Annotated in this window: 35 protein-coding genes and 1 rRNA gene (1 of these 36 only partly in view); 22 read left to right on the top strand and 14 right to left on the bottom strand. The window is 36.5% G+C overall.

Going from position 1 to position 43138, the window contains the following annotated elements; all coding sequences use genetic code 11:
* Positions 1-6 precede the first annotated feature (6 nt).
* Positions 7-121, top strand: a 5S ribosomal RNA gene (rrf, locus tag ESZ36_RS19505).
* 1069 nt (positions 122-1190) lie between these two features.
* Here the strand turns inward: rrf and dusA are convergent.
* Entirely contained in the window at positions 1191-2192 is a 1002-nt protein-coding gene (gene dusA / locus ESZ36_RS19500) for a tRNA dihydrouridine(20/20a) synthase DusA (RefSeq protein WP_146790971.1), read from the bottom strand.
* Between the two features lie 136 nt (positions 2193-2328).
* Between dusA and ESZ36_RS19495 the strand changes: the two genes are divergently transcribed.
* The 6 genes from ESZ36_RS19495 to ESZ36_RS19470 all read left to right on the top strand — a co-directional run bounded on the left by ESZ36_RS19495 (position 2329) and on the right by ESZ36_RS19470 (position 7241).
* A complete protein-coding gene (locus ESZ36_RS19495) occupies positions 2329-3621 on the top strand; it encodes a tyrosine-type recombinase/integrase (protein WP_146790969.1) in 1293 nt (430 codons plus the stop codon).
* A 161-nt stretch (positions 3622-3782) separates the two neighbouring features.
* Positions 3783-4532, top strand: coding sequence for a DNA cytosine methyltransferase (locus ESZ36_RS19490; protein WP_146790967.1), 750 nt, complete (start codon positions 3783-3785; stop codon positions 4530-4532).
* Positions 4522-4917, top strand: coding sequence for a DNA cytosine methyltransferase (locus tag ESZ36_RS19485; protein WP_146790965.1), 396 nt, complete (start codon positions 4522-4524; stop codon positions 4915-4917). Before ESZ36_RS19490 ends, ESZ36_RS19485 begins: the two co-directional genes overlap by 11 nt.
* A 1-nt stretch (position 4918) precedes the next feature.
* Positions 4919-5875 (top strand): AvaI/BsoBI family type II restriction endonuclease, encoded by a 957-nt coding sequence (locus ESZ36_RS19480; protein ID WP_170235896.1) that lies wholly within the window; start codon positions 4919-4921, stop codon positions 5873-5875.
* Between the two features lie 599 nt (positions 5876-6474).
* Positions 6475-6993, top strand: a complete 519-nt coding sequence (locus ESZ36_RS19475) for a helix-turn-helix domain-containing protein (RefSeq protein WP_146790961.1) — start codon at positions 6475-6477, stop codon at positions 6991-6993.
* On the top strand, positions 6993-7241 hold the full coding sequence (locus tag ESZ36_RS19470; protein WP_146790959.1) for a hypothetical protein: 249 nt from the start codon (positions 6993-6995) through the stop codon (positions 7239-7241). The genes ESZ36_RS19475 and ESZ36_RS19470 overlap by 1 nt, the downstream gene beginning before the upstream one ends.
* 326 nt (positions 7242-7567) lie before the next feature.
* On the opposite strand, the gene ESZ36_RS19465 is transcribed toward ESZ36_RS19470, so the two are convergent.
* Complete coding sequence (locus ESZ36_RS19465; protein WP_146790957.1) at positions 7568-8038, bottom strand: hypothetical protein; 471 nt, start codon at positions 8036-8038, stop codon at positions 7568-7570.
* Between the two features lie 2 nt (positions 8039-8040).
* Entirely contained in the window at positions 8041-9159 is a 1119-nt protein-coding gene (locus tag ESZ36_RS19460; protein ID WP_146790955.1) for a plasmid recombination protein, read from the bottom strand.
* 457 nt (positions 9160-9616) lie between these two features.
* On the opposite strand from ESZ36_RS19460, the gene ESZ36_RS19455 reads away from it, so the two are divergent.
* The 8 genes from ESZ36_RS19455 to ESZ36_RS19415 all read left to right on the top strand — a co-directional run bounded on the left by ESZ36_RS19455 (position 9617) and on the right by ESZ36_RS19415 (position 20509).
* Positions 9617-9901: a pyocin activator PrtN family protein gene (locus ESZ36_RS19455; protein WP_170235895.1), complete on the top strand. Its 285-nt coding sequence runs from the start codon at positions 9617-9619 to the stop codon at positions 9899-9901.
* 833 nt (positions 9902-10734) lie between these two features.
* A complete protein-coding gene (gene speB / locus ESZ36_RS19445) occupies positions 10735-11691 on the top strand; it encodes an agmatinase (protein WP_146790951.1) in 957 nt (318 codons plus the stop codon).
* Positions 11692-12212: 521 nt separating this feature from the next.
* Positions 12213-13586: a DUF3422 family protein gene (locus ESZ36_RS19440; protein WP_146790949.1), complete on the top strand. Its 1374-nt coding sequence runs from the start codon at positions 12213-12215 to the stop codon at positions 13584-13586.
* Positions 13587-14011: 425 nt separating this feature from the next.
* Positions 14012-15433, top strand: a complete 1422-nt coding sequence (locus ESZ36_RS19435) for an aldehyde dehydrogenase family protein (protein WP_146790947.1) — start codon at positions 14012-14014, stop codon at positions 15431-15433.
* Positions 15434-15441: 8 nt separating this feature from the next.
* A complete protein-coding gene (locus ESZ36_RS19430; protein ID WP_146790945.1) occupies positions 15442-16845 on the top strand; it encodes an APC family permease in 1404 nt (467 codons plus the stop codon).
* Positions 16846-16964: 119 nt separating this feature from the next.
* Positions 16965-17789: a helix-turn-helix transcriptional regulator gene (locus tag ESZ36_RS19425; protein WP_146790943.1), complete on the top strand. Its 825-nt coding sequence runs from the start codon at positions 16965-16967 to the stop codon at positions 17787-17789.
* Between the two features lie 183 nt (positions 17790-17972).
* Positions 17973-19370 (top strand): NAD(P)/FAD-dependent oxidoreductase, encoded by a 1398-nt coding sequence (locus ESZ36_RS19420; protein ID WP_146790941.1) that lies wholly within the window; start codon positions 17973-17975, stop codon positions 19368-19370.
* 215 nt (positions 19371-19585) lie between these two features.
* Positions 19586-20509, top strand: coding sequence for a manganese-dependent inorganic pyrophosphatase (locus tag ESZ36_RS19415; protein ID WP_146790939.1), 924 nt, complete (start codon positions 19586-19588; stop codon positions 20507-20509).
* Between the two features lie 78 nt (positions 20510-20587).
* On the opposite strand, the gene fadA is transcribed toward ESZ36_RS19415, so the two are convergent.
* The 3 genes from fadA to ESZ36_RS19400 form a co-directional block, all read right to left on the bottom strand.
* The gene (gene fadA / locus ESZ36_RS19410) at positions 20588-21748 is read right to left on the bottom strand and encodes an acetyl-CoA C-acyltransferase FadA (RefSeq protein ID WP_146790937.1); all 1161 of its coding nucleotides are present in this window, start codon (positions 21746-21748) and stop codon (positions 20588-20590) included.
* Between the two features lie 15 nt (positions 21749-21763).
* A complete protein-coding gene (gene fadB / locus ESZ36_RS19405) occupies positions 21764-23932 on the bottom strand; it encodes a fatty acid oxidation complex subunit alpha FadB (protein WP_146790935.1) in 2169 nt (722 codons plus the stop codon).
* Positions 23933-24223: 291 nt separating this feature from the next.
* Positions 24224-26446 (bottom strand): bifunctional diguanylate cyclase/phosphodiesterase, encoded by a 2223-nt coding sequence (locus ESZ36_RS19400; RefSeq protein ID WP_146790933.1) that lies wholly within the window; start codon positions 26444-26446, stop codon positions 24224-24226.
* A gap of 439 nt (positions 26447-26885) precedes the next feature.
* On the opposite strand from ESZ36_RS19400, the gene ESZ36_RS19390 reads away from it, so the two are divergent.
* Positions 26886-27893: a TIGR03899 family protein gene (locus tag ESZ36_RS19390; protein ID WP_146790929.1), complete on the top strand. Its 1008-nt coding sequence runs from the start codon at positions 26886-26888 to the stop codon at positions 27891-27893.
* A gap of 167 nt (positions 27894-28060) precedes the next feature.
* A complete protein-coding gene (locus ESZ36_RS19385; RefSeq protein WP_146790927.1) occupies positions 28061-28441 on the top strand; it encodes a MerC domain-containing protein in 381 nt (126 codons plus the stop codon).
* Between the two features lie 54 nt (positions 28442-28495).
* On the opposite strand, the gene glnG is transcribed toward ESZ36_RS19385, so the two are convergent.
* From glnG to glnA, 4 genes are all read right to left on the bottom strand, one after another.
* On the bottom strand, positions 28496-29896 hold the full coding sequence (gene glnG / locus ESZ36_RS19380; protein ID WP_146790925.1) for a nitrogen regulation protein NR(I): 1401 nt from the start codon (positions 29894-29896) through the stop codon (positions 28496-28498).
* Positions 29893-31008, bottom strand: a complete 1116-nt coding sequence (gene glnL / locus ESZ36_RS19375; protein ID WP_146790923.1) for a nitrogen regulation protein NR(II) — start codon at positions 31006-31008, stop codon at positions 29893-29895. Before glnL ends, glnG begins: the two co-directional genes overlap by 4 nt.
* 160 nt (positions 31009-31168) lie before the next feature.
* A complete protein-coding gene (locus ESZ36_RS19370) occupies positions 31169-31687 on the bottom strand; it encodes a DUF4124 domain-containing protein (RefSeq protein ID WP_146790921.1) in 519 nt (172 codons plus the stop codon).
* Between the two features lie 246 nt (positions 31688-31933).
* Positions 31934-33340 carry a glutamate--ammonia ligase gene (gene glnA, locus ESZ36_RS19365; protein WP_146790919.1) on the bottom strand — a complete coding sequence of 469 codons (1407 nt, stop codon included), beginning with the start codon at positions 33338-33340 and terminating at the stop codon, positions 31934-31936.
* A gap of 419 nt (positions 33341-33759) precedes the next feature.
* Here glnA and ESZ36_RS19360 point away from each other — a divergent pair, with 419 nt between their 5' ends.
* Together ESZ36_RS19360 and ESZ36_RS19355 are read left to right on the top strand one after the other, a co-directional pair.
* On the top strand, positions 33760-34884 hold the full coding sequence (locus ESZ36_RS19360) for a DUF481 domain-containing protein (RefSeq protein WP_146790917.1): 1125 nt from the start codon (positions 33760-33762) through the stop codon (positions 34882-34884).
* Between the two features lie 93 nt (positions 34885-34977).
* The gene (locus ESZ36_RS19355; protein WP_246129178.1) at positions 34978-36072 is read left to right on the top strand and encodes a DUF5777 family beta-barrel protein; all 1095 of its coding nucleotides are present in this window, start codon (positions 34978-34980) and stop codon (positions 36070-36072) included.
* 28 nt (positions 36073-36100) lie between these two features.
* Here the strand turns inward: ESZ36_RS19355 and ESZ36_RS19350 are convergent, their stop codons facing one another.
* A complete protein-coding gene (locus tag ESZ36_RS19350) occupies positions 36101-37228 on the bottom strand; it encodes an FAD-binding oxidoreductase (protein ID WP_146790913.1) in 1128 nt (375 codons plus the stop codon).
* A 109-nt stretch (positions 37229-37337) separates the two neighbouring features.
* Between ESZ36_RS19350 and mpl the strand changes: the two genes are divergently transcribed.
* The 3 genes from mpl to ESZ36_RS19335 all read left to right on the top strand — a co-directional run bounded on the left by mpl (position 37338) and on the right by ESZ36_RS19335 (position 40028).
* The gene (mpl, locus tag ESZ36_RS19345; RefSeq protein ID WP_146790911.1) at positions 37338-38768 is read left to right on the top strand and encodes a UDP-N-acetylmuramate:L-alanyl-gamma-D-glutamyl-meso-diaminopimelate ligase; all 1431 of its coding nucleotides are present in this window, start codon (positions 37338-37340) and stop codon (positions 38766-38768) included.
* A 72-nt stretch (positions 38769-38840) separates the two neighbouring features.
* A complete protein-coding gene (gene def, locus ESZ36_RS19340) occupies positions 38841-39341 on the top strand; it encodes a peptide deformylase (RefSeq protein ID WP_146790909.1) in 501 nt (166 codons plus the stop codon).
* Positions 39342-39407: 66 nt separating this feature from the next.
* The gene (locus tag ESZ36_RS19335; protein ID WP_246129177.1) at positions 39408-40028 is read left to right on the top strand and encodes a flavin prenyltransferase UbiX; all 621 of its coding nucleotides are present in this window, start codon (positions 39408-39410) and stop codon (positions 40026-40028) included.
* A 100-nt stretch (positions 40029-40128) separates the two neighbouring features.
* Here the strand turns inward: ESZ36_RS19335 and ESZ36_RS19330 are convergent, their stop codons facing one another.
* From ESZ36_RS19330 to ESZ36_RS19320, 3 genes are all read right to left on the bottom strand, one after another.
* Positions 40129-40593 carry a chemotaxis protein CheX gene (locus ESZ36_RS19330; protein WP_011041270.1) on the bottom strand — a complete coding sequence of 155 codons (465 nt, stop codon included), beginning with the start codon at positions 40591-40593 and terminating at the stop codon, positions 40129-40131.
* Positions 40594-40713: 120 nt separating this feature from the next.
* On the bottom strand, positions 40714-41241 hold the full coding sequence (locus tag ESZ36_RS19325) for a DUF6702 family protein (RefSeq protein WP_146790905.1): 528 nt from the start codon (positions 41239-41241) through the stop codon (positions 40714-40716).
* Positions 41241-43138 carry the 3' portion of a M1 family metallopeptidase gene (locus ESZ36_RS19320; protein ID WP_146790904.1) on the bottom strand. It continues 481 nt past the right edge of the window, so the window shows 1898 of its 2379 coding nt (coding positions 482-2379); its start codon lies off the right edge, out of view — the gene reads right to left on this strand; the stop codon is at positions 41241-41243. Before ESZ36_RS19320 ends, ESZ36_RS19325 begins: the two co-directional genes overlap by 1 nt.

Genomic DNA, 43138 nt, shown 5'->3' with positions numbered 1-43138 from the left:
TTTTTGTTTAGCGACAATAGCGCTGTGGTCCCACCTGATCCCTTTCCGAACTCAGAAGTGAAACGCAGTTGCGCCGATGGTAGTGTGGGAGTTCCCATGTGAGAGTAGGACATTGCTAGACTTCTAATTAAAGAAACCCGTAGCTAACGCTATGGGTTTTTTGCTTTCTGGGATTTGAAACGTAACAGCACCGATGGTAGTGTGACTTATGTCGAAGTAAAGCCCATGTGATAGTAGGACATTCTCCACTTCTAATTTGTGCTGCGGCACATGAGAAGCCCGTTACGAAAGTAACGGGCTTTTTGCTGTCTGGGATTTGAAAAGATTCAGCTGATGGGGAATGTGACTCAAACTAGTTAAGCCCATGTGAGAGTAGGACATTGCTATACTTCTATTTAAAGAAGCCCGATTCGATAGAGTCGGGCTTTTTGCTGTCTGACATTTAAAAAACGTTGCCATTACATAAGTAAATTCAATGACGCCGATGAGTAGTGTGACTCATGTAAGTTAAGCTCATATGAGAGTAAAATATGAGCTACAAAAGAGCTTCGTAAAAGTATAAAGTCTTAATATGAAGAGTTGTACATTTCGCCATCATTTTAATTAAAACAGGCTATTGCTATGAATAAGAGCTTATGTGGAAGTAGATAAGCGAAGATAGTCGGCACTTTTTTGAATGAATTAATACCTGACTGTTAAATGAATTGATCACAATAGAGATTGTATAGATTGAAGTAAACAGACAGCCTTAATATTAATGAATCCTTAAAGCTTAAACTTTAGCTTTCAAAAACACCAACGACCATTGAGATAAGAAACAGGGCTGAAGCTGGAATCATTGTTAATATGAATAATGTGTTTAAATCTAACATGGTATTTCCTTGTATATTTCGCACATATGATGAATCTAAAAGTAATGCGAAATGTGTGTATTTATTACTAAGTTGCAATAAGTACTACAAAGGTTGTGCCAAAATTGATATTAATTGTTAATAGACTGATATATAAAGATATTTAATTATAATCGTTATTGTAATGGATGATAGTGAATTAATATATTTCGAGAAGTGGTTATAAGGACTATTTAGTGGTTAAAAATATCGATTAATAGTTGAAACATTAAGTTAGCACTATTTTGAGAATCTCACTATTGGGACAATCATTCCCAATAGTGAGATAAGAAAAAGCAACTAGGGTAAGGTAACCTTATTAAATGCATCAAGAAGAACTTGTCCACTGGCACCATCTTTACCTGCGCATTCACTAAGGTGTTGTCTGAATTTTCGTGCTCCTGATAAGCCATTACAAAGACCTAACATGTGACGTAATACATGCCACGCTCGACCTCCATCTTTAATCGTTTCATCGATGTAAGGGACCATTAAATCAATCACTTCCGATCTTGTTAATTTTGTACTATTGGAATGGTATATTTCATTATCGGCATCCGCTAGCATATACGGGCTGTTATATACTTCCCGTCCAATCATTACACCATCAACATGTTGTAGATGAACATTCGCTTCAGTAAAAGTTTTAATACCACCATTAATAGATATTTCTAAATTATCAAAATCATTTTTTATTTGATAGACCCGGCCATAGTCTAATGGGGGAACATCACGATTCTGTTTAGGACTTAATCCAGTTAACCAAGCTTTTCTTGCATGAATTATGAAATGGCGGCAATCAGCTTTCGATACTTCTCCAATAAAGTTATGTAAAAATTCGTAAGAGTCCAGGTCATCTATACCAATTCGTGATTTGACTGTAACAGGGATGTTGGTTGCTGCTTGCATCTGATTAACACATTCTGCAACAACGGAAGGTTCAGCCATCAAACAAGCACCGAAACGACCATTCTGCACCCTATCAGAAGGACAACCAACATTAATGTTTATTTCATCGTAACCATATTGTTCAGCAATTTTGGCACATTCAGTCATCGCTTTAACATCACTGCCGCCAAGTTGTAATACCAACGGGTGCTCGGCTTCGTTATATGATAAATAATCTCCTTTACCACGTAAAATAGCACCAGTAGTGACCATTTCAGTGTAAAGAACAGTGTGCTGAGACATGAGTCGATAGAAAAACCGAGAATGTTTGTCTGTCCAATCGAGCATCGGTGCGACAGATAGCTTGTGAGATATTGATTTACCATTTAAAGTGTTGTTTTTAATGTTATTAATGACTAACTACCTCTGGTTAAAAATGTACGTTTTTGCTTGTTTTTATATATTATGATACATTTTAATAGTGTTTTGACCCCGTAGGTGACCCCACGAAGTGTTGCTTATGACCTACTAAATTTTAAGGGTAATTATAATGGCATCCGTAAGCATAGAAAAGAGAAAATCAAAGGCAGGGAGAATTACCTACCGTGCAAAAGTTAGGTTAACGCTAAAAGGTGAAATTAAAGAGGATAAAAACGAAACATTTTCTGATAAAAACCTTGCAGTGCTTTGGTCTGAAAAAATGCGCTTATTTCTTGATGATAAATATTCAAAGATCAAAGCTGGTGTGTATCGTGAAGAAGATGAACTTAAAGAAGCTACGATCGGCGAACTTATTACCTTATATTTAGCTGACTACACTACACAAGCAGAAGTAAATAAGGAGATAAGAGCATTAAGGTTAGAACAAGAAAAAGAAATGAACGCCATAAGTAAATTAAAAATAATAGAAGAAGAAAAAATTAAAAGAATTAATTTATTAAAAATAAATCACGAAGAAGAATATACAACAATCACATCAGTTTCAATCATTGGAAGAACTAAAAAATATGTTTTAAAGGCTCTATTGAACTACAAAATAGCATCAATTTTAGCAAGTAACTTTAGGGCGAGTGATTTAGTAGAACACTGTAAATATCGTAAGAATGAACCCTCTAAACCAAAACCACAAACCGTTTATCACGATGTAACTTATTTAAGATCTGTAATGAAAGATGCAAAACCGTTGTTCAATATTAATGCTAATTTAACTTATCACGATGAAGCTATATCTCTTCTAAAAAAACATAATTTTATTGCTCGTTCAGGAAATAGAAATGATAAATCTCCAACAGAAGACCAATTATCATTAATGAGAGAGGGGTTAAGAAAAAGACAGTCTCATCCAAGTGCATCGACACCCTATTTAGATATATTAGATATATCACTTCTCACAGCAATGCGTATAAGTGAAATTACATCTATTCGATGGGAGGATTTCAATTATGACAAGAAAACATTGATAATCAGAAATAGAAAATCCCCCTCAAATAAAATGGGTAACGATTCAATTATTCCCTTAATCGGTGATGCCCCTGAAATATTAAAAAGACAACCAAGATCAACGGATGTAATAAAATCGGAGCTAATCTTTCCGCACGAATCAAAAACAGTAACCGCAGGTTGGCAGAAAGTTAGAAAGAGTTTAAATATCGTTGATGTACGTTATCACGACATTCGTAGGTATGCCGCTACGAATTTAATAAAAGCAGGGTTGCCTATAAATTTGGTCAGTTTAATCACGGGACATAGAAACATTAATATATTGCATAACATCTATCAAAAATTTGATATGGAGAATTTTGATATAAATGATTTCACTCCAATAATGACAAAAAATAAGTAGGTAAGCTTTATAATGCCATTGTTATTTTAATTGCAAAATATAATTTTTTTATAAGTTCCAAACAAGAATTTCAAACCATATTTAGTTCTGTTGTTCTATACGTAAAACTGACTAAGATGGTATGATTAACGAAATATCCAATAATAGTAATTCAATTAATAATGTCTAAAAATAGAAAGGTCATAAGCTTATTTTCTGGTGCTGGGGGTATGGACATTGGTTTTAAAGATGCAGGATTTGAAATATCTGTTGCTGTAGAACAAGATCCATCCTGTTGCAATACTTTACGGCTTAACAACCCTGATCTAGTAGTTATTGAGGGTGATGTAAATAATGTATCAACTGATCATATACTTGAATCAGCCAAGTTAAAGCCGCTTGAGGCCGCTTTAGTTATAGGTGGACCACCTTGCCAGTCGTTTAGCTTGGCAGGTAAGAGAATGGGTATGGATGACGATAGAGGTAAGTTATTATTAGAATTTTCTAGAGTTGTTCGTGAAGCTTTACCTGTTGCTTTTGTGATGGAAAATGTGAAAGGGATGCTTAATTGGGAAAAAGGTAAAGCTATCGAAGCCGTACTTAACGAATTTAAAGAACCTGTAATCTTTAGAGGTAAAGAATATCGCTATGATGTTACTTATAAAGTTTTAAATTCTGCGGCTTATGGTGTGCCTCAAAAGAGAGAAAGGCTATTTATTATTGGAAATAGGGTCGGTAAAGCATTTAACTTCCCTGAAGCGACACATACTTCATTAGCTGATACAGGTACAGACTTGTTTGCTTCCTCATTACAACCATTTGCAACTGCATGGGATGCTTTTGGGGATTTACCCCCCGCTGATGAACCATCAGAAACAGCAAAAAGAGTATCCCAATCAATTAAAGGAAGAATAGAAAAACATGGATATTAAAAATCACCAAATGACGGCTCACTCACCTAGCACTCTTGAAAAAATAATCTCGGTGCCTATTGGAGACAAGCTTTCTAATCATCGAAAAACTTTTGGTTCAACGTATCGGAGACTTAATCCTGATTTACCGTCACCAACTGTAACAAGAAGTGGATATCGTGACTTTATACATCCATATGAGCAAAGAATGTTAACAGTTAGAGAACTAGCTTGTTTACAAACATTCCCTGTGAGTTGGGAATTTACTGGTGTGAGGTTAGATTCATATAGTAGTAAAAGAAAAACAACTATGACTCAATTTGGTCAAGTTGGTAATGCTGTCCCTCCTAAATTAGCGAATGCAGTAGCTAGCGCTGTTTTAAAACAGTTTTTTAATGGGGCATAATTTGAATAAATATATAAATAAACCAGAAGATTTAGAAACGACCTACGAAGAAACAAAAATAGGCTTTTTAAGTATAGCGTTACGAAAAAGTAAGGAAGCTAATTACTATTTAGGTTTAGCATCTGCATTTAGAACAATTGTAGATGATTATGAAGCACCGTTAGATTTAATAAAGAATGATGATATAACTATTTCAATGTGTCAGGCTGCAGGAATATCAACAAAAGCTATAGGTTATCTAGAACCAAAAGATACAAAAGATCTTCTAACTGATTTTATTCAAGAGTATTTAATTACCGCAGGTGATAGCTACGTTGATCAATTAATCAATAGATTTTTACTCTCGCAAGGAGATGCTCTAGGTGGGAGAATGCGGAATATTGTTGGTGGGGTTGCAGGTGAAAAACTCACCCAAAATATTATATCAGCATTGAGGATACGAAACTTCGACTTTGAGTATTTTGATAAACATTCAAAAATATGGATCAAAGGTGAATATTTTCAAGAAGATAATAGCAATTTAGTTAAAGCCATTAAATGGAAAAATGGGGATAAATCACGTTTGCTATATTATGATTTAACTGTTCCTGTAGTTAAGAAAAATATTGATATCGTATTATTCAATAATTCTAATGTAAATAATAAAAAGACTAAGGAATTCAAAGAATTTATATCAGATCATCATAACTATTTAGCACTTGGCGAGCTTAAAGGTGGAATAGATCCTGCTGGAGCTGATGAGCATTGGAAAACGGCGAATACAGCATTAACACGGATTAGGGATGCCTTTGGTAAATTAAACTCGGAGGTATTCACTATTTTTATAGGAGCTGCAATTGAAGCTGCAATGGCTAAAGAAATTTATGCCCAATGTGAATCTCAAGAATTAACTAATTGTGCCAATCTTACAAAACAAAGACAACTATCGGAAATCTGTGATTGGTTTGTTACACTTTAATTTATACTTTTGAATTGAGTGATAAATAGACGCTTCAATGAGGAAAAATATAAGTAAAATGGTGTTTGATATTATAACAAAATTAAAGTTTTAAGCTTTGTTATGATACATTCCATTAGTTTACACCTCATTGAGCAAGCTCAAATCGAAAAACCAGAAAGCGAGCTTGTCTCGCAATGCTCTTGGCGAATAGCCGATAAAAATAAAAAATATTACTAATTTAAAGAACTCGCTATCGCTCAAACACTCGCATTAAAATACTCCTAATAACCTATATTAAAGATATAAGAGAACAGATCTTTTTTTATCCCTAGAAATAAATCTTTTTATTAGATCTATGTAAACCCCACCTTTAAATTAATGTAAAGCACTTTTCTTTTTTCGCTCTACTGCCCTTATATTTAACGACAAACCTATGTAATCCCACCCCAACAAAAACAACTTAACCCGTTGTATTTTAGTTGTTTTATTTTAATTGCATTAATGGTGTTTTTTTTAACGTGGTTGTTAATGTAGCTTCACAAGTTGACAAGTAAATTATTAATGATAAATAAATATTAATGAAAAAAACATTATCCACTACTTAAAAGGAACAAAGAATGGAAAATATAAACGTTATAAGTAATTACACAACAGAGCGCCCTGATGGTCAAATATGCCCTGTTGAAATTGATACGGACAAAGATACTAACGAACAACAAGCAAGGCAAAAAAGCGCCCCGTTTTTTGCTTTTAACAAGCAAAACTATAAGGCCAAGGTAATGCTTGCAAGAGAAGAGCCACTTGCTAATTCTCTTTTTGAGTTTTTTGTTTCAGAAATGGATAAAACAAACGCTATTTGTATATCTATGAGCACACTAGAAAAGCTATTTAAAAAATCAAGGCAATCAATTTCTAAACATATAAAAATTTTAGTAAAAAGAAACTTTGTTGAAATATTTAAAATTGGAAATATGAACGCCTATGCAATCAATGCTTTCATTGTGTTCACTCAAGGGGATTCGAACCTTTGGAAAGCAAAATTTACTGCAACGATATATGCCGATTTTGACGAGCAAAACGAAATGATAAAAAGAGAGTACACAAGACAAATAACAACTAAAAAAGGAAGAAAATAATGAACGCATATAGACATAACGCAATAATAAATACATTCAACAGCAACCCTACAGAAGAGCAAATAATTCAACTTACAAAAGAAAATAAAAGGTTGAAAGATTTTATAATTAAACTTTATGAGGGAACAGATTATACAGTTAATGATATGGTTTCAATGGATAATAATTGTTATGGAATGGCAATTTGGACTTTAACTAATATATATCCTAATGAGTCGTTTTATCAAAAAATAAAGAAGGAAGATTAATTATGTATGGATATGATGAAAGTGATTACAGATCTTGTGATATTTGCGGCAGTGAAGAAAGAGAATTAAACAGATATGAGGGAAATGATATTTGTAATAGCTGTCTTTATCAAGAAACTTACTCTGGTGAAGAATAACCAAATAGGTTAATAAAATGATTTATATAATCAAATTAAAAAACAATAAAAAGAGTCTAATAAACAGACTCTTTTTTATGTCTGTACATAAAAAACACTAACGCAAAAATTAAATATTTTCTTGTTTAATCATTTTTTTTTGTTCAGCAAAAAGACGCTAAACAAAAAAATCGAGCCGCTTCTGATTTATTAAATATTATTGTCATTCTTTGATTTTTTACTTTTTAAATTAATCGAATTTTCAAGCTCTGCCGCTTTTTTTGGATCTATTATTCTTAATGCAGCAATTGCATTTTTTACATCAGTATTTGAAATATCAATTTCAATAATTGATGAATTTATTTTATTATCTAAATCAATTAAAAATTCAGTATTGTTTTCAATTCTGTCTAATAATTTTGTAGATATTTCTCTATTATCTTTTTCTAAATCAGTTTTTCTATTTAAATCATTTTTTAGTTTTTTATTATGTTTTGAACTTAGATTTTTATTATTTTCATTGTTTAAAATAAGTTGTTCCGTCTTTTGTATTTCAGCTTTTGCCGTTGCTAAAAGTACGTTTTTGTCTTGTTCATCTTCGGGCTGGTTTACTTCTAAAATTAACTCTTCTAATAATTGTTTTTTTTCAACTTCCATTTCTTGTAGTGCTGTTTTTTTCATTTTCAAATATCCTTATTTGGTCTGGGTTTATTGCTGTATTTTCTACGATTGTTTATTTTTTTAATACGTTTCTTTTTTGCTTCAACATCGACTTCAATTTTTTGAATTTCATCATTTTTCAAAGGTTTTATTTCTTCAATTAAAATGGGAGCTATATCTGTTTTTTTAGTTAATGCGTCATAGATTGAGAGAGCCATATCTTTAAATTGTTCAGCCCTAGGCATAGCCAAAAGTTTTGAAATTAATTTCGGATTCTTTTCTTTAAAACTAAAAATAAATTTTTTTATTTTTTCAGCATACAAAGCTAAATCATCAAAACGGTTTAAATCATTTTGATGATCAATTATTTGATCTAGGAGATAGTTTTTTTCTTGTAAATTCTTGGAATGATTTTCAACCAGTTCATTATTTTTCAATGCTAATTCTCGAACAAATTCGGCCTTGTTTTTATGATCCTTTTTACTCGTTTTTTTCTTCTCTCCCCTGTCAAAACCAAACTTTTCAAAATACTTGTGCAATAAATCTTGCGAGTTCTCCCAATCCTTCTTTCTCATATTTCTTAAACAAGATTTATTTTTTTGAAAGTCATAATTTAAAAAAATAGCGTGGGCGTGTATGTTTCTTTTAATATATTCTGTTGTAAAAGCTTCATTATCATTTTCTACAGCAACATATTTTTTTTGCTCTTCAATATCTAATTTTTCATATGTATCAAAATCAATTTTTGTTCCTTCATCAAGATGAAACTCAAAGCCTATCGGCTCAAATCCATAAAGATTTTTATACTCTTGCATAAAGTCTTTGGTGGCTTGTTCTACCTCGTCTTTTTTACCGTCATTTAGACACTTTTCAAACTGCACAGAGTCAAATATTAAAACACTATCAATAAACGTATTACTGTTGCTTTGAAGAGCTAATTTATTAGCTTTTTTTGCTTGATCTAATTTATTTTTATAATGTGTTTTTAAATCAGAATCTCCAAAACAAAAACCAAAATTATTTTTAGTTAAAGATTCAATTGAATTAACGTTTATAGCCATATTTCGCAATACGTGATCAATCTCTCCGACATTACTATTTTTATAATATTTTGTATTCATTGCACAGTATTTTTTACCCATTTCTTAAACTCCTTTTATATACAATGAACCATATAAAAAATGTTAATCAAGGGCTGATAAAAGGGACTGTGGAATAATGGCTATAACTACATAAATAAAAAAGATAAGGCTGTGAAAAATAACTGTGCGTAGGACTGTTTTAGCACACTAAAACAGCCACTACGTGACTGTGTGCGCTCTTCGAGGACTGGGGAAACCCCAGACCCGTCAACCTACGTTTGACCCGTTTTACTCTCGCAAGCTCACTTGATAAAGCAATTTGCAGAGCTTGATATGTTTTTTAAATTAAGATGAATTAAGTGTTTTTTTTTAGTAATATATAGGTGTTGAGTAAAAGGAGTTATGTCAACAAAGCAAGTTAAAAGTAATAGTTTGCAATTTCAGCAAGTAAATAAAAATCATTTTAGCTTGTCGGTTAAGCAGCCGAATGGCCCAAATTCTCAACTGGGTCCAAACTATGAAAAAGCAAAAAAATGATAACTTTTCACTAACTCATACAATACTTTTAGAACAGTTCGGAAGCGTGATTATTCCCGTTGAAGAGCTTGCAGAATCGTATTTACATCTTGCACGAAGAACAGCTTTAAATATGGCGAAAAGGCATCAATTGCCTTTTCCTTGCTTTAAGCTGGGAAACTCTAATAAGTCTCCATTCGTTGTGCATTTGAATGATCTAGTAGAGTTTATTGACAGAAGAGTTGCAGAGGAAAGAAGGGTATGGAAAGCCTTCCAAATTGGTTGATTCTTTTGTATAAAATAAAGGTAGCTCTATTTTTTAGGGTTGCCTTTTTCTTTAATTCAAATCTGAAAGTCTCTTTTACAACATCTTTGACCCCTCATATGACCCCACGGAAACCAACAGCTAAAGTAAAAAATAAAACGCCTTTAATAACAATGATATAGGTGTTATATTTCTTGGTGATGTGTCCCATCGAGCATGGGCGCAACGGAGAGCTTGTGATTTATTGTAGCGATTGATTTATGTGGCTTTGGAGTCAATATTGTAGTCATTTGATTATACCTTTCATCGCCTGTCCTGTCATTGATTTTCGTTTAAGGTGTTCTAAATTCGCCCCATTCTGGGTAGGACGATTAAGGATAATACAATGACATCAGTAACAATTGATAAACGCCAAAAAGCTCACGGAGAGTTTAGCTACCGTTGCACAGTTCGCGTAAAAATAATGGTGCTATTACACATGGAGAATCGGAAACACTCAGTAAAAAGAATTATCAAAGGCATGGAGCAAAATACTCAAAGAAGCAGAAGAGCTATATAGTATTGTTACTCAGGCAATGTATCCTCAAAGCGACCTAGTTGAGTAAAGTAAAATACTAAAATATTGTAATTATTATTCTGTAGCTGAGTACTTATTATCGATAAACCTCCTGAACCCCCTTAAATAATGTAATAAAAACACGATTTCACCCTCTTTTGGGTATAACCAAATCACTCGTAACTTGTTACATTCAGAGTAGGCAATAGAGCATGCTCATGAATAAGCTATACAGAGCATAGTTAAATTTACATTATTAGGTGTATAGGGCAAAGATTACACTTATGAGGAGCAGGGTATGACAGATAATAATTTTAATCAGCCATTAGGTGGTAATCAAATGCCACGGTTTGGTGGTCCAGGTACCATGTTTCGGTTACCAAGCAGTGAAATAAGCAATGCATTAGATATAGGCATTGTTGGCGTGCCGTTGGATATTGGTGCGAGTAACCGAAGTGGAACACGCTTTGGCCCTCGTTCAATACGTAATGAATCTGTCTTAGTACGTCCTTATGGTATGTATACTAAAGCTGCTCCCTTTGACAGTTTCCAAATTGCAGACATTGGTGATGCGCCAATAAACACATTCAACCTTGCTGACTCTATTCGAATTATTGAAGCGCATTACGATACAATTATGGCGAGTAATATTAAGCCAGTAACTGTTGGTGGCGATCACACTATAAGTTTACCTATCTTGCGGGCATTACATAAAAAGCATGGCACCATGGCATTAGTCCATGTGGATGCTCATGCAGATATTAATGATTCAATGTTTGGTGAGAAAGAGTGTCACGGCACTATTTTCAGACGTGCCATTGAAGAAGGTTTAGTTGACCCGAAAAAAATGATTCAAATTGGCCAACGCGCAACGGGTTACAGCTCAGGTGATTTCCAATGGGCGGTAGACCGAGGAGTAAGAGTTGTTCAAGCAGAAGAGTGCTGGTTGAAGTCCTTAGTACCATTAATGGGCGAAGTTCGTGACATTATTGGCGAAAGTATGCCAACCTACTTAACCTTTGACATTGACGGTATTGATCCTGCATTTGCACCGGGAACTGGCACGCCAGAGCCTGCGGGGCTAACTTCACCCCAAGCCTTAGAGATCATTCGAGGCATGTACGGTACTAACCTTATTGGTGCTGATTTAGTTGAAGTATCACCGCCATATGATACTTCGGGCAATACCTCATTATTAGCGGCAAACCTTGTTTTTGAGATGCTTTGTAGCTTTCCAGGCTGTATTCGTAGATAAATATAGATCGGTTCACACTGACCGATAAATAACTGTCGAGAATTAAAGTGTTGCAGTGAAATAATCAAAAAAGGCGTATACCTCAAGGTATACGCCTTTTTTATTGTCTGCTGCAGTCAAGCCGCGATGTTCAAATATTGAGGTGAAAGTAGTAACTCAAGGTAAATCCAACACAACGATAGCTTTTGGGATGATCGAATGTTACTTGAAAAGCTCATTATGTTTGATAAGTGTAAAACTTAAGGTGTAATGTTTTGTATTTAACATGGAGTAAAATTGGTATTCAATAGATAAAAGAGGTTACAGCAAAGGTAATTTAGTAGCACAAGTGAGTAAGGCAGGTACTGCGGACACTGAGCTTGTTATTAAAAAGGCGAGATATACATTAACAATGTGGTCAGCTAAATCGGCTAATGAGCTCGTCAGCTTATTACGTAATTGGTTTAACTTAATAATGCACAACCAAGATGACTTGGATCTGAACTAGTTAAGCTAAGTAACGAAAATAAGAGGAAGTACAATTGGAACTTTTTACCGCTAACGTTAGCCCTGAAAAACAGGGGATAACCAAAGCTAACGCCTTGATTCAACCGAATCATAAAGCGTATGGCCAATTGAATAAGCATCCTTATTTTAGCCAGAATTATGCCGATTTACATGCTAGACCTTTTCCTGTTTCGAATATTCCTCTTCGTGTTTCACAAGTTTGTTTTTTACATCAAGAGGATGATAGTCAAGCCATTGAATTATCGCACTTACATGAGTTGTGCCATCGATATAGCGTCAACCCCCCGTTAGCCAATGCTTCGTGTTTTTACCAAAAAATGGGTGAATATGAAATTAGGTGGGAACGTCATACTGAATTCAGTAGTTATACCTTTTTAATACATGACAGCGGATTGAAACCTTTTGATTGTCCACCTGTGGCCTTAGTGCCAATTGATTGGCTTGAGGGTATATCAGGTGAGCTAATTGCTGCCGTGCATATTGATGCTTTAAGTGAAAATAGCGTTACTTTAGAAAGAGATCATTTACGTCAATACTTTGAGGGCCAACGATTAATGGGCTCTGAGTTACATAATGGCGAGGCTATTATACTCAGCGCATTACGATTACATGAGGATAACTTTAACCGGATTTTATTGGTTAATACTAGCTTAAATGAATGCCAAAGTGGTCGAGTACTCAGAGCATTGTTAGAGATTGAAGCGTATCGAAATATGACCTTACTGGCTTTTCCGATTGCACAACAAGTTAGTGTCAAAGTAAGTAAAATGGAATCGCAATTGGCAATGTTGCTCAAGAAGCAAAAAGATATTAAGTCATCAAATGATGAGCAGCAGCAATTAGCAGAGTTGTCATCGATGGCTGCCAATATTGCTGAACTAATTGCCAGCTCTCGTTATCGTTTTGACGCAGGAAGTGCTTATTATCAAATGGTTAAAAGTCGCCTTGCTGAATTAGAAGAAAAAGAAATTAATGAATTACAGACCTTTAATGCCTTTATCGATAGACGATTATCTCCTGCTTATCGAACCGTACTTGCAGCAAAACGCAGGCTTGATGATTTATCAAGTCGAGTAGATCGCGCTAGTGATTTCTTACGCACACGTATTGATATGGCTATTGAAGCACAAAATCAAGCCTTACTGAAATCAATGGATAAAAGAGCTCAGATGCAATTCAACTTACAACAAACTGTTGAAGGACTTTCGGTAATTATCATGACTTATTACGTACTCGCATTGTGCAAATATTTATTGGATGCGACCAGTAGCCTTGGCTTTACTTTTAATAAGGCGGTAGTCATGACGTTGTTGATGCCAATTGTACTTATGAGCGTCTGGATATTTAGTCGCCGTATAAAAAATGCAATAAAGAAAATAGCTCCCTGATGGTAATAATTTACTAGGGTCTGTTGAACTTTCAGTTTGTAACTCTGTTGCACTTGAAAAAGATGACAATCGAGGCGCTTCATTCAATATTTGGTTGTTCCAAATGCGAATGAATCAACAAAGAGTGACGCTTTTTCAAGGCAACCCGAAGGACTATGGCTAATTTTCAACCTAACATCGTTGAAAATTATTAAAGTCGAGCGACTACATAGCACTCTCTTCGCCTTGTTAACTTAAAAATTAGCCTATAGCAGAGACTAAAATGAAAGGTCAATAGACCCTTGTTAACAATGAAATAAGTTTTTTATTTATACAATTACGAACAGAATTTTGAATGGTGTGGTTTGTGTACTCCCCTAAAGGGGGTACTTAACTTGATAGGGCTAGCATAGTCTAAGTTATTATTTTTATAGCAGGATCAGAAAATGTATACATATAAAAAGTTCTATATTGATGGTGATTGGCAATTGCCAAGCACTGAAGACACCATTGATGTGATCAATCCAGCTAACTCAGAACTTTGTGCTAAAACACCCAGTGCAACTATTGAAGATGTTGATAAGGCAATAGCCGCAGCTAAAAAAGCATTTTCGCAGTGGACAGCAACAACACCAGCAGAACGAAGCCAGTTAATCGTTGCTATTGCAGATGAAATGCAAAATAGAGTAGATGATTTTACCAATGCTATATCCACTTCTATGGGGTGTCCGAAACACCTTGCTTTAGATATTCAAGTGCAAGGCGCTATCGATGCCTTTAGAGGTTATGCAGACATGACGTCTTATGTTGATGAATCAACAACGGAACATGGGGTAATGCAGTGTAATTCTGCTGTCGGTGTTTGCGTGTTAATAAACCCGTGGAATTACCCGTTATCTCAACTCGTTGGAAAGATAGGCCCAGCATTAGCAACCGGTTGTACTATTGTTGCTAAACCCGCAGAGCAAACGCCTTTACAAGACCTTATTTTGGCTGAAATCTTTGACAAAGTTGGCGTACCTGCTGGCGTATTTAACGTTATTACCGGTTATGGTTTCAAAATTGGTGAGCATTTATGTTCACACCCTGACGTTGATATGGTGTCGTTTACTGGCTATACAGGGGCGGGCATTAAAGTTGCTCAAGCGGCGTCGACAACGGTGAAGCGTGTTTGTCAGGAATTGGGTGGTAAATCCCCATTTATTATCACTGAAGGTGCAGATTTAGCTGCAGCTGTTCGATATGGTGTTGAAGATGTCATGATTAACTCGGGTCAAACATGCTGTGCATTAACGCGTATGTTAGTCCCTGAGTCGCTTTATCAACAGGCGATTGTGATTGCCAAAGCAGTAGCAGAAGAAAATGTGGTTGGTGACCCACAAGACGAAAACGTTACCATGGGGCCTTTGAGCTCGTCCTTACAACAAAAAAGAGTTTTAGACTATATCAATATAGGTATTAAAGAAGGTGCTGAACTTGTAACCGGTGGATTAGAAATTCCTGCTCGATTACAACAAGGCGCTTATGTAATGCCAACAATTTTTACCAATGTCACCAATGACATGACCATAGCACAAGAAGAAATCTTCGGACCTGTGTTATGTATGATCCCTTATTCAGACGAACAAGAAGCAATTAAAATTGCCAATGATACTGTCTTTGGGTTGTCATCTGGTGTTTTTGCAAAAGATGCAAATGCTGCAATTCAAATAGCTCGAAAAATCCGTGCTGGACAAAGTTATATTCAAGGCACATATTTCAACTCTCATGCACCGTTTGGTGGCTTTAAACAGTCAGGAAATGGCCGTGAATGGGGTGTTGAAGGATTACGCGAGTTTATTGAAGTGCAGTCTTTAATTATAACTTAGGGGAAAGTATGAGTGAACTACATTTACATGAGAAAACGCTTGGGAAAAGGGATATATTCTTATTCTGTATTTCTGCCGTATTACTATTAGATACCTTAGCTGCTGGGGCCGTAATGGGACCAACAGTTATATTTTGGTGGGTAATACTGACAATATTTTTCTTAGTGCCTTTCGGTGCTATCAGCACTGAACTGGGTTCGGCTTATCCAGAACAAGGTGGTATTTATGCTTGGGTAAAAAGAGCATACGGTCAAAAAATGGCATCACGGATTAGTTGGTATTATTGGTCTAATGTTGCGGTGTGGGTGCCTGCTATCTTCATTCTTTTTGCAGGAGTATTCTCTCAAATATTCATGCCTGATATGTCGTTAACGGCACAAATCATTATGGGTGTGGTACTTATATGGATAGTAGTTTTTGTTAATGTTGTCGCCTTAAATGTGGGTAAATGGATCCCAAATATTGGCGCAGCTATCAAGCTAATCATTTTTGCATTATTAATTATCGGTGGCATCTTGTATGGCATGGAGCACGGTATTGCGAATGAATTTACCTTAGCAACGATGATCCCAAGCACAGAAAATGGCGGCTTGAGCTTACAATACTTACCCGCGGTTGTTTACGGCATGTTGGGTTTTGAATTAGCCAGTGCAAGTAGTGCTGAAATGAAAGACCCTCGTAAAGATTTACCTAAAGCTGTTTTTTCATCAATTGCTGTAGTAGTAGGTGCCTATATCTTAGCAACAACTGCGATATTAATTGCACAGCCGGCTGATAAAGTGGATGTGGTTGATGGTTTGATGGATACCTTAGGTCAGTTCTTCGGCGGTAGCCCATTGGGTGATGCTTTTGTTGTTATTCTTGGTGTTGGTGCACTGTATACCTTCTTCTCAAATGGCGCGACGTGGGCAATGGGTGCTAATCGTGCAGCAGCAGAAGCGGCGATTGACGATGAATTACCTGCATTATTTGCGGTTGAATCTAAGCATGGTACACCGGTAGGTGCATCAATTTTACTCGGTGTTTCTGCTTCAATATTACTGATTTTATATGGTGTGATGGCGGGTAATAACGAAGATTTATTCTGGTCTTTATTTGCTTTTAGTGGTGTTATTTTCATGTTGCCTTACGTCGCTGTGTGTACAGCATTTGTTAAAATACGTGAAACGCATATTGGTATTAATGGCAAAATTGCAGAGGATGGCACGTTTAGATTTCCAGGTAGTCCTAAATTTGTGAAAGCTTGCGCCTATCTTTGTGCAGCAATATTAATGGTCACGATAACGCTATTTATTTATGTGCCAGGCGAAGGTGTTGCTTGGGAAGTATTATGGGGTGCCATTGGTGTTATCATTTTGGGTGAAGTAGTCACTTATCGTGGTACGAAAAAAATGAAAACAGCTACAGCGTAGCCAATATTAGTTTAGGTATTGCAATCGTTTGAAACAGCGACTCTTTTGAGTCGCTGTTTTGTTTGTATTTCAAACTTTACTATTATTAAATAGGAACTTTTGTTAAGTGCGGTCATTTTATGAAATTAGATAAATACAGTTTAGCGCTAATTGAACTAACCCAGCATGTAGGTACAGAGCATTTTTATTCTAAATTGAAAGACTTCTTTAAAGTTACTTTTGATTTCGATGAGCTACTTATTTTGCAATTCCATAAGTCTGCTGATGCACAATTACTTTATCGATATGGAAATGATGGTAAAAAAAATAGGTTGTATGGTGAGGAGTCTTGGCGCTATTTAACACGTTTATATGTACTAGACCCTTTCTATCGACTCTTTACTGATAAAGGTAAGGAAGGCTTTTATTCTCTCGATGAAATAGCGCCGGATGAGTTTTCAAGCAGTTACAGTTCTTACTTTAATTTTTTATCGCTGACTGATGAAGTCGGTTATCTATTCCCGATAGATAAGGATAATTGTTTACACCTTGATATTTCTCGATTTGGCAATACCGATAAATTTTCGTCTACAGATAAAACAAAGTTTAAACAGCTAGTTACCCCTATTCAAAACCTATGTAATAGCCACTTAGCTATGATGGGTGAAAACAGCGAAATTACCCATTCAAATGTTGAAAATGCTTTGCTTAATTTCGGTAAAGACATCTTAACTAAAAAAGAATATCAGGTGTGCCAATTATTACTCCAAGGGCATTCCACTAAAGCCATTGGCACTATTATGACCATTGGCTACGAAACAGTAAAAATGCATAAAAAAAATATTTATAGTAAAACGTTTCTATCAAGCCAATCAGAACTATTAGCTTTGTTTATTGATATTTTACAGTCAGAGTCATTAGAAAAAAATGTCGACCATTTATCCATTTATGTTGATGAACAATAATTCCTACCAAAAAATTTATTAGCTACCTCTTAGGGGGTATCTAAAAACTCCCATCAGGTTAACTTAGTACTATAAAACTAAGATGGTGTGTATGAGGAGTATTTATAAAAGTAAGACTTTTATAAATAACTTACTTTGTAACGGTTACTCACACCAATGTAATATTATAGAGGAGTTAGTACTGTGCAAGATCAAGCGAAACTAGCATTAGAAAATACAAAATTCACCCCATTTTGGTTAGACAACCCAGCTCGTCCAGCGGTTGAAGCTAAACTCACTACTGCGATTAAAACCGATTTATTAATTGTTGGCAGCGGTTTTACCGGCTTGTGGACAGCGGTACAAGCAAAAGAGCAAAACCCTGATAGAGCAATTATTGTTATAGAAGCGAATACTGCTGCAATTGGTGCTTCGGGTCGTCCAGGTGCTATCTTATCTACTTCGTTAATGCATGGTATGGAAAACTCTAATCGTTTATTCAAACATGATATGGAAGAGTTGGAACGTCTCGGTAAAGAGAATATGGACCAATTCCGCGACACCATTGAAAAATACAATATTGATTGTGATATTGAATGGAACGGTGAATTAACTGTTGCGGTAGGAAAACATGGTATTGATGATATTGAAGGTGAACATGAGCTATATATTAAATTTGGTCACGATGCTCATTTATTAGATAAAAAGCAAATACAAGCAGAGATTAATTCTCCACTGTTTGAGGGAGGTCTTTGGTCTAAAAAACGCTCTGGGACTATTCATCCGGCAAAAATGGCGTGGGGATTAAAGCGCGTTGCAAAAGAACTCGGCGTAGTGTTTTATGAAAATACGCCAATGTTGACCAGTAAAACGCAAGGACAACACGTTTTTGTTAATACACCTGAAGGGAGTATTACGGCCAATAAAGTTATTTTAGCGACTAATGCATTCACTAAACATAAAAAGAAAATTAGCTCTCGTGTAGCCGCTATTCGCGATCGTATTGTTATGACTGAGCCGTTAACTGATGAACAGCTTGCTGAGCTAGGATGGAAAAACCGACAAGGTATTTACGATACACGTACTCAGTTAAACTACATGCGTTTAACAAAAGATAATCGAGTCTTATTTGGTGGTCGATTAGGTTACTTTTTTGATAATGATACCGATCCTGAACATGACAAAACCCCTGAGCCATTTATTAAGTTGGTGGGAATGTTATATAAAACATTACCTGCATTAAAAGATATTAAAATATCTCATGCGTGGAGTGGTCCCATTGCTTTAACAACAAGAATGGCAGTGCATTATCAGTATTATCACGGTGGCAAAATGATTTATGCCGGTGGTTATTCTGGTTTTGGTGTTACAGCAAGTCGCTTTGCATCTCGCGTTGCCCTAGCGATTGTTGATGATGTTGACATTCCTGAGCGTAATCTAGAATTTGCCAAAACCGTTCCTGCTTGGATCCCACCTGAGCCATTTCGTTGGATTGGTGCCAAGATCACTATGTATGCATTAGATACTTGTGATGCAAAAGGTGGCTGGAGAATACCTTGGTTAAACCTTGTTGATAAAATGGGTTTCCCTTTAAAACCATAAATAAGTCAGATTGGTATTATTTATATCCATATTACCTTAAAATTTTGAAACCCGAATTTTGAAGCATCACTAATATGGCAGTAACGCTAAAGCGTTATTGTGATATTGGTTCAGGTGATTATTTAAGTTATAAGATATCAGTAAGCACTGCGTGATGAGCATACACAATCCATAGTTATTTTGGTAGAATGGAATAATTTAAGGAGAGCACTTTTATGCCAAATTACGTTGTAGGACACAAAATACCTGATTCAGATTCTATCTGTTCAGCTATTGCATTATCATATTTAAAAACCACTCTAGGCGAGGAAACTGTTCCTGCTCGTTTAGGTGAACTTACCCCTGAAACAATGTTTATCTTGGACAAGTTTGGCTTTGAACAGCCAGAGCTAAAAACTAGCTACGCTGGCGAAGGCGTTTATATTGTTGATCACAGCGATATTGAACTTGCTCCAGACGATATTGATGAAGCGACTATTTTAGGTATTATTGATCATCACAAACTTGGTGATTTAACAACGTCTACACCGCTTGAAATATGGGTTCGCCCAGTAGGCTGTACTAATACAATCATCAAGATGATGTATGATTTCAATAATGTTGAGATCCCAAAAAATATTGCGGGCGCGATGATGTGTGCCATTTTAAGTGATACCGTTATTTTTAAATCACCAACCTGTACAACTGCAGATATTAAATGTGTAGAGGCATTAGCTGAGATTGCTGGTATTGAAGATTTTAAAGAACTTGGCATGGACATGTTTAGAGTAAAATCTGCTGTTGAAGGTACTCCTGTTAGAGATCTAGTAAAACGAGATTTTAAAGATTTCAATATGAACGGTAAAAAAGTGGGTATAGGCCAACTTGAAGTTATTGATTTAGCCGTTTTTGATGACATTAAAGATGCGTTATATGCTGATATTGCTGAGTTAAAAGCTGAGGGTGACCGACACAGTGTTTTCCTACTATTAACTGATATCATGAAAGAAGGCTCAGAGTTGTTGATTGCGAGCGATAGCGATACGTTAGCTGAGCAAGCATTTGGTGTTACACCAAAAGATGGTAAAGCTTGGTTAGAGGGTGTACTTAGCCGTAAAAAGCAAGTTGTACCACCACTGCAAGAAATTCTTCTTAAATAGTTATACCAAACGGATTAATTTATTTAAGACAATAAAAAACCCAGCAATTGCTGGGTTTTTTATGGCGATAATTAAATATTACGCACGTTCAAATACTGTTGCGATACCCTGACCTAAGCCGATACACATAGTAGCTAAACCAATATTAACATCTTGCCCTTCCATTAAGTTAATCAGCGTACCTGAGATACGTGAACCTGAGCAACCTAAAGGATGACCAAGTGCAATAGCACCACCATTTAAGTTAATTTGATCCATTTTATCTTCCACTTTTAATGAGCGAACACAAGACAATGCTTGTGCAGCAAAAGCTTCATTAAATTCAAATAACTCAATATCTGCAATAGATAAACCAGCACGTTTCAATGCTTTCTTCGTAGCAGGAACAGGACCAAAGCCCATAGTAGCAGGATCGCAACCAGCAACGGCCATACCACGAATTTTAACGCGTGGTGTTAAACCTAATTCTTTTGCTTTATTAGCAGACATAACTAACATTGCTGAAGCACCATCTGATAATGCTGATGAAGTACCGGCAGTTACCGTACCATTGACCGGATCAAACACTGGACGCAATGCTGATAAGCTTTCTGCCGTTGTTTCAGGGCGAATTACTTCATCATGTTCAACTAACGTTAGTGCACCTGTAGCATCATGACCTTGTGTTGCAACAATTTCATTATCCCAACGACCAGCCAAGTGTGCCTCATGAGCTTTTTGATGCGAACGTGCACCAAAAGCATCTTGCATTTCACGCGTAATGCCGTGTTGCTTACCCAATAACTCAGCAGTTAAGCCCATATTACCAGAAGCTAAGGCAATATTTTTATTCAGTGCAGGATCAAAATCAACATCATACATCATAGGTACGTGACCCATGTGCTCAACACCGCCAATAAGGAATACATCACCCTGTCCAGACATAATGCTAGTACTTGCTTGATGCAACGCTTCCATAGAAGAACCACATAAGCGGTTAACAGTAACGCCACCAATAGATTTTGGTAAACCAGCAAGTAATGATGCATTACGTGCAATATTAAAACCTTGTTCTTTAGTTTGCTTCACACAACCCCAAATAACATCTTCAATGTCTTCTGGGTTTAATGCAGGATTACGTACTAAAATTTGTTTCATTAAGTGCGCTGATAATGCTTCAGCACGTACATTGCGAAAAACACCGGCCTTAGAGCGACCCATTGGAGTTCGTATGCAGTCTACAATTACAACTTCGTTCATTTTATTCTCCTCGGCTTAAGCTAATTTAACATCTGTAGTGAAGTAAGATTTACCTGATTTTGCCATTTCACGAAGGCCATCAGTCACATGATAAATTTCACCTAAATCAGCATACTTATCAGCCATTGCGATGAAGTTATCTAAACCAAGCGTTTCTAAATAGCGAATTGCACCACCTCTAAATGGTGGGAAACCAACACCATAGATTAAGCCCATATCTGCTTCAGCTGCGGTATCAACCACACCTTCTTCTAGACAACGAACAACTTCATTAACCATAGGGATCATCATACGAGCAATAATCTCTTCGCTGCTGAAGTCTTTCTTATCAGCGCAATGCTGGCCAAGTAATTCGTAAGCAACAGGAGCAGGAACTTTCATAGGACGACCACGTTTATCTTTGATGTGATCATAAAAGCCTTTGCCATTCTTTTGACCTAAACGATCATTAGCATACAGAGTACTTACTGGATCATTGTCAATTTTTTTCATGCGCGTAGGGAAACCAGATGACATAACACCTGTACAGTGATCTGCAGTATCAACACCAACAACATCAAGTAGATATGCTGGGCCCATTGGCCAACCAAATTGTTTTTCCATTACTTTATCGATAGCGGTAAAGTCGGCACCTTCAAGTACTAACTGACTAAAACCAGCAAAGTAAGGGAATAAAACACGGTTTACATAAAAACCTGGGCAATCATTAACAACAATTGGAGACTTACCCATTTTCGCTGCATAGGCAACGACGGCAGCAACAGTTTCATCCGAGGTATCTTTACCGCGAATAACTTCTACTAATGGCATTTTATTTACAGGGTTGAAAAAGTGCATACCACAGAAATTTTGTGGACGTTTTACACTCTGTGCTAATAAATCAATTGAGATAGTAGAAGTATTTGAAGTAAGAATAGCATCTTCACTGATGACACCTTCAACTTCAGCTAGAACCATGCCTTTAACTTTAGGGTTTTCAACAACAGCTTCAACAACAATATCTACATCTTTAACACTGTCATAGCTTAATGATGGAGTGATGTTGTTTAACACACCAGCCATTTTCTTGGCATTCATACGGCCACGTTCAACTTGTTTAGTTAATATGCCCGTAGCGGTTGTTAAGCCTAAATCAAGTGCTTGATCATTAATGTCTTTCATAATGATCGGCGTGCCTTTATAAGCTGATTGATAGGCAATACCACCACCCATAATACCTGCACCTAAGACGGCTGCTTTATTGACAGCTTTTGTCGCAAGTTTACTTGCTTTTTTAGCTTTGCCTTTAATCACTTGGTCTGCCATAAACAAACCAATTTGTGCTGTTGCTGCATCAGTTTTTGCTAATTTAGCAAAACCGGCATTCTCCGCAGCCATTGCGCCAGTGCGATCTAAGTTAGCACTCGCAATCAATGTATTTATCATGACCATTGGTGCTGGGTAATGCTTACCTGCTTTCGCTGCAATCATACCTTTACAGGTAGTCGATGACATGACCAGTTCAGTTGCTGATAAGTTTAATTTTTCGAGTTTAGGCTGACGTTTAGCGCGCCAATCTAGTTTTCCATTAATTGCCAATTTAAGCATGCTAATAGCAGCAGCGTGTAAATTTTCTGGCTCAACAACGGCATCAAGAACTCCTTGTGCAAGCGCTGCTGCTGGTTTAAATGCTTTGCCTGTTGACATCCACGTGGCTGCATTATCAAAGCCAATAAGTCGAGGTAGGCGTACAGTACCACCAAAACCAGGCATCAAACCTAGTTTAACTTCTGGTAGCCCGATACTGGCAGTAGTAGCTGCAACTCGGTAATCACATGCTAGCGTCATTTCACAACCACCGCCTAAAGCAATGCCATTAATAGCGGCTATAGTGGGTAATTGAATATCTTCAAATGAGTCAAAAACGTCTGAGGCTTTTTTTGCCCAAGATGCTAAGGCATCTTCTGGCTGGCTAAATGAAACTAAAAATTCTGTAATGTCAGCACCAACAATAAATGTTGATTTGCCTGAAGTAACTATTACGCCTTTAGCTTCACTGCAGTTATTAATTGCGGCCACTACGGCTATATATTCTTCAAAAGTTGCTTGATCAAACTTATTTACTGATCCCTGAGCATCGAACTTAAATTCTACAATGCCGTCTTCGAGTAATTGGGCTGAAAGGCTCTTGCCTTGATATATCATGCTTTGTCTCCTTCACCTAAAAGTGGTGTTGATGTTTTGATGATTAATCTAGATTTTTTAGTGCCATTCTGCACTCTAAAAAACGTAGATAACTAATAATAGCTGACTGAGTGTGCCTTGAAAAAAAGTGAAATGCAACGATTTTAAAACAGGTGTTTTAATTGTGTGTATGTTTGTTTTTTGTATAGCGACTAATAACAGGCAAATAAAAAAGCACTCCACCCATATTTAGGGGAGTGCTTTCATAAATTTTATCGTTTTGAGTGAAGCTATAATTAATATTTGGAAGAATTAACTTTGTTGATGTAAAAAATTGATGAACTCTTCTCCTGGCATTGGCTTAGCATAATAGAAACCTTGCACTTCATCACAGCCTAATTCAATTAAACGCTCTTGCTGTTCAATTTCTTCAATGCCTTCAGCAATAACTTTAAGTTGCATCTTTTGACCTAAGTTAATAATAGTTTCAGCAATAACGGACTGACCTTCTTTATTAATATCTGTGACAAAAGCGCGATCAACTTTTAGGCGATCAAGAGGAAGTTTTTGCAAGTAACTTAATGAAGAGAACCCTGTACCAAAATCATCTAGTGCTATGCTTATTCCTTGAGCTTTTAACTTGGTTAATGCATCAATGATGATTTGTGGCTCATCCATTAAAATATTTTCAGTAATTTCTAGTTCAAGTTTGTTTGGCTTAATTCCATGTTGAGTCATTGTATTTATTATATTATCGACAAAATTATCTTGTCTGAACTGTGGAATAGATACATTGACTGAAATACTAAGGTCAGAAAAGTCTTCTTCTAATATTTTTAGTTGTTTACAGGCCTGAGTAATAACCCAGTCGCCGATTTCAATAATTAACCCTGAATATTCAGCTAAAGGAATAAAAACAGCAGGAGAAACAAATTTACCATCAGCAGTACGCCAACGTAGTAAAGCCTCAGCACCAATAACTTTACCTGTAGTTAACGATAATTGTGGTTGATACCAAAGTTCAAGACAGTTATTTGCAAAATCATTTCGCAGTTGGCGAATCATGTTTAGACGCCATTGCATTTGATCTTCTATATCTGAGTGATAATAAGCAAAGTGTTCTAAACGATTCTTTTTGGCAATATTCAAAGCAATATTAATTTGATTTAATACTTGTACGCCACTACTTTGAGCCTGCTCTTTAGTACATAAACCAAAACAAGCATTGATGGGGAGGTGTTGTTCACCTGCTGCAAAAGGCTGGTGGAATAAAGCGATTAAACTTTCAGGGGTTAAACAATCGGCCGGACCAATAATACCAAAAACGTCTGCACCCACCCGTGCCAGTTGACAGTCAGAACCTATACTTTGAATTCGTTGACCTACTGCTGATAGCAGTTTATTGCCGATATCTTGTCCTAAGGCATCATTGATATCACTGAAATGATTTATATCAATTAAGGCTGCAACCGTATTTTTACATTCATTTTGAGCAAAATCATCAAGTAAGCGTACAAACTCTAATCGATTCGGTAAGTTGGTTAACCAATCTCTGTAAGCCGCATTGGTGAGCTTTTGAAATAGGTGGACATTTTCATAACCTACAGCGACGCCGGTTAAAAATACATTTAATAGTTGAGTTTGGATTTCGGTTAGCGGACTAGAAAGTTTGACATGAATAACTGCACGATAATCACCTTTAGCAACATAAAGATTCAGGCTATCATCGAGATACTGATGCTTTTGTTGTAAGAAGCACCCTTTTACTTGTTTGCTTGCTTGGTGATCTTGTAACGTATCAATTTTTTGATTGAGTAGGCTATCATCAAAGCCCATTTGTGCTAAAACATAAAAACTCAAGTCATCAATATTATCAATAATACCTTGACCTCTAGCGCAAAAAACTGCCGATACATCATCACTTATGAGGGTTCTTAATTGTGATAAAACACTTTGACTAAAGGTAGAAAGAGAATGCTGTGATGATAATTCGGTAGCACCAGAAACAATTTTCTCAAGACCTTGACGGTTCTCATTGACGGTAGCTATTTGTTGGAAAGAACGAATAGCTGCAAAAACGGTAGTGACTAACTTTCGACGAGTTAGCTCGGTTTTTGTCTTATAATCATTAATATCATATTCTTTTATGACACTTTCTTCGGGAGCATAACCAGGTTGTCCGGTACGTAAAACAATACGGATATCTTTTCGCTGTAATGTTTCTCTTATATATTTGACAACATTTAAGCCAGCATCATCAGTTTCCATAACTACATCGAGTAGTACTAGAACAATATCATCATTATTTTCAATTAGTTGACAGGCATCTTTACCTGAATAAGCATGTAAGTACTCAAGACGGCGTCCTAATACGATGAGATCCGATAATGCTAATTGAGTCACTGAATGAATCTCTGGATCATCATCAACAATTAGAACTTGCCAAGTTTCATTACTGCCAAACGCTAAAATCTCGTCTTCATCACTATCATCGATGAATAAAAAGTCATCATGTGAATTTTCTGATGCTTGCATACCGCCCTCATAACTAAGCATATTATCTGGAAATATAAATAGTTAAAATTGAAATTTATTGTATTGAGCTTAACTATAACTCAGTACTACTTTTTTACACCATTGGGCGTGATAATGAAACCTGTTTGGTAATATTTTATTTGTTTTATTTTACTGAGTTATAATAAATTGAATTTAATCATGTATCGTTAGCCTAGCTTTTGACATAGTGTGTTAAAACGTATATACCCATTCCACTTGAAGATGCATGATTCAGCTGGAATTAGAAACGCCTTTAGGCAAGACATTGATTGAAGAGAATAGTTATTCTATTGTCGAAATCAATAACGCAGCATAGAGCATTTCTAAACCAGTCCTTTGGAGAAGGCTGAGCAAATCATACTCTGCGTTACCTTTCTTTTTAAGGGAATGACCCTTAATAAAAAAATGCGCCTTGATTATGAATCGCTCAGACTTCCTGAAACGAGCATCTTCAAGTGGAACGGGTATAGGCATCAAGCGAAATATTTCTGCTTATTTTAAGGGTACTGAAAAGGGAGGTAATACAGTGAGTAAAGACAAATCAGATGTTGTGATACTTGAAAAGGATGTTAAAAACGACGGTGATAATACTGCCATAGTAAAGAGTAATAAATCGACTCAAAACTCAACAGAAGCCGGCGCATCTCAACAGTTTTTGAAGCTCGCTAAAAGATTTGTTATTGATGGGGCTTTGTTACCTGAAGAAAAACAAATGCTCATTGAAGATCGAACTGTGAAGCGAGCCAGACTGAGCCAATTACGCAAGCAGCAAAATATCGAAAATATTATGCAAAAAACGCTTAGTTATTGTGCAAGTTTTGAAATCGGACAAAGAACAGATCATGACTGGTTCAGCCGCTATATCGCGTTATCTGAAGAAGTAAGTAATCCGACTATGCAAGATTTGTGGGCAAAGATATTAGCGGGAGAACTCACTAAACCTGGGTCTTTTTCATTCAAGGCCTTACAAGTTTTTCGAGATATGAGTATTTATGATGCGAAACTATTAGCGAAAGCTTGCTCATTAGCGATAAAAGATCCCAATAAAAAAAATATTCGGCTAATTACTGGTGCTTATCAACAACCAGGCCTGTTCAATTTTTTCTCTAAGCAGCGACAGCAATATTGTAACTTAAGTCACTATGGTTTGAATTATGCGGATCTACTCGCTTTATCAGAAAATCATCTTATATATTTGCAAGAAAGTGAGTCGAGCTTATTAAGTAAGAACGATTCTCTACAATTTACATATAACGGTTTGGCATTAAAGTTAACGGCAAAAAAATCAAATGTTTGTTTACAGTTTTATAAGTTTACCCCGCTAGGGGCGGAACTTGCTCACCTAATTAGTGATAAAAGCAATGATGAATTTTTTGAGCATTTAAAGAATATGTTAACTCATTATTTTGTTGTTAACCGTGATTAAATAGCAATACTATTTAGTAGGTCACACCCCAGATGTATGAAGAACCCTAACTTGCATCCTTAACGTAAATTTACTAATGTTATATTATATCAATTGTGATATTATCTCACTTTCAAGGTCGACGTCGGCCAGTTAAAAGTAAATTACTCTAGATTCGCGGAATAAACATGTTAGATAGAATAGGCATTACAGCAACTTCCTTATGTGCATTACATTGCATTTTATTACCTATTTTATTGCCAATGCTACCTTTGCTTGGTTTAAGCTTTCTAGCTGATCATGCTTGGGAACATGTTTTTCTGCTCATGACTGCGGCTCTTGGTACTATCGCATTGTTTTCTGGCTTTAAACGTTATCACAGACGTTTGTATCCCTTCTATTTGCTTTATTTAGGCGTGGCTTTATATTGGATTAAACACGACTTTTCTCAAGAGTTAGAGCCATTTTTTATTATTGGTGGCGCGAGTCTTATTATTGCAGCCCATTTCATTAATATTAAGTTATGTAATAGCTGCAAGCAATGTGATGACGAAACTTGTAGTAGTTAAGTACCTATAGCCGTTACCATTCAAAGTGCAGGCTATAAGTTTGTTTCTGTTTTCTTAGTTATCGAACTCTTTCAATTTTCTCGTTAAGGTGTTTCTACCCCAGCCTAATTTTTTTGCTGCATCTTGTTTATGACCCTGAGTAAATATTAAAGCCCGTTCAAGCATTATCTTTTCAAATTCAATTTGGTCGTAATCTAAAATTGCATCTTTTCCCTGTGCTAGTTCTTGGTCCATCCAAGTACTAAGTACGTCTTGCCATGCATTAGAATCATTCTTTAAAGATGTTGATTTTTCGACTAATTCATTAGGTAAATCTTCAATAAGAATTTCCTGACCACTTGCCATAACCGTTAAAAAACGACAAATGTTCTCTAATTGTCTAACGTTCCCAGGCCAATGGCAGTTATTAAGGAAGTTACTTGCCTTTTTACTTAATGTTTTAACCTCAACACTTAGTTCATTAGCTGCTTGTGTTAAAAAGTGCTGGCTCAATTGTGGAATATCTTCTTTGCGTTCTCTAAGGCTAGGTAAATGAATCCGAATAACATTAAGACGGTGAAATAAATCTTCTCTAAATTCACCTTTGTTTACACGTTCCTCAAGATGTTGATGAGTAGCGGCAATAATCCTTACATCGACTTGGACAGGTAGATGTCCCCCAACACGATAAACCTGACCATCAGACAGTACACGTAACAGACGAGTTTGAATGTCTAATGGCATATCACCTATTTCATCTAAAAATAAAGTTCCGCCATGTGCTTGTTCAAACCGTCCTTGTCGCACGGCATTAGCTCCGGTAAAGGCACCTTTTTCATGACCAAATAATTCAGACTCAATTAAATCTTTTGGGATGGCGGCCATATTTAACGGAATAAAGGGCTCATTTACTCGAGGGCTATGGGAGTGAAGTGCTTGAGCAACTAATTCTTTACCTGTTCCTGATTCACCATTAATTAGCACACTAATACTTGAGCGGGATAAACGGCCAATTGCACGAAATACTTCTTGCATGGCAGGGGCTTCACCAATCAGGCCGACTGCTAAAGGTATATCTGTTTGATCCTTATTTTTCTCATTTTGCTCTCTTGCATGGGTGAGGGCACGTTTACTCAGGTTGATGGCTTCGTCAATATCAAATGGTTTAGGCAAGTATTCAAATGCACCACCTTGATACGCATTAACAGCGCTGTCTAAATCAGAGTGAGCAGTCATAATAATCACGGGAATATGAGAATGTTGCTTACTTAACCTTTTTAATAATTCCATGCCATCGATGTTTGGCATACGAATGTCAGAAATAATGACTTCTGGCTGACCATGATCTAATGCAATCAATAAGTTTTCAGCGCTTTCAAAAGCAGCACAACTTATATTTGCATTAGCAAAAGCTTTCTCAAGAACCCATCTAATTGAGCTATCGTCATCAACTATCCAAACTTGTTCAGTGATCATAATGTACTCTCTTGTGATAAAGGTGCTTGATTCAAAGGTTGTTGTTTTAATGGCAGTAGAATTGTAAATTCAGTATGACCAGGGCGGCTATGACACGATAGCTTACCTTGGTGTTGATTTATGAGTGTTTGTGAAATAGATAAACCTAAACCGGTACCATTAGAGCGGCCAGATACCATAGGATAAAAAAGCGTGTCTTGAATTTTACTGGGAATACCAGGCCCGTTATCAATGATACTAATTTCAATGGCTAATTTGATTCGTTTGCCATGAATGGTTCTATTACTCGCAATTCGAGTTCGTAGTGTAATGTTGTGCGTTTCATCAATGGCTTGAATAGCATTGTTAACAATATTAAGCACTGCTTGTTGCAGTTTTTCTTGATCACATTCAACCGCAGGTAGAGAGGGATCATAATCGCGTAACAAATGAATTTTTTGGCTATTTGAATAGCCCACCAACTGACAAACCTTCTCAAGTATGCCATGGACATTTTGTGCCTGCATTTGGGGCAATTGGTTCGGACCTAATAGACGATCAACTAAGTTAGTTAATCTGTCAGCTTGCTCAATGATCATGCTGGTGTATTCTTGTTGCTCATTACTCACTTCTTTACTAAGTAATTGGGCTGCGCCTCTTAAACCCCCAAGCGGATTTTTAATTTCGTGTGCTAGACCTTTAATAAGATCACGTGCAGCAAGCCATTGCTGATGTTGAAAAACTTCTAAGCTAATTTGTTTTTGTTGATCTATTTGTTTGAATTCGAGTAATACATGCGGAGTTCTTTCAAATTCGACTGAAGACGCTGTTACTTCTGCAGTAAATCTGTGGCTTTCATTTAGCTCTACAACAATGTCGCAATCTGTAAATTCTTGACCGGTGGCAAGTAGCTGCATTAAACGAGAGCGATTAATACTTGTATTAGCAAAAATAATTTCAGATTCTGTATTGAATAAACGATATAGGCTTTTATTTAATAGTGCTTCAGCGGCAGGGTTTACATAAACGATGGCGAGTTCTTCATTGAGAATAATCACAGCAGTCACCAACTGGTTGGCAAGTGATTGCTGGTAGGACAACTTATGATCTTGTATATAACTACGGCTATGCATAAAAACCCTTAGGAAGATAATTTCATGCACCGTTTTGGTGCGTGCAATTTAAGTTTACTAAAGAAAGGTTTTATTTGCAGTGTTAATTTTGCTCAGATAAAAAGTGTTAACTCTTTTATACCTCTTTAACAGTAAGGGGTTAAAAGTAATGAGTGTTAACCTAGTTTGTTGAAGCTCTATGCATATAAAACGTTACTGATGCAGATGATGCAATAACCTTGCCTTTTTCATCTAGTAGTAACATTTTTATTTTATGTTCGCCTCTGTCAATATCTCTTAACGAAAACATAGAGTGTTTTTGAGGCTTTTGATGGGGTTTACCGTCAAGTACTAATTGTACTTCTAATCCAGGCTTAAATCTTGGCCTGATACCACCGCCAATATATATGGAGCCTGTATTATCCCGTATAGTGGCATTGTTTTTAGGCGTACTTATAGCTATTTCGTATTCTTCTACCATTTCTTGGGGAGTGATATCGAGTACTTTAGTATCAAGAGAGGTACTTGATTGAATTATATTGCCAGGTTTAGTTTTTACCTCTTCAGCGCCAGGCATTGGAGAATCAGAAAAAACCAATACACCTTCTTCATTACGCCATACATAAATTTTGGCTGTTTTTGGGTGCACAGGAGCAGCTAAGGCGACACCTAATAGTATAAATAGTAATAACTTGATCATAGTTCCTTATATCTCCCTGTGCATTGGGTACTCAATATTTACATCATTCCATAATGTAGACTAATTTAAGTATATATCTATAGTTTATACAAAAAAATGTTTTTTAATATTTTTCTATCAATAAGTGATTTCTGTGAGTGAATTATGATCTAATTGTGATTTTTATTTTGGTTTAAAGTATAAAAAAGCTCACCTAAGTGAGCTTTTTATTGACCGTAAAGCGCTTCAAAAGGAAGCTAAGCGATATTAAACGCTGTAATACAGATCAAACTCTAATGGATGAGTTGTCATGTTTACAAGTCGAGACTCTTCACGTTTAATAGCAATGTATGCATCAATCATGTCTTTATCCATAACACCACCAGCTGTTAAGAATTCAAAATCTGCTTCTAAATTATCAAGTGCATCATCAAGTGATGTTGCTACTTGAGGGATAGATGCAGCTTCTTCAGCAGGTAAGTCGTATAAATCTTTATCCATAGCATCGCCAGGGTGAGTTTTGTTTTTAATACCGTCAAGACCCGCCATTAACAATGCAGAGAAAGCTAAGTATGGGTTACATGCAGGATCAGGGAAACGCGCTTCAATACGCATTGCTTTTGGTGATGGTACAAGTGGAATACGAATAGATGCAGAGCGGTTACGTGCAGAGTATGCAAGCATAACAGGTGCTTCAAAGTGTGGAACTAAACGCTTATAAGAGTTAGTTGCTGGGTTAGTAAACGCGTTTAATGCTTTAGCATGTTTGATGATACCACCAATATAATAAAGAGCCGTTTCAGATAGACCACCGTATTTATCACCAGCAAATATGTTAACACCGTCTTTAGCAAGAGACATATGTACGTGCATACCAGTACCGTTATCACCAACTAGAGGCTTAGGCATGAACGTTGCTGTTTTGCCGTATGCGTGAGCTACGTTATGAACAACATACTTATAAATTTGAACTTCATCTGCTTTTTTAACTAACGTATTAAAGCGACAAGCAATTTCGTTTTGGCCACAAGTAGCTACTTCATGGTGATGCGCTTCAACAACTAAGCCCATATCTTCCATTACTAAACACATAGCTGAACGTAAATCTTGTGCAGAATCTACTGGTGACGTTGGGAAATAACCGCCTTTAACACCAGGACGATGACCCATATTGCCTTCTTCGTATTCAGTACCTGAATTCCAAGCGGCTTCTTTATCGTCAATCTTGTAGAAAGAACCACTCATATCGGTATGGAAACGTACATCGTCAAATACGAAGAACTCTGGCTCTGGACCAACTAATACATCATCGGCAATACCAGAACTACGTAGATATTCTTCAGCGCGATTCGCAACAGAGCGAGGATCACGGCTATAACCAAGCATAGTACTAGGCTCTAAAATATCACAACGAATATTTAACGTAACAGCATCAGTAAAAGGGTCTAGGACAGCAGTTGATGCATCAGGCATCATAACCATGTCAGATTCGTCAATGCCTTTCCAGCCTTCAATAGATGAACCGTCAAACATTTTACCATCTTCGAAAAAGTCTTCAGTCACTTGATGATGAGGAATAGAAATGTGTTGTTCTTTACCTTTTGAATCAGTAAAGCGAAGGTCAATAAATTTGACGTCGTGTTCTTTAATTAAGTCGAATACTGCTTGTGACATTGTGTCTCTCCACTGGGGTTAATTTTATAAAAATTTTGTAAATAATCGAGTAAATCGTAAAAAGGATGAAGTTATAAAGGTTGGTTATTATCATTATTCATCTATTGTTGTTCGTTTAATAGCTAAAATCGTGCCAAGAGGAAGGTCATTGATTAATAAGCTTTTTTATTCTGTTTACAATCTTTGTTGCACCTTGTTGGTGCTTTCTGTGCATTGTGGTGGTGCATTTGGGTTATTGTAAGAATCCCACTATAGAATATATTTAGCCGCTTGCCTTTAATAATTTATACTTTTTTTGTCTTGTTGTGTTTAAAATACTCAGCTGAGCACACAATATAGATCGTCAATGTATATTATCTTCGCTATATTTATAATTTATTGTCTTTAATCTAAAAAATGCCTTAAAGGTATGAGGTTTTATGAATAACACGATAACAATCTTGATAACTAAATTTTTTACTATTCTCCTGCTACTAACACTTCCAACTATTGGTTATGCAGAGGACGATAAGAGTAAGTGGCAGAAACCCACGCCAGTTTTTAAGCAAGATTTTGATTGGATAAAATTGAAATCTGATGAATGGCTTAAAGGCGATATTGTTTCTATGTATGATGAAAAACTAGAGTTCGACAGTGATGAACTTGATATGCAAACAATCGATTTGGAAGATGTTGCTGAGTTACGAAGTAAGGCATGGCAAAGTATTCGAATGTTTGATGGCACGATTGCTGAAGGTTATTTAGTGTTAAAAGATGGGCAACTATCTTTAGTGAAAAATGGTGTGACCACTAACTACGAGTTTAGTAACCTTTTATCGATTGCATCCTCAGGTAAAAATGAAATAGATTTATGGGATGGTTATATTAATTTGGGTATTAATTTACGTGAGGGTAATACCGCACAATTTGATTATACATTTTCTGCTGGAATGCAGCGACGAAGCTCGAGTAGCCGTTTTAAAGCTGATTATACAAGTGATTATAGTAGCTACGAAGATCAAGACACCGAAGCATCCACAGTTACCGCTGATAGCGAACGATTAACATCATCTTATGATTGGTTTTTCAATCCTAAGATTTACTTCCGAGCTGCTGATTTTGAATATATGGCCGATGACTTTTTAAACATCGATTATCGAATCCATTATGGTATCGAATTGGGTTATCATATTATCGATACTAGTCGCACTAGTTGGGATATCAATCTCGGTCCAAGTTACCAAAAAACTAAATTTATTGATGTTGGACCCGATGATAGTGACAGTGAGGATTCTTTAGGGGTGACACTTGGCACCGATTTTACCTTTGAAGTTACCAGTGATATTGACTACGATGCATCGTATAGTGTGCAGGTGATTGATGAGGCGTCTGGTGGTAACATCCATCACTTTCAAACAGGCCTAGAAATTGATCTTACCAATGACTTTGATCTTGAATTGACCTTCTATGCCGATCGCACTGAAAGTCCAAAGAAAGACAGCGCTGGTAATACCCCTGAAAAGAATGATTACCGCTTAGTTGTTAGTTTTGGTTACGATTTTTAGTTAATTCATCAACCTATTTTTTAAGGCTTGTATTTCAGCTAGTACAAGCCTTTTTTATTGTACATATGTAATGAAAGTAACCACGGTAATTTTGTGAATAAGTATTTATTAATAGCGCTAGCCTTACTTAGCTTTATCAGTCAGGGGACAGAAAATTCGGCACATACAGAAGTATGGAGTCCACCAACGCCTGTTTTTTCACAACAATTTGACTGGCTTAAATTACGCTCAGGGGAATGGTTAAAAGGTGACATTATTTCCATGTATGACGACGAGTTGGAGTTTGAAAGTGAAGAATTTAATACGATTACTTTTGATTGGGAAAACGTAACTGAGTTGCGTAGTCGGTTTAACCAACAAATACGCTTTGCTAATGGAGAAGTAAAACAAGGCTTTCTTATCGTTAAAGACAACCATCTTGTTGTAATTAGTGGAGGTAGTGAGCAGCATTATCCTTTATCAGAACTCTTATCGATTACGTCCTCTTCAGATGACAGAAAAGAGTTATGGGATGGTAAAGTGAGTTTAGGTATTGATGTGAATTCAGGTAATGTTAATCAATTAGATTACTTGGCTAGTGCTAGAATTCAACGAAGAACACCTTTTACTCGTTTTAAAGTCGAATTCACCTATAACTATAGTGAATCTACTGTCGATGAAAATGAGCAAGTGATTACTGATACCAGTCGCTTAACTTCAAATCTTGATTGGTTTTATAGTAGTAAAGTGTTCTTTCGAGTGTTTGACTATGAACACTTTACAGATTTTCAACAGAATATTAAGTCTAGAAATACGCTAGGGCTGAGTTTAGGTTATCATATTTTTCAAAACAAACGTCTACAGTGGGATGTAACACTCGGGCCTAGTTATCAACAAACCGTGTATTACAATACTACTGACGAAAGTGACCAACAAAGTGGCGTTATAGCCTTAGGTACTTTATTTGAGTATAGTATTTCAAGCCGACTAGACTATTTATTTGATTACCAACTACAATTTGTTGAAGAAAAATCAGGTAAGCGGAATTCACATTTACAAACTGGTTTTGAATTTGAATTTCAGGATCACTTTGAGTTAAATGTGATGTTTTATTTGGACCGTGTTGCTAACCCAGTTGCCCCTATGGGAACTCCGCCTCCGCAGTCAAATGATTATAGGTTAGTCATTAGCCTTGGTTATGATTTCTAGTGTTATAATTTACTTTGTAATGTAAGTATTACTCATGGCTTACCTCAACATCAGTTAATGCACTACATCTGCAAAGTAATATATAGCCTTGCTGCTGCTCACTTGCAGATAATCCATCTGTAGAGTTTTGCTTAACTTGACCACTAATTAGCTTTGCTTTGCAACTGCCACAAGACCCCGCGCGACATGAATAGGGTAAAATTAGTCCCGCTGCCTCTCCTTGATCTAGCAAAGAATCTTGTTTATTACCTTGGTATCGTTTTTTCCATCGACTAAAATAAATCGAAACTTTAGCTTTACTGCTTTGGTGTTGTAAGCTTTGAAGCTTCACTTTTTGACTTTCTATTACCGGAGCTAATTTAGAATTATTTTCTTCAATATCACTGGTTTGATCTTTTGAATACTCATGTACACCAAAACTCTCATCGTGGTAGTCACTTGGTTGTAAACCTAATTTAAACAATAGTGTTTGAGTGGTTTTGCGAAATAACTTGGGTCCACAGACAAAGGTTTGATAATGATTAATTTGCTCAATCTTACCAAGTATCTCTTCATTTAGACGTCCTTGATATCCATACCACTGTGAATTAGCGCCTTGAGTAAGAGTATAAATTATTTGGCAATTGCCATGTTGCTTCGCTAAGTTATTAATTTCAGCTTGAGCAATTAGGTCCATTTTCTGTTTTGCGCTATGGACAAATATTATTTGGTTCTTACATTGTGTAGCGACCATAAAACGTAACATAGAAAGCATTGGTGTTATGCCGCTACCAGCGCTGATAAGTAAAACGTTTTTAGGTATTGGGTCACTTAAGCAAAAGTTACCAGCCACTTCTTGGACTTCAATTGACTGTCCTACTTTAAAATGATCATGAAAGTAGTTAGAAACCTTACCCTGAGGAATTCGTTTTATCGTAATGCTGACATAATCAGAAGTTGTAGGCGAAGAGGATATGGTATAACAACAAGTTGTCATTGTACCGGCCATATTAACGGTAAAATTTAGGTATTGGCCAGCGTGATAGTTAAAATCTGCTTGTGTTTGTTGCTTAGGCCTAGAGAAGATAAAAGTTTTTACATCACGAGTTTCTACTTGGATTTGTTGGCAGACTAAGGTAAATGTTTGCTGGGTGACAGTATTGCTCGATAGAGTCATTTATTACTTTGCTCAACTAAGTTTATAGCGCGTATTTACAGATAAAACTTAGTTATTAAGGTATGATATCGCCAATTATAGCGCTTCTTTATGTTTTGATTATTATACTATGACTAATAAAATTCAACACCTTCATATATTGGGTATTTGTGGCACTTTCATGGGAGGGATCGCTGCTATAGCCAAACAACTTGGCTTTAAAGTTAGTGGCTCTGATGCCAATGTCTATCCGCCAATGAGTACTCAGTTAGAGCAATTAGGCATTGAATTAATGTCAGGTTACCAAGTCGATAACTTCTCTGATGATATCGATTTGGTTATTGTTGGCAATGCCATGTCTCGGGGAAACCCTATGGTGGAATATATGTTAGATCGCAATATTCCTTATTCGTCAGGTCCACAGTGGTTGCTTGAAAATGTATTAAAAGATCGTTGGGTCCTTGCCGTTTCGGGTACGCATGGTAAAACAACGACCAGTAGTATGCTGGCATGGATTTTAGACTATGCTCATATGTCTCCAGGTTTTCTTATTGGTGGTGTACCGCAAAATTTTTCTAGCTCAGCTCGTCTAGGTGATACACCTTTCTTTGTCATTGAAGCTGACGAGTACGACAGTGCCTTTTTTGATAAACGATCTAAATTTGTGCATTACCGACCACGAACGTTAGTGATTAATAACTTAGAATTTGATCATGGTGATATTTTTAATGATCTCAGTGATATTCAAAAACAATTCCATCACCTTATCAGAATGGTACCTAGTAACGGCTTGATCTTATCACCCGCTAATGAAACTGCTATTAGTGAAACGTTAGCTATGGGATGTTGGACTCCGACCGAATTCTCTCAACAAGTGCCAAATAAAGAGCTTCAGCAAGATGAACCGCTCGATACGGGTTGGCAAGTCGAAAAATTAAATGCTCAGGGCAGTGAGTTTATCGTTAAGTTTAACGGTAATGAGCAAGGTGTCGTCAAGTGGGATCTTATTGGAGATTTTAATATCGATAACGGCGTGATGGCAATAGCGGCAGCACGTCATGCAGGTGTGCCAAGCGCAGTCTCTATTGAAGCGTTAGCCGAGTTTATTAATACTAAGCGTCGTTTTGAACTTCGCGGTACAGTCAATGATATTAGTGTGTATGATGATTTTGCTCATCACCCAACTGCCATAGCAAAAACATTAGCAGGTGTTCGTGCTAAACTTTCACAACAAGACAATGAACAAGCTGGGCGCATTTTCGCAGTATTAGAGCCAAGATCGAATACCATGAGATCAGGGGTTCATAAAGAATCATTACCTAAGTCATTGATTGATGCTGATCAGGTTTTTATCTATCAAGGTGAACAAGTGACTTGGTCCGTGAGTGATTTAATCAAACAATGCAAGCCAACGTGTCAAGTTGAAGACAATATTGAGCGTTTAGTTGAAGCCATTGCCCAACAAGCTCAAGCTGGCGATATAATTGTTGTTATGAGTAACGGTGGTTTTGCCGACATACATAATAAATTATTGAACCGTTTAGCTAGCGTAATCGTATAAACAGTAAACCTCTAGAAATAAAATAGTTTAACCAATTTAGTTTAATCAAAATAGTAAAGAGAACTTAGCACAATGACAGTATTAACTATACTTACCGCACCTAATGATAAGCTTATAGAGCAAGCAAAACCTGTATCTGATGTCAGTCAAATTCAGGTATTAATCGATGACTTAATTGAAACTATGTACGATACCGAAGATGGTATCGGTTTAGCGGCAACTCAAGTTGGTCGTAGTGAAGCCGTAGTGGTTATTGATATTTCAGAGAATCGTGATGAACCACTTGTGTTAGTAAACCCCGTGATAACTCACGGTGAAGCAACAGCAAAAGGGCAAGAAGGGTGTTTATCTATACCCGGCTACTATGCTGATGTTGAGCGTTTCACTCATGTTACGGTTGAAGCGTTAGATCGCGATGGAGAAGAGCTTACTATCACCAGTGATGAATTTCTTGCGATTGTGATGCAACATGAAATAGACCATTTAAAAGGTAAGTTATTTATTGACTATTTATCGCCGCTAAAACAACAAATGGCACTAAAAAAAGTCAAGAAAACGATTAAAAATGGTTAGGGATAATCATAGACTACAAAGTGAGTTTGTTATTTAATGCTACAAAATTCGAACAAGGTGGGTAAGGTGAATAATGATTTTAATGGTAAAATAACCCTTGCCATCACTGGAGCTTCTGGAGCTTCTTATGCTCTGCGGCTCATAGAGTGTTTAATCGCCGCAAACTATCAACTCTATATTTTGTGCTCAAGTGCTGGTCGTATTGTTTTAGATACTGAGGTGGGCGTTAAAATACCTAGTTCTCCTGATGCTGCCAGTAAATTTCTCACCGATAAATATCAGGCCAAAGATCAACAAATAACAGTTTTTGGTAAAGAACAATGGTTTTCTCCCGTCGCTTCGGGCTCTTCAGCACCGAAAAAAATGGTTGTTTGCCCCTGTTCTACCGGAACGATGGCAGCTATTTGTCATGGCATGAGTGATAACTTAATTGAACGTGCTGCGGATGTGGTGATAAAAGAACGTGGTCAATTAATTTTAATGGTAAGAGAAACACCCTTTTCAACGTTACATTTACAAAATATGCTCAGCTTATCTCAGCAAGGGGTCACTATTATGCCGGCGTCTCCTGGGTTTTATCATAAGGCTGAGACCATTGAAGATCTCATCGATTTTATGGTGGGTCGAGTATTAGATCATCTTGGTATTGAACAAGATATTATGCCGCGTTGGGGTTATAACATTTAAATGTTAAGCGAAAAATCATATTGTTGACATAAAAAAAGCGACTATCGTCGCTTTTTTTATGAGTAAATTACTTGTGTGAACTTACTTCTACTTGTTTGTTTTACTCATCAAAACTGAATTCAATATAAGCTCTACCTAATTCACTTTTTAGTGGAATTATAACGATAGGACCTTTAGCTTTATGATGAATGGAGTGGTTTGGTCCAGACACAACAATCGGGGTTGCCATATCAAACTCAATCCCCTTTTCGCTCAGCATACGTTTTGCACCGCCGGTAACCATGTTTGTTATTTCACCGATTAAATCGATAATCTCTTCATTGACTTCATCAGGTGCTTCACCGACCATTTTTTTCATCGTGGCTAATGCTAAGGCCCCTTCAAAAGTAATGGATAATGAACCTTTTGCTTGATCACTCACCATGCCAATTAAACCTGAAACATCACCCATGGCGACTTCATTTTTTTTAAGACGTGGTTTTTCTGGAATTAATTCCATTTGAGCCATCGTTGACATGACATTAAGCATTGAAGATAAAAATGGGTTGATAAACTCTACATTCATGAAGATTCCGAATCTTAGCTATTTAGATAAAGTGCTTTATTTGATTCTGCATGCTTATTTTACAAATGTAAATCAAATAGCGTAATAGTTTTATAATTTATGGTGTTAAGTGCTGGTTGCTTAGTTACTGGTTATGTCTGGAGTAATAATTGCTTCTTTGATCCTGTAGTCAAAAGTTAAGCTGCCAAAAAGCGCTTCACCTTTAAGACCGACACCTTGATAGTTAACTGTATTCACTTGCTTTGGGTAAGTATCGATGAGTATTGCATTCTTTACCACTGTTTGCGGTAATAAACTTTGCTGGTTACTTTCTTGGTAGGCAATAATTTTTCCTGACGTTACTTCAAAGCCTAACCAAATCAGTGGGATTTTCACTTGATTTTTTTCTAGCGAAAATTGTTGCTCAAAATATTGTTGGATATATATGTCGTAGTTTTTATGTTCAGCTGAAAAGTGAACCTGTTTTTTTTCGGCTATTGCATTTTCTATATCATGGGTAGTAAATTGATGCACTATTTCAAGATGTTTAGTTTTAGGGTTGATAGATACGTCGCTAACCCCAAAAAAATAGGTATGACTTGTAGCTGAAGCTACAAGTCCTATGTAAAAGCTGATAGCAATTAAATACTTGCTAAACACTTTACTCATTATTGGCCATCTTCTTTATGCTCTGCTGCATCGTTGATTTTCTCAGCTGAGATATCTTTAAGCTTCTCATTGTAATCACGCATCATATCCTCTTTCTTTTCCTTATAAATATCAAAACGAGATTGAATAGGACGTGCTGGCCAGTAGTTATTATTAATGTTCACATCAGCCGTTTGCCACTTGGCATCTAGCGCAATTTCAGTGATTTCTTTATCACGAATTAATAGTTTAGATACATTTTTACTGTTTTTACGCCAAATTTCAGCGGGAATATAAATATGTTCAGTTGTGCTATCAGCATAAGTAATATTGAGTAAAATTGGCATTACCAAGCCACCATTATTAGAAAAATCGATGACATAGAATTTGCTATTATTAGTTAATAAGTCTTTTTGCCAAGACTCTAGTTCTTCGTGTTCTTCATTATATTTATTACGGTCGGCATTGGTGGCGGTAAATTTATCATGATCATTATAAAAATCTAATAACTCAGGTTTATCTTGAGTACGCACCCATTGATCTTTATTGCGTAAATCACTGATAAATTCAGGTTGTTCATTATCTAGTGCACGTTCCCAAGCTTCTTCCACATCAGGATTTTGGCTGTTTGGGCGATATAAATAGACATTATTAATAGCTAAATCAACGTGGTCAGTGGTATAGAACCAACCACGCCAGAACCAATCTAAATCAACTGCTGAAGCATCTTCCATAGTGCGGAAAAAGTCAGCTGGCGTAGGACGTTTGAACTTCCAACGTTGGGCATATTCTTTAAAAGCGAAATCAAAGAGTTCACGACCCATGATGGTTTCACGCAAAATGTTTAATGCAGTTGCGGGCTTGCCATAAGCATTATTGCCAAACTGTAAAATAGACTCTGAGTTAGTCATGATGGGTACTTGATTATCACTCTTCATATAACTAGTAATCCTTGTTGCATGACCTCGTCGAGATGGATAACCTTCTTCCCAAGCCTGCTCTGCAAGGAACTGTAAAAAGGTATTCAATCCTTCATCCATCCAAGTCCATTGTCGCTCATCAGAGTTGACAATCATAGGGAAGTAATTATGCCCGACTTCATGAATAATAACGCCAACTAAACCGTATTTTGTACGGCGCGAATAGGTTTTTTCACCCGTTTTTTTATCAAGTGTTGGTCGAGGCCCATTGAAGGTAATCATTGGGTATTCCATACCACCGACAGGGCCGTTCACTGAAATAGAAACAGGGTAAGGGTAATCAAAAGTATATTTACTGTATTGCTCCATCGTATGGATTATGGCTTCGGTTGAATACTTCTCCCAAAGCGGATTACCTTCATTAGGGTAAAACGACATGGCCATAGTATTGCGATTACCTTGCTGATAACCTTGCGCATCCCAGATGAATTTTCGGCTTGATGCAAAGGCAAAATCACGAACGTTTTTGGCTTTAAAATGCCATGTTTTTGTCTTACTGCTACGTGACTTTTCATTCGCTAATGCTTCTGCAGGTGTAATGATCAATAGAGGTTTTTTAGCTTTTTTGGCCTGTTTTAAACGTTTTCGTTGGCTGCTAGTGAGTACTTTACTTCCATTTTGTAAAACCCCTGTAGCAGCAACAATGTGATCAGCAGGCACAGTAATTTTTACATCGTAGTCACCAAACTCTAATGTGAACTCGCCATTACCTAAAAATTGTTTGTTTTGCCAACCCATAGCATCGTAATAAGCTGCAGCTCTTGGGAACCAACTCGCTATTTCATAGAGATAGTTATCATCTTCTTTAAAGTATTCATAACCAGAGCGACCTCCAAGCACTTTTTGCTCATGTAGTTGGTAATGCCAATTAATATTTATTTCGACACTTGCACCTGACTTTAATGGCTTCGGCAGATCAACACGCATCATAGTGCCAT

Source organism: Colwellia demingiae, from assembly GCF_007954275.1.
Classification (GTDB): domain Bacteria; phylum Pseudomonadota; class Gammaproteobacteria; order Enterobacterales; family Alteromonadaceae; genus Colwellia; species Colwellia demingiae.
The sequence above is the reverse complement of the archived record's forward strand: the minus strand, read 5'-3'. Positions and strand labels throughout refer to the sequence as shown.

What these genes read in the sequence shown, in the direction of transcription:
- ESZ36_RS19495 (WP_146790969.1), top strand. Translation starts at nt 2,329, where the DNA reads ATGGCATCCGTAAGCATAGAAAAGAGAAAATCAAAGGCAGGGAGAATT.
- ESZ36_RS19490 (WP_146790967.1), top strand. Translation starts at nt 3,783, where the DNA reads ATGTCTAAAAATAGAAAGGTCATAAGCTTATTTTCTGGTGCTGGGGGT.
- ESZ36_RS19485 (WP_146790965.1), top strand. Translation starts at nt 4,522, where the DNA reads ATGGATATTAAAAATCACCAAATGACGGCTCACTCACCTAGCACTCTT.
- ESZ36_RS19475 (WP_146790961.1), top strand. Translation starts at nt 6,475, where the DNA reads ATGGAAAATATAAACGTTATAAGTAATTACACAACAGAGCGCCCTGAT.
- ESZ36_RS19470 (WP_146790959.1), top strand. Translation starts at nt 6,993, where the DNA reads ATGAACGCATATAGACATAACGCAATAATAAATACATTCAACAGCAAC.
- ESZ36_RS19465 (WP_146790957.1), bottom strand. Translation starts at nt 8,038, where the DNA reads ATGAAAAAAACAGCACTACAAGAAATGGAAGTTGAAAAAAAACAATTA.
- ESZ36_RS19460 (WP_146790955.1), bottom strand. Translation starts at nt 9,159, where the DNA reads ATGGGTAAAAAATACTGTGCAATGAATACAAAATATTATAAAAATAGT.
- ESZ36_RS19455 (WP_170235895.1), top strand. Translation starts at nt 9,617, where the DNA reads ATGAAAAAGCAAAAAAATGATAACTTTTCACTAACTCATACAATACTT.
- speB (WP_146790951.1), top strand. Translation starts at nt 10,735, where the DNA reads ATGACAGATAATAATTTTAATCAGCCATTAGGTGGTAATCAAATGCCA.
- ESZ36_RS19435 (WP_146790947.1), top strand. Translation starts at nt 14,012, where the DNA reads ATGTATACATATAAAAAGTTCTATATTGATGGTGATTGGCAATTGCCA.
- ESZ36_RS19430 (WP_146790945.1), top strand. Translation starts at nt 15,442, where the DNA reads ATGAGTGAACTACATTTACATGAGAAAACGCTTGGGAAAAGGGATATA.
- ESZ36_RS19425 (WP_146790943.1), top strand. Translation starts at nt 16,965, where the DNA reads ATGAAATTAGATAAATACAGTTTAGCGCTAATTGAACTAACCCAGCAT.
- ESZ36_RS19415 (WP_146790939.1), top strand. Translation starts at nt 19,586, where the DNA reads ATGCCAAATTACGTTGTAGGACACAAAATACCTGATTCAGATTCTATC.
- fadA (WP_146790937.1), bottom strand. Translation starts at nt 21,748, where the DNA reads ATGAACGAAGTTGTAATTGTAGACTGCATACGAACTCCAATGGGTCGC.
- fadB (WP_146790935.1), bottom strand. Translation starts at nt 23,932, where the DNA reads ATGATATATCAAGGCAAGAGCCTTTCAGCCCAATTACTCGAAGACGGC.
- ESZ36_RS19400 (WP_146790933.1), bottom strand. Translation starts at nt 26,446, where the DNA reads ATGCAAGCATCAGAAAATTCACATGATGACTTTTTATTCATCGATGAT.
- ESZ36_RS19390 (WP_146790929.1), top strand. Translation starts at nt 26,886, where the DNA reads ATGAATCGCTCAGACTTCCTGAAACGAGCATCTTCAAGTGGAACGGGT.
- ESZ36_RS19385 (WP_146790927.1), top strand. Translation starts at nt 28,061, where the DNA reads ATGTTAGATAGAATAGGCATTACAGCAACTTCCTTATGTGCATTACAT.
- glnG (WP_146790925.1), bottom strand. Translation starts at nt 29,896, where the DNA reads ATGATCACTGAACAAGTTTGGATAGTTGATGACGATAGCTCAATTAGA.
- glnL (WP_146790923.1), bottom strand. Translation starts at nt 31,008, where the DNA reads ATGCATAGCCGTAGTTATATACAAGATCATAAGTTGTCCTACCAGCAA.
- ESZ36_RS19370 (WP_146790921.1), bottom strand. Translation starts at nt 31,687, where the DNA reads ATGATCAAGTTATTACTATTTATACTATTAGGTGTCGCCTTAGCTGCT.
- glnA (WP_146790919.1), bottom strand. Translation starts at nt 33,340, where the DNA reads ATGTCACAAGCAGTATTCGACTTAATTAAAGAACACGACGTCAAATTT.
- ESZ36_RS19360 (WP_146790917.1), top strand. Translation starts at nt 33,760, where the DNA reads ATGAATAACACGATAACAATCTTGATAACTAAATTTTTTACTATTCTC.
- ESZ36_RS19350 (WP_146790913.1), bottom strand. Translation starts at nt 37,228, where the DNA reads ATGACTCTATCGAGCAATACTGTCACCCAGCAAACATTTACCTTAGTC.
- mpl (WP_146790911.1), top strand. Translation starts at nt 37,338, where the DNA reads ATGACTAATAAAATTCAACACCTTCATATATTGGGTATTTGTGGCACT.
- def (WP_146790909.1), top strand. Translation starts at nt 38,841, where the DNA reads ATGACAGTATTAACTATACTTACCGCACCTAATGATAAGCTTATAGAG.
- ESZ36_RS19330 (WP_011041270.1), bottom strand. Translation starts at nt 40,593, where the DNA reads ATGAATGTAGAGTTTATCAACCCATTTTTATCTTCAATGCTTAATGTC.
- ESZ36_RS19325 (WP_146790905.1), bottom strand. Translation starts at nt 41,241, where the DNA reads ATGAGTAAAGTGTTTAGCAAGTATTTAATTGCTATCAGCTTTTACATA.